51 protein-coding genes and 1 pseudogene (2 of these 52 cut by a window edge) are annotated in these 57,671 nt (G+C 41.0%); 16 read left to right on the top strand and 36 right to left on the bottom strand.

What is annotated here, in order from left to right; translation table 11 throughout:
- Positions 1-238: the end of a GH92 family glycosyl hydrolase gene (locus HMPREF1321_RS04145; RefSeq protein ID WP_009421467.1), read on the top strand. Its footprint begins 1,883 nt before the window's first position; the window shows 238 of its 2,121 coding nt (coding positions 1,884-2,121); its start codon lies off the left edge, out of view; the stop codon is at positions 236-238.
- On the opposite strand, the gene HMPREF1321_RS04140 is transcribed toward HMPREF1321_RS04145, so the two are convergent.
- Positions 228-1,445, bottom strand: a complete 1,218-nt coding sequence (locus tag HMPREF1321_RS04140; RefSeq protein WP_009421460.1) for a beta-ketoacyl-[acyl-carrier-protein] synthase family protein — start codon at positions 1,443-1,445, stop codon at positions 228-230. The genes HMPREF1321_RS04145 and HMPREF1321_RS04140 overlap by 11 nt on opposite strands.
- A gap of 495 nt (positions 1,446-1,940) precedes the next feature.
- Between HMPREF1321_RS04140 and HMPREF1321_RS11500 the strand changes: the two genes are divergently transcribed.
- On the top strand, positions 1,941-2,153 hold the full coding sequence (locus tag HMPREF1321_RS11500) for a phosphinothricin acetyltransferase (RefSeq protein WP_083832723.1): 213 nt from the start codon (positions 1,941-1,943) through the stop codon (positions 2,151-2,153).
- A 291-nt stretch (positions 2,154-2,444) separates the two neighbouring features.
- On the opposite strand, the gene HMPREF1321_RS04135 is transcribed toward HMPREF1321_RS11500, so the two are convergent.
- From HMPREF1321_RS04135 to atpD, 8 genes and pseudogenes are all read right to left on the bottom strand, one after another.
- On the bottom strand, positions 2,445-3,737 hold the full coding sequence (locus HMPREF1321_RS04135) for an MFS transporter (RefSeq protein WP_009411503.1): 1,293 nt from the start codon (positions 3,735-3,737) through the stop codon (positions 2,445-2,447).
- 415 nt (positions 3,738-4,152) lie between these two features.
- Positions 4,153-4,878 (bottom strand): YggS family pyridoxal phosphate-dependent enzyme, encoded by a 726-nt coding sequence (locus HMPREF1321_RS04130; protein ID WP_009421435.1) that lies wholly within the window; start codon positions 4,876-4,878, stop codon positions 4,153-4,155.
- A 24-nt stretch (positions 4,879-4,902) separates the two neighbouring features.
- On the bottom strand, positions 4,903-5,484 hold the full coding sequence (locus HMPREF1321_RS04125; protein WP_002674440.1) for a threonine/serine exporter family protein: 582 nt from the start codon (positions 5,482-5,484) through the stop codon (positions 4,903-4,905).
- Positions 5,471-6,241 (bottom strand): threonine/serine exporter ThrE family protein, encoded by a 771-nt coding sequence (locus HMPREF1321_RS04120; protein WP_002674442.1) that lies wholly within the window; start codon positions 6,239-6,241, stop codon positions 5,471-5,473. Before HMPREF1321_RS04120 ends, HMPREF1321_RS04125 begins: the two co-directional genes overlap by 14 nt.
- 223 nt (positions 6,242-6,464) lie before the next feature.
- Entirely contained in the window at positions 6,465-8,435 is a 1,971-nt protein-coding gene (gene dnaG, locus HMPREF1321_RS04115; RefSeq protein WP_009421430.1) for a DNA primase, read from the bottom strand.
- 141 nt (positions 8,436-8,576) lie between these two features.
- Positions 8,577-8,891, bottom strand: a pseudogene (rhuM, locus tag HMPREF1321_RS04110) (RhuM family protein); the annotation flags it as partial.
- A 220-nt stretch (positions 8,892-9,111) separates the two neighbouring features.
- Entirely contained in the window at positions 9,112-9,348 is a 237-nt protein-coding gene (gene atpC, locus HMPREF1321_RS04105) for an ATP synthase F1 subunit epsilon (protein ID WP_002675806.1), read from the bottom strand.
- Positions 9,349-9,403: 55 nt separating this feature from the next.
- Complete coding sequence (gene atpD, locus HMPREF1321_RS04100) at positions 9,404-10,918, bottom strand: F0F1 ATP synthase subunit beta (RefSeq protein WP_002674457.1); 1,515 nt, start codon at positions 10,916-10,918, stop codon at positions 9,404-9,406.
- 315 nt (positions 10,919-11,233) lie between these two features.
- Between atpD and HMPREF1321_RS04095 the strand changes: the two genes are divergently transcribed.
- From HMPREF1321_RS04095 to purD, 6 genes are all read left to right on the top strand, one after another.
- Positions 11,234-11,971 (top strand): Fic family protein, encoded by a 738-nt coding sequence (locus tag HMPREF1321_RS04095; protein WP_009421463.1) that lies wholly within the window; start codon positions 11,234-11,236, stop codon positions 11,969-11,971.
- Between the two features lie 95 nt (positions 11,972-12,066).
- The gene (locus HMPREF1321_RS04090) at positions 12,067-13,239 is read left to right on the top strand and encodes a dicarboxylate/amino acid:cation symporter (RefSeq protein ID WP_009421478.1); all 1,173 of its coding nucleotides are present in this window, start codon (positions 12,067-12,069) and stop codon (positions 13,237-13,239) included.
- A gap of 259 nt (positions 13,240-13,498) precedes the next feature.
- Positions 13,499-14,476: a bile acid:sodium symporter family protein gene (locus tag HMPREF1321_RS04085; protein ID WP_009421472.1), complete on the top strand. Its 978-nt coding sequence runs from the start codon at positions 13,499-13,501 to the stop codon at positions 14,474-14,476.
- Between the two features lie 86 nt (positions 14,477-14,562).
- The gene (gene radC / locus HMPREF1321_RS04080) at positions 14,563-15,240 is read left to right on the top strand and encodes a RadC family protein (protein WP_009421457.1); all 678 of its coding nucleotides are present in this window, start codon (positions 14,563-14,565) and stop codon (positions 15,238-15,240) included.
- A 75-nt stretch (positions 15,241-15,315) separates the two neighbouring features.
- Complete coding sequence (gene nadE, locus HMPREF1321_RS04075) at positions 15,316-16,086, top strand: NAD(+) synthase (RefSeq protein WP_009421425.1); 771 nt, start codon at positions 15,316-15,318, stop codon at positions 16,084-16,086.
- Positions 16,087-16,186: 100 nt separating this feature from the next.
- Positions 16,187-17,458 (top strand): phosphoribosylamine--glycine ligase, encoded by a 1,272-nt coding sequence (purD, locus tag HMPREF1321_RS04070; RefSeq protein WP_009421423.1) that lies wholly within the window; start codon positions 16,187-16,189, stop codon positions 17,456-17,458.
- Positions 17,459-17,518: 60 nt separating this feature from the next.
- Here the strand turns inward: purD and HMPREF1321_RS04065 are convergent, their stop codons facing one another.
- From HMPREF1321_RS04065 to HMPREF1321_RS04015, 11 genes are all read right to left on the bottom strand, one after another.
- On the bottom strand, positions 17,519-18,571 hold the full coding sequence (locus HMPREF1321_RS04065) for an NAD(P)/FAD-dependent oxidoreductase (protein WP_009421448.1): 1,053 nt from the start codon (positions 18,569-18,571) through the stop codon (positions 17,519-17,521).
- A gap of 12 nt (positions 18,572-18,583) precedes the next feature.
- A complete protein-coding gene (locus HMPREF1321_RS04060; protein WP_009421426.1) occupies positions 18,584-19,330 on the bottom strand; it encodes an MgtC/SapB family protein in 747 nt (248 codons plus the stop codon).
- 654 nt (positions 19,331-19,984) lie between these two features.
- Entirely contained in the window at positions 19,985-21,046 is a 1,062-nt protein-coding gene (galE, locus tag HMPREF1321_RS04055; protein ID WP_009421421.1) for a UDP-glucose 4-epimerase GalE, read from the bottom strand.
- Positions 21,047-21,212: 166 nt separating this feature from the next.
- Positions 21,213-21,740, bottom strand: coding sequence for a Crp/Fnr family transcriptional regulator (locus HMPREF1321_RS04050; RefSeq protein WP_009421484.1), 528 nt, complete (start codon positions 21,738-21,740; stop codon positions 21,213-21,215).
- The gene (locus tag HMPREF1321_RS04045) at positions 21,737-22,411 is read right to left on the bottom strand and encodes an L-2-amino-thiazoline-4-carboxylic acid hydrolase (protein ID WP_009421468.1); all 675 of its coding nucleotides are present in this window, start codon (positions 22,409-22,411) and stop codon (positions 21,737-21,739) included. Before HMPREF1321_RS04045 ends, HMPREF1321_RS04050 begins: the two co-directional genes overlap by 4 nt.
- A gap of 75 nt (positions 22,412-22,486) precedes the next feature.
- Positions 22,487-23,050, bottom strand: coding sequence for a Crp/Fnr family transcriptional regulator (locus tag HMPREF1321_RS04040; RefSeq protein ID WP_009421466.1), 564 nt, complete (start codon positions 23,048-23,050; stop codon positions 22,487-22,489).
- 205 nt (positions 23,051-23,255) lie between these two features.
- Positions 23,256-24,158 (bottom strand): DUF3078 domain-containing protein, encoded by a 903-nt coding sequence (locus tag HMPREF1321_RS04035; RefSeq protein WP_002674497.1) that lies wholly within the window; start codon positions 24,156-24,158, stop codon positions 23,256-23,258.
- 20 nt (positions 24,159-24,178) lie between these two features.
- Complete coding sequence (locus tag HMPREF1321_RS04030; RefSeq protein ID WP_009421441.1) at positions 24,179-24,502, bottom strand: iron-sulfur cluster assembly protein; 324 nt, start codon at positions 24,500-24,502, stop codon at positions 24,179-24,181.
- A gap of 112 nt (positions 24,503-24,614) precedes the next feature.
- Positions 24,615-25,034 carry a SufE family protein gene (locus HMPREF1321_RS04025; RefSeq protein WP_009411421.1) on the bottom strand — a complete coding sequence of 140 codons (420 nt, stop codon included), beginning with the start codon at positions 25,032-25,034 and terminating at the stop codon, positions 24,615-24,617.
- Between the two features lie 904 nt (positions 25,035-25,938).
- On the bottom strand, positions 25,939-26,622 hold the full coding sequence (locus tag HMPREF1321_RS04020) for a porin family protein (RefSeq protein ID WP_009421482.1): 684 nt from the start codon (positions 26,620-26,622) through the stop codon (positions 25,939-25,941).
- Positions 26,623-26,933: 311 nt separating this feature from the next.
- The gene (locus tag HMPREF1321_RS04015; protein ID WP_009421479.1) at positions 26,934-27,749 is read right to left on the bottom strand and encodes a leucine-rich repeat domain-containing protein; all 816 of its coding nucleotides are present in this window, start codon (positions 27,747-27,749) and stop codon (positions 26,934-26,936) included.
- A 233-nt stretch (positions 27,750-27,982) separates the two neighbouring features.
- On the opposite strand from HMPREF1321_RS04015, the gene HMPREF1321_RS04010 reads away from it, so the two are divergent.
- From HMPREF1321_RS04010 to HMPREF1321_RS04000, 3 genes are all read left to right on the top strand, one after another.
- On the top strand, positions 27,983-29,359 hold the full coding sequence (locus HMPREF1321_RS04010; RefSeq protein ID WP_009421439.1) for a hypothetical protein: 1,377 nt from the start codon (positions 27,983-27,985) through the stop codon (positions 29,357-29,359).
- Positions 29,360-29,417: 58 nt separating this feature from the next.
- Positions 29,418-31,676 (top strand): hypothetical protein, encoded by a 2,259-nt coding sequence (locus HMPREF1321_RS04005; protein WP_009421469.1) that lies wholly within the window; start codon positions 29,418-29,420, stop codon positions 31,674-31,676.
- A 95-nt stretch (positions 31,677-31,771) separates the two neighbouring features.
- A complete protein-coding gene (locus tag HMPREF1321_RS04000) occupies positions 31,772-33,358 on the top strand; it encodes a DUF5018 domain-containing protein (protein WP_009421445.1) in 1,587 nt (528 codons plus the stop codon).
- A 126-nt stretch (positions 33,359-33,484) separates the two neighbouring features.
- Here the strand turns inward: HMPREF1321_RS04000 and ilvA are convergent, their stop codons facing one another.
- The 8 genes from ilvA to HMPREF1321_RS03960 form a co-directional block, all read right to left on the bottom strand.
- A complete protein-coding gene (gene ilvA, locus HMPREF1321_RS03995) occupies positions 33,485-34,672 on the bottom strand; it encodes a threonine ammonia-lyase (protein ID WP_009421418.1) in 1,188 nt (395 codons plus the stop codon).
- Between the two features lie 109 nt (positions 34,673-34,781).
- Positions 34,782-35,435, bottom strand: coding sequence for a porin family protein (locus HMPREF1321_RS03990; protein ID WP_009421454.1), 654 nt, complete (start codon positions 35,433-35,435; stop codon positions 34,782-34,784).
- A gap of 110 nt (positions 35,436-35,545) precedes the next feature.
- Entirely contained in the window at positions 35,546-36,373 is an 828-nt protein-coding gene (locus HMPREF1321_RS03985) for a leucine-rich repeat domain-containing protein (protein ID WP_009421476.1), read from the bottom strand.
- An 8-nt stretch (positions 36,374-36,381) separates the two neighbouring features.
- Positions 36,382-37,194, bottom strand: coding sequence for a leucine-rich repeat domain-containing protein (locus HMPREF1321_RS03980; protein WP_009421438.1), 813 nt, complete (start codon positions 37,192-37,194; stop codon positions 36,382-36,384).
- A 748-nt stretch (positions 37,195-37,942) separates the two neighbouring features.
- Positions 37,943-38,779 (bottom strand): leucine-rich repeat domain-containing protein, encoded by an 837-nt coding sequence (locus tag HMPREF1321_RS03975; protein ID WP_009421491.1) that lies wholly within the window; start codon positions 38,777-38,779, stop codon positions 37,943-37,945.
- A 125-nt stretch (positions 38,780-38,904) separates the two neighbouring features.
- A complete protein-coding gene (locus tag HMPREF1321_RS03970; protein WP_009420348.1) occupies positions 38,905-39,207 on the bottom strand; it encodes a type II toxin-antitoxin system RelE/ParE family toxin in 303 nt (100 codons plus the stop codon).
- Complete coding sequence (locus HMPREF1321_RS03965; protein ID WP_009418193.1) at positions 39,198-39,368, bottom strand: hypothetical protein; 171 nt, start codon at positions 39,366-39,368, stop codon at positions 39,198-39,200. The genes HMPREF1321_RS03970 and HMPREF1321_RS03965 overlap by 10 nt, the downstream gene beginning before the upstream one ends.
- Positions 39,369-39,472: 104 nt before the next feature.
- Positions 39,473-40,294, bottom strand: coding sequence for a mechanosensitive ion channel family protein (locus HMPREF1321_RS03960; protein ID WP_009420349.1), 822 nt, complete (start codon positions 40,292-40,294; stop codon positions 39,473-39,475).
- A gap of 368 nt (positions 40,295-40,662) precedes the next feature.
- Here HMPREF1321_RS03960 and brnQ point away from each other — a divergent pair, with 368 nt between their 5' ends.
- Positions 40,663-41,949 (top strand): branched-chain amino acid transport system II carrier protein, encoded by a 1,287-nt coding sequence (gene brnQ / locus HMPREF1321_RS03955; protein ID WP_009421501.1) that lies wholly within the window; start codon positions 40,663-40,665, stop codon positions 41,947-41,949.
- 914 nt (positions 41,950-42,863) lie between these two features.
- Here brnQ and HMPREF1321_RS03950 read toward each other — a convergent pair.
- The 6 genes from HMPREF1321_RS03950 to HMPREF1321_RS03925 all read right to left on the bottom strand — a co-directional run bounded on the left by HMPREF1321_RS03950 (position 42,864) and on the right by HMPREF1321_RS03925 (position 50,617).
- Positions 42,864-43,559 carry a hypothetical protein gene (locus tag HMPREF1321_RS03950; RefSeq protein WP_034575654.1) on the bottom strand — a complete coding sequence of 232 codons (696 nt, stop codon included), beginning with the start codon at positions 43,557-43,559 and terminating at the stop codon, positions 42,864-42,866.
- A 62-nt stretch (positions 43,560-43,621) separates the two neighbouring features.
- On the bottom strand, positions 43,622-46,945 hold the full coding sequence (locus HMPREF1321_RS03945; protein ID WP_009421500.1) for a leucine--tRNA ligase: 3,324 nt from the start codon (positions 46,943-46,945) through the stop codon (positions 43,622-43,624).
- A 163-nt stretch (positions 46,946-47,108) separates the two neighbouring features.
- Positions 47,109-47,348, bottom strand: coding sequence for a type II toxin-antitoxin system YafQ family toxin (locus HMPREF1321_RS03940; protein ID WP_410492492.1), 240 nt, complete (start codon positions 47,346-47,348; stop codon positions 47,109-47,111).
- A gap of 47 nt (positions 47,349-47,395) precedes the next feature.
- Complete coding sequence (locus HMPREF1321_RS03935) at positions 47,396-47,668, bottom strand: hypothetical protein (RefSeq protein ID WP_034575653.1); 273 nt, start codon at positions 47,666-47,668, stop codon at positions 47,396-47,398.
- Between the two features lie 158 nt (positions 47,669-47,826).
- Positions 47,827-48,477 carry a hypothetical protein gene (locus HMPREF1321_RS03930; protein ID WP_009421512.1) on the bottom strand — a complete coding sequence of 217 codons (651 nt, stop codon included), beginning with the start codon at positions 48,475-48,477 and terminating at the stop codon, positions 47,827-47,829.
- Positions 48,478-49,381: 904 nt separating this feature from the next.
- Positions 49,382-50,617: a hypothetical protein gene (locus HMPREF1321_RS03925; protein ID WP_009421503.1), complete on the bottom strand. Its 1,236-nt coding sequence runs from the start codon at positions 50,615-50,617 to the stop codon at positions 49,382-49,384.
- A 124-nt stretch (positions 50,618-50,741) separates the two neighbouring features.
- Here HMPREF1321_RS03925 and HMPREF1321_RS03920 point away from each other — a divergent pair, with 124 nt between their 5' ends.
- From HMPREF1321_RS03920 to HMPREF1321_RS03905, 4 genes are read left to right on the top strand one after another with little or no spacing between them, the layout of a single operon-like run.
- On the top strand, positions 50,742-51,491 hold the full coding sequence (locus tag HMPREF1321_RS03920) for a hypothetical protein (protein ID WP_009421433.1): 750 nt from the start codon (positions 50,742-50,744) through the stop codon (positions 51,489-51,491).
- Positions 51,492-51,511: 20 nt separating this feature from the next.
- Positions 51,512-51,934: a hypothetical protein gene (locus tag HMPREF1321_RS03915; protein ID WP_009421434.1), complete on the top strand. Its 423-nt coding sequence runs from the start codon at positions 51,512-51,514 to the stop codon at positions 51,932-51,934.
- Positions 51,935-51,983: 49 nt separating this feature from the next.
- Positions 51,984-52,847, top strand: coding sequence for a DNA damage-inducible protein D (gene dinD / locus HMPREF1321_RS03910; RefSeq protein WP_009421499.1), 864 nt, complete (start codon positions 51,984-51,986; stop codon positions 52,845-52,847).
- A gap of 25 nt (positions 52,848-52,872) precedes the next feature.
- The gene (locus tag HMPREF1321_RS03905; RefSeq protein ID WP_009421440.1) at positions 52,873-55,044 is read left to right on the top strand and encodes a glutamine synthetase III; all 2,172 of its coding nucleotides are present in this window, start codon (positions 52,873-52,875) and stop codon (positions 55,042-55,044) included.
- Between the two features lie 181 nt (positions 55,045-55,225).
- Here the strand turns inward: HMPREF1321_RS03905 and HMPREF1321_RS03900 are convergent, their stop codons facing one another.
- Positions 55,226-56,047 (bottom strand): leucine-rich repeat domain-containing protein, encoded by an 822-nt coding sequence (locus tag HMPREF1321_RS03900; protein ID WP_009421470.1) that lies wholly within the window; start codon positions 56,045-56,047, stop codon positions 55,226-55,228.
- Positions 56,048-56,966: 919 nt separating this feature from the next.
- Positions 56,967-57,671: the 3' portion of a glutamate-1-semialdehyde 2,1-aminomutase gene (hemL, locus tag HMPREF1321_RS03890; RefSeq protein ID WP_009421422.1), read on the bottom strand. It continues 582 nt past the right edge of the window; only the last 705 of its 1,287 coding nucleotides appear in the window; its start codon lies off the right edge, out of view — the gene reads right to left on this strand; the stop codon is at positions 56,967-56,969.

Raw genomic sequence — 57,671 nt, 5'->3', positions numbered from 1 at the left:
TTGGTATGTGCTCAGCGCGTTAGGTTTGTATCCTCTTAACCCTGCCAACAGCAGGTATTATCTAAGTGAACCGCTATTCGATAAAGCTACGTTGCATTTAGAGAACGGCAAGACTTTTACGATTGAAAAAAGAAAAGACAGCAAAGCAAAAACACTACTCAACGACAAACCGCTGAATAGAGGATATATTACTTATGAAGAAATTATTGCAGGAGGACGTTTAGAGTTTAAGAAATAAACGCTTTTACTACCAACGCTGAGTTAGTACCTCCGAAACCAAAAGAGTTACTCAAAAAAGCTTTAATAGGGCGTTCTACAGTTTCGGGAATAATATTTAGCTTAGCAGAAGCCTCATCGGGGGTTTCAAAATTGATATTAGGAGCTATAAAACTGTTTTGCATCATCAGTACTGAATATATCACTTCGCTAGCTCCTGCCATCCAGCACTCGTGTCCGGTCATTGATTTGGTGGAACTCACAGGAATATTACTGCCAAAAATCTCATAAATTGCCTTTGCTTCGTTGGCATCGCCTATGGGGGTAGATGTGGCGTGCGCATTGATATAGTCGATTTCACTGGCTTGTATTCCTGCATTTTTAAGGGCGCGCGCCATAGCACGGGCTGGTCCTTCTACATTGGGTGTAGAGATGTGTCCGCCATTAGACGAAAAGCCGTAGCCTACCACCTCAGCAATTGGGGTTGCCCCTCGCCTCATCGCCGACTCGTAACTCTCCAACACCAAAGTAGCTGCCCCTCCACTGGGTACTAAGCCGTCTCTACCGGCATCGAAAGGACGAGAAGCCAAAGTGGGTTCGTCCTCGCGCATTGAGAAGACCCCAAGACCATCAAAACTGCCCATACTATACTTGTTGATTTCCTGAGCTCCGCCACATATTACACAGTCTTGCATACCACTTTGGATAAGTAAGTAGCCTAAGCCTACCGAATGTGACCCACTGGCACAAGCGGCACTGATACTCATATTTACCCCTCGCAATTGGAAGAGAGTTGAGAGGTTCATCGTTACGGTAGAGTTCATCGTACGGAATACCGCCCCAGAGCCTACGAGGGTAGTATCTTTCTTCTCTCTTATCTTATCGTTTGTAAGAATTACCGATTCGGCTACACTGTCGTTGCCGTAGAGGATTCCTACTTCGTTTTGTTGTAAGAAATCGCTATCGATACCGGCATTTTTAAGCGCTTCGAGGGTTGCCATATAGGCAAATTCGCTTTCTTGCCCCATAGAAATACGCTCGCGACGCCCTAAGAGTCCTTTTAGGTCGGGGTTTTCTACAAAGCCCGTCAGCGCCGACCGATAGCCGTATTCTTTGCGTTCGGGCAAGAAAACAATACCCGATTTTCCTTGGTATAACGAATCGCGCACCTCGCCCAGTGAAGTGCCTATACAGGAATAAATACCCATTCCGGTGATAACTACTCTCATAAATTCAATTAGAAAATTAGCAGATTAGCAAATTAGAAAATGTAGGGGCAAAGGTAAGAAATAATACTGATAATGCCAAATAATGCCAGAAATACTGATAATTAACTTTGCCAAAGGTGCGAGTCGCACGGGCTGTTAAATTAGCAGATTAGCAAATGTGAAAATTAGCAAATGTAGAGAGTTGAGGGGTTCGGAAGATATCGGAGAAGTTCGGAAGAGAAGAGGGAGGGTTTTTGGCGAAAAAAGGCTGTGAGGAAGGTGGGGTTAGCTTATAGAGAGCTTATAGGAAGCTTATACGAATCTTGGACGATTGGTATAGAAAGGGCATATAAAAAGTTGATTCATAATATAATACAACAATGCCAAAAATGCCAAAAATGGGGTTTCGAGGCGAAAGAAAGAGGAATAGGCACTAGGCCTTAGGCCATAGGCAATAGGAGGGAGCATGACGAAAAAGGGAGAGAATGACGAATGACGAATGACGAAAAAGGGGGAATGTGGCAAGTCATTTATTCGATAAGCCCCCGAACCCCCGAAGGGGGACAAGCTAGAAAAGGAGACAAACCTTCCCCTTCTCACATACTCCGCTCTCGCGGGGCACATACCCAGCTGTCGCTGGCTACCTTCAAGAAGGGGAATGTAGTGACGGAGAAGGAAAGAAATGACGAGGGGCGAATGACGAATCACGAAGGTAATGGGAGGTCGTAACACGAGATACAGTATAACTTTGCCAAAGGTGCGAGCCACACAGGTAATTTAAAACTTTGGCAAAGTATTGTAACAAGGAAAGACAAAACGTATTTAACGCCATAATATTAAAAATGCCAATAATACTCAATCAATGACAAATTGTGAATGACGGGCTTTGAGTGAAGATAGAACGAAGGGAAAATTTGCTGTATGAGAGAAGCTTAAAAGAAATTTTAGGAGAGAAAATAGGAAAGACTGCCCCACTAAAAGTGGAAGCAGTCTTTCTTCTAACTTAGGGAAATTTGATTATTAATCTACGTTGATATCGGTATTTACATTTTTACTACCTACGAGGGCATAATACAAGAGGAATAGCAATGCTAATACTATTACCCAGTAACTTTGGATATAACCAAAAGCATCGGCAGCCCAACCTTGGATAGCTGGCAAAATACCACCCCCGCATACCATCGCCATAAAGATACCTGAGGCAGCGGCTGTATATTTACCCAAACCTTCGGTAGCGAGGTTAAAAATACCTCCCCACATTACTGAGGTACACAAGCCACAAAGAATGAGGAACATTATGCTTATTGGCACTTCGGCTAACCCAAAAGAGATATCAGATTTGAACACAGGCATATTTACCATTTGTGTTTCGGGTATTAATATAGCTAAGATAACAAAAAGAATTCCTAAGGAAGATACAAAAGTAAGCATTCCTTTGCTTGAAAACTTCGCGCCTAATGAACCTCCGGTAAGACGACCGATGAACATCAGGAACCAATAGGTACCTACTACTGAACCTGCAATAGTGGTATCTATTGCTAAGCCGTTCATTTCTGGACTACTGGTCATAAAAAGGTTTGCGATGTTGGGAATTCCTACTTCAATCCCTACGTAAAGGAAGATAGCTATCGCTCCTAATATAAAGTGACGGAAAGATAGTGGACTGTGTTTATCGGTTACATCTTTTTGTTTTACCGCTGCGTGAGGTTCGGGTATTTGCATTAGGGCAAGTACAATAAATGCCAAAGCGAAGATACCCATTGCTAAGAAGAGGGCAGGGTTGGCATCGGCAATAGAGGTACCGGCGCTGATAGTACCGATGAGGTACCCTACTAATACGGGCACGATAGTTGCCCCGATAGAGTTGATAGCGCCTCCGAATTGCAAGAGTTGGTTACCGCGTTTGCCACCACCCCCGAGGGTGTTGAGCATTGGGTTTACTACCACGTTCAGCATACACATAGAGAAGCCTGAGATAAATGCCCCAGTGAGGTATACTCCAAAGCTACCCATATTACCTGAAAGGAAAGTAATACAAACGCCAACGAAGCCTACGGCAATAGCTGTTAAAGCAGTTTTCTTATAACCGATGCGTTGTAGCATTAGCCCTGCGGGAATCCCCATAAAGGCATAAGCGATAAAGTTGGCTAAGTTCCCCAATTGTGATTCGAGGTTGCTTGCCATAAATTGGTTTTTTACAATTACCCCGAAAGGGTTTTGTAAGCCCGTTACGAATGATATCATAAAGAATAAGGCGAACATCATCGCAATGGGTAATGCGTAACTTTTGTTTTGTTGATTTTGGTGTTCCATTATTTTTAGTTATTTATTATTTTAGAAAATAGGGAATAGGAGAAGGGAATTAGTTGTTAGAAATTACTTATTTCTCCTATTAACTACTGTATTTAGTAAATAGTGGGGCAAAAGTAAATAAAGAAAATATAAAAAACAATAAAAGCGAAAACTTTTTTAAGGTTTATTTATGAAATATTTTAGATGTTAGGTGTTAGATGTTAGAAATCAGGAAGGTAGTTTAGGTAAAAGGTGTAAGCCACACGGGCAGTGCGAGTCGCGTAGGCAGTCGTAGCACGACAAGCAGGAGATAAATTAGCAGATTAGCAATTTTGGAAATTAGTAAATGGGGTGAAGAAGAAAATTGTTATTTGACTGGTCGCACAGGGTAGACGGGGTCAGATGTTTCTGACACCTAACCCCTGATAATTAAAACCTATTTTTCATTCCAATAGTAGCTATCGGGGTAGATACGCTGACCAAAGATAGCGGTACCAACGCGCACGATGGTGGCACCTTCTTCAATAGCGGTTTCGAGATCGCCACTCATTCCCATTGAGAGTTCTCGGGGGTCTACATTAGGGAGGTTGAGGGCAATAATCTCTTGTTGGAGATGTTTAAGGAGTTTAAAGCAGGCGCGCACCTTTTCGGTTTCGGCACTAAACAGACCGATAGTCATCAGTCCTTTGATATGTAGGGTAGGCATTGTAGCCACTTGCTTTACAAGATTGAGCACCTCAGAGGGGTCGGCACCAAACTTGCTTTCTTCGTTAGAGGTGTTCACCTGAATAAAGATGTCGAGTTCCTTACCTTCACTCTCCAAACGGTTGTGGAGTTTTTGGGCTAAATCGAGGCGGTCTACCGATTCTACACAACTCACCTCGTAACGCAAAATATCTTTAATCTTATTTGTTTGTAAATGACCTATAAAATGATTGGTATGTGGGGTGTCTTTCAGCGCTTCATACTTCTCTTTGAGCTCTTGCACTTTGTTTTCGGCGATGAGCGTATATCCTGCATTTAATGCTACTTTGATGCGCTCAGGAGTTACCGTTTTAGTAGCCAAGAGGAGTTTTACTTCCTCCGGCTTGCGACCTACCCGCTCACAAGTGTTGGTAATACGTTGTTGTACTAAGGCGATGTTTTGTAATATATTTTCCATTTTTAATTGTCAATTATTAATTAACTATATCGGTTCATTCTCCACTTCTTCCTTTGGTAAATTGCCTTCAGCTTTCTTGCGCAAGAGGCGACGTTTGATGAGGTCGTTTAGGTCTTTACCTTTTACCGAATAGGTGTTAAATAACAGCATAGGAGCAATCACCCCAAAGGCTAAGCACATAGTAATAAAGCCTGTTTGTAAACCGAGTTTGAAGGTTTGGTAGAGTAAATCTAATGTTTCGTCTTGTGGGGTTTCAACGGTTACTATTTGTATGATTTTCATCATAAACTCATAGCCGTATTTACCAGGAATCATATTAATTACAGCGGGAATGGTAAACACAATAGGAGGTGTGTGTACACGGTGGGCGAAATACACCGCTAAGAGCCCTACAACACAAGCCCCCAGAAAAGAAGTAATCACGATTTGTTCGGGCATTAAGGTTGCTAATAGAATGAACTTAATACCCCACCCTATACCGCCTAATACACCTGTTATCCATAAAGCACGACGTGGAGTGTTAAACAATAAAGCAAAGCCGATAGAAATCCACATCGACCAAAAGATGCGTTCTGCTAAACCTAAAAATATATCAAGGAAGTTCATAACCGAATAATAGTAAAGCTAAATAAAAACCTAATGAAATCATAAACACTAAAATAGCAGCGTGAGTGAGTTTAGCAATTCCTGCTACAATACAGCCTGAGAGCATATCGATAAAGCCATTGATAAGAGGTACCCCAGGCACTAACCACAATACACAAGCTGCCAAGGCATTGTGATAGTCTTGTACGCCAAGCAAGCGGAAGATGCTCATCACAGCCACCGATACGAAAGCAGCCCAACCCCAACAGATATACACATTGAACTTGCGCAACTGCAAAATACGTCTGCCTGCTAACCCTAATAAAGTAGCGAGAAACGACATAGCGAACTCGGCATAACTTGCGTTTTCTTTGCCAAATACGTAGGCTAATGAGCCTCCTGCTATCGATACAAAAAACCACATTACATACATATTGTAATGCGGACGCGCCTTGATGGTAGCTACCTGCTCTTCGATTTCCTCAATAGGGAGTTTCTTTTCGATAGCCTCCCACGATAGGATACTGATATCGGAAATGGCACTGAAGTTCACTCCGTGATGCGGGATAGAACGCACGATAGTTTCTTTTTCGCCTGTGCTTTTGTCCTGTATTGTTAGCACGATAGCCGAATGCGAATAGAAGTTCTCGCAATGGTAGTTCAGCGCATTAGAAATGCGTTCTACATTGCGTTCTACCCTACGGGTATTGGCACCGCTGGAAATTAGCAGTTCGTTGATATCGGCAAAAAGGCGTGCTGCTCGTTCAATGGGCTTCATATATATTTTAGACGTTAGTTCTTAAGAGGTTAGTTATAGGGCTTGTCAGACTGTTCGGACGAATAGCTTTGGGTATTCCTTGCTGTTTTCTTCTAAGAGAATGTCTTTCTGGCAAGCAAAAGTAAATTGCAAGTAACATAAAGCAAATAATTTCTAAATATTATAGTTTTCGTTACAAAGTGCAAAAGTACAAAAATAATGAAGAATGGCAAAAGGTGAAGATTTAATAATTTACTATCACATTTAAGCGCTTGCCTAATATTGTTTTTAGTTGGTTATAGCCTATGACCTCTTCCATAATGCTTTTACGTTCTTCATCTGTTATTTCAGTACGTGTTTTCTCTGCTAAATTGTTGATGAGGTGCATTATTAATAGCAAACGAATATTTAGAATGATATCCGAGATAATTCTATTGAGGTCTCTGTCTTTCTCCTTTGCGACAATATCTCGTTTTAACCAATTGTCTAAATGTCTAAACTCGTCTTCCATTTCCAAATCGGATACCTTAGCACTGAGTTCCACAGGAAGTTCGTTTGCAAGCCTACTCACATCATAGGAAGCATCTTCTTGGAACATTGTCATTAGTTGGTCATATATCTGCTTGAAATCGGGGTTGGCGAACTCTATTTCGTCTTCTTGAAGTTCGAGAAATACTTTTTCGTAAACTTTGAGGGTTTGCTGTACTTGTTTTTCTTTGAGGTCGCCGTTTTCTTCTTCTACCAGAATAGTATCGGTGAAAACACAGTCTTCATTTCCTTTGGAAAGAAGAATCTTTATTAAATCGTGCTCTAACACCTCCAAACGGTTTATCGTGCGTTTTTGAGTCTCTTCTGGCGTTTGTACCACTTGCATAGTAGATTGCTTGCGCTCTACTTTTTGTCCTTCATAAAAGTCTTTTTTGAGAATTTGCGCCAAAGTAGAGAAGAGCACTTGTTCCGAGATATCCATAATGGTAGCGCACTCGCGCACATATACTTCCCGCTTGATAAGGTCGGGAATTTTAGAGATACTCTCTACCATATCGCGTATGGTTTCGGCTTTTTTGATAGGGTCGTTCTGCGCCTCTTCCATTAGGAGGGAGGCTTTGAAGCGAATAAAATCGGTGGCGTTGTTTTCGAGGTATAGCACGAGGTCTTCGTAGGCAGTTTTGCGAGCAAAGCTATCGGGGTCGTCTCCCTCGGGGAAGGTACAGACCTTCACATTCATACTCTGTTCCAAGATGAGGTCTACCCCACGAATGGAAGCACGTAAACCAGCGGCATCACCGTCGTACAGCACCGTGATGTTGGGTGTGAGACGGTGAATAAGACGGATTTGGTCTTGTGTAAGTGCTGTTCCGCTTGATGCTACCACATTTTCGATACCCTTTTGGTGCATTTGAATCACATCGGTATAGCCTTCAACCAAATAGCAGTTATCGGCTTTGGCAATGGCTTGTTTGGCAAAGAAGATGCCATACAGCACTTTGCTTTTATGGTAAATCTCACTTTCGGGAGAGTTGAGGTATTTGGCTTGTTTCTTATCGTTGGTGAGGATGCGCCCTCCGAAGCCCAATACGCGTCCGCTCATAGAGTGAATGGGGAACATTACGCGCCCTTTGAAGCGGTCGAACTTACGGTCGCCATTGACGATGGTGAGCCCCGTTTTTTCTAAGAACTCCAACTGATAGCCTTTGGCAAGGGCGTTATCGGTGAAGGCTGTCCACTCATCGGGGGAGAAGCCTAAGCGGAATTTTTGGATTGTTTCCTCAGTAAAACCGCGCTCTTTGAAATAGGTCATACCGATAGCCTTACCGGCTTCGGTATTGAAGAGGGTATCCTGAAAATATTGTTGGGCGTATTCTGAGACGATATAGAGGCTCTCGCGCTCATCGGCTTGTGCTTTTTCTTCAGAAGATTGCTGCGTTTCTTCAATCTCTATATGATATTTTTTAGCTAAATAGCGAATGGCTTCGGGGTAGGTGAAGTGCTCGTGCTCCATTAAGAAGGCAATAGCATTCCCGCCTTTACCACTACTGAAATCTTTCCATATTTGCTTAACGGGCGAGACCATAAAGCTAGGTGTCCGCTCGTTGGAGAACGGACTCAATCCTTTGTAATTAGAGCCTGCACGTTTCAGTTGGACGAAGTCGCCGATGACTTCCTCCACCCGCATTTGGTCGTATACTTTATCTATGGTATTTTTTGAAATCACTGTTTTTTAGATTAAGGAAGAAAGGATTAATTTGTTAATTGTTTCAGGTCGTCCTCTAATTCTTTAAGGCTGTTTTCACGTTCTATTTGGCGTTGCTTATTTTGGTATTTTTCATACTCTTGAGCAGATTTCTCTATGGGCTTGTTGTGATTTTACTCGATAACCTACTGAGATGATCACATCGAGATTGTAATATTTTACCCAATATTCTTTTCCATCAGTAGCAGTTGTCCGGAAATTCCGGATAACTGAATTTTCATCTAACTCTCCTTCTTTAAAGATGTTGGAAATATGTTCACTTATAGTACGTTTGTCTTTACTAAAAAGAACAGACATTTCGGCTTGTGAAAGCCATATCGTTTCATCTTGAAAGCGTACGTCTATCTTGATATTCCCTTCTTGATTTTGGTATATAAGAAACTGTGATTCCATAGGGTTTATTTGTTTATCAATCATTTTACCCCTTGTGGGCTCATAAAAATACTTAGTTAAGAGACAAGAAAGTTATGTTATATTTATTATTTTAATAAACGTATTTGATTATAGATTTGACAATGCAAAGATATAACATTCTTTTCAGAAAAGCAAAAAACAAATAACCGACTGCTTTATTTACAAGAGTCGGTTATTTACATTTAATTTTTTAATTACGATGAAATAAAAAAAAACCTTTCTTTTAGTCTGCTAAAATCACTACTTTGTTTTGGTTGCATTCCAAAGTGCCTCCTGTAATAGTAAAATGTTGCAGTTCTTTTTTGCCCTCAAAGAGCTTTACCTCGCCTTCCGTAAGCAATGAGATGATAGGGGCGTGGTGATTTAATATTACAAATGGTCCTTTAGCCCCAGGCACCTTCACCGAGGTTACTTCACCTTTAAACAAAAGGGCTTCAGGAGTAAAGATTTCTACTAACATAAGAGCGAGCCATACGGGCTTTTTTGTTGTTATTTAACATTAGCTAATTTTCTTATTAACTAGCTTGTGCTTCGGCAAGCATTTTTTCACCTGCTTCGATTACTTCTTCGATGGTGCCTTTAAGGTTGAAGGCAGCTTCTGGAAGGTGGTCGAGTTCGCCGTCGAGAATCATATTAAAGCCTTTGATAGTATCTTTGATATCTACATAAGCTCCTGGTAATCCGGTAAACTGCTCGGCTACGTGGAAAGGCTGTGACAAGAAGCGTTGTACGCGACGTGCACGAGCAACGGCTACTTTATCGTCTTCTGAAAGTTCTTCCATACCGAGGATAGCGATAATGTCTTGCAATTGTTTGTAACGTTGTAAGAGCTCTTTCACGCGTTGTGCGCACTCGTAGTGCTCTTTACCCAAAATTTCGGGGGTAAGGATACGCGAAGTAGAATCGAGAGGGTCTACCGCAGGGTAGATACCGAGCTCGGCGATTTTACGCGACAATACAGTTGTAGCATCGAGGTGGGCAAAGGTAGTTGCCGGAGCGGGGTCAGTAAGGTCGTCGGCAGGTACATATACCGCTTGTACTGAGGTGATAGAACCGTGCTTAGTAGAGGTGATGCGCTCTTGCATCGCACCCATTTCGGTAGCCAACGTAGGTTGGTAACCCACCGCTGATGGCATACGTCCTAAAAGAGCGGATACCTCAGAACCTGCTTGAGTGAAACGGAAGATATTATCGACGAAGAAAAGCACGTCTTTACCGTGCCCTTCGCCAGCGCCATCGCGGAAGTACTCGGCAATGGTGAGCCCTGAGAGGGCTACACGCGCACGTGCTCCAGGAGGTTCGTTCATTTGCCCGAAAACGAAGGTTGCTTTTGATTCTTTAAGTGCCTTGCGGTCTACTTTACTCAAATCCCAACCGCCTTTTTCCATCGATTCCATAAAGCCTTCGCCATATTTGATAATGCCCGATTCGAGCATCTCGCGTAGCAGGTCGTTTCCTTCACGGGTGCGTTCGCCTACACCGGCGAATACTGATAGACCGCCGTGCCCTTTGGCGATGTTATTAATCAATTCTTGAATGAGCACCGTTTTACCTACACCCGCACCGCCAAAGAGACCGATTTTACCTCCTTTGGCATAAGGTTCGATAAGGTCGATTACTTTGATACCGGTGAAGAGTACTTCGGTAGTGGTGGAGAGTTCTTCGAACTTGGGAGCTTCGCGGTGAATAGGCAAGCCGTTGTCGCCGTCTTTGGGCAGGTTGCCGAGTCCGTCGACGCCGTCACCAATTACGTTGAAGAGGCGACCGTAGATGTCGTGCCCTACAGGCATTTTGATAGGACTGCCTGTGGCAATCACTTCGGTGTCGCGGCTAAGTCCTTCGGTGGAGTCCATAGAAATGGCGCGCACCACGTCTTCGCCTATATGCGATTGTACTTCTAATATGAGTTTGGTACCGTCGGGTCTTGTGATTTCTAAGGAATCATAAATGCGTGGGAGTTCATTATCAGAAGCGAACTCTACATCGACTACTGGTCCAATTACTTGTGCTACTTTTCCTTTTTGTAACATTCTATTTTATTTTTAGTTGTTTAGACCACAGGCATTAAGCCATAGGTTGTAGGTGTTATGGTTTTAGAAGCTGAGGTCTGAAATATGAGACCTATGGGCAGAAACCTAAATATTGTGCAAATGTAGGGACTTTTTTAAAAAGGGACAAATCTTTGTAATTCTTTTTTAGAAAAATATTTTATTGTAGGATTTTATAATATTGATTATCAACAGATATAGGGTTTGGATTTTCTTTTTCTTATTGAATTTCAGAACTTGTTTTAGCAAAGGAAGGTGAAAATATTGTATATTTGCCACGTAAAACCTAAAAGTTTAATGAAACACATCTTTACAACAGAACAGCAAGCGTTGGCAGCTCGTATTTTGGAGCATAATCATTTTTCACCCCTAAGTGAGTTGTATTCTTCGGAAATACAAGACTTGGCGGTAATATGGTCGTTTTACTCTGGGAAGATAGAAGGTAATACTTATACTTTTGTGGAGACGGAAACGCTCTTGAAAGATGGTATTACTTCACCCAGACGCTATGAAGAGGCTAAAATGCTCAAAAACCTTTACAACACTTTTATTTCGGAAGTAGAGTATATCAAAAAAGGGAATACCGAAGAGATTAACAAACGATTGCTTTTTGAGCTACACTCTCGCTTGATTGCTGATTTGATAGATAACCGCGAGAGGGGTATTATCCGCAAACGCGCTGTGCGAATTACTGGAACGGATTATACACCTCCTACTGGGGAGCACCTTATTGAAAAAGCCTTAGACCAGATAATGGAGGAACAGGCTGAAATAGAAAATCCTTTAGAGAAAGCGGTGTTTTTGCATTGCAATATTGCGCGCTTGCAACCTTTTATTGACGGCAATAAGCGCACTTCGCGCTTGGTTGAGAGTATTGTGCTGATGAATGACGATATCGTACCGATTCACACGACTCGCTTAGAGGATATCAATACGTACCGTAAGGCTTTGCTTTCTTTTTATGAAACGAGTGATTATAGTGAATATGCCGATTATTTTCTACAAAAGAAATGGGAGTATCTGCAGAAGTCGTAGCACGACAAGCAGTGTGAGCCGCACGGGCAGAGTGAGTCGTACGAGGCTGATAGTTGTAGTAGATTTATTTTAAGCATAATTTCAATATTTAGAAAATGAAAAATATTTTTAATAATCTTTTGTTTAAGGTGGTTTGTGGTATCCTGTTTGGGATAGCGTTGGGCTATTATGCGCCTGAATGGTTGTACCGCATTCTTATTACTTTTCAGGTGTTGTTTAGCAACTTTTTAAAGTTTGCAATACCGCTGATTTTGATGGGGCTCATTATGCCTTCGATTAGTGATTTGGGTAAAAATGCAGGTAAGTTACTGCTTATTACCATAGGAATTGCGTATGCTTTTACGCTTTTCTCGGGTTTTTCTACTTACTTGGTGGGCGAATCTCTTTTTCCTTTGCTATTGCAGGGGGAACAATTGGGCGCCATTGTAGATAAAGGAAAGAGTTTGCCTCCTTATTTTACCATTGAGATGCCTCCTTTGGCTGATGTGATGAGTGCTTTGCTGTTTTCTTTTATTATCGGGATTGGGTTGTCGTTTAGAGAAGAATCGAAACTTACAGAGGTGATTAAAGAGTTTGGCGATATTGTGAAATGGCTTATCGTTAGGGCTATTATACCGATATTGCCTATTTATATTATGTGTATTTTTGCTGAAATTACTTTTAACGGACAGGTAATGGCAATAATGAAGGTGTTCTTCAAACTGATTTTGGTTCTTTTTGTGATGCACATTGCTTTGCTCATTATCCAATACCTGATTGCGGGAAGTATTGCAGGGAAGAATCCGTTTAAGGCACTGGCTACGATGCTACCGGCTTATGCGACGGCTTTGGGTACACAATCGTCGGCTGCTACCATTCCTGTAACGTTGAGGCAGGCACTGAAATTAGGCATTTCGCAACGGATAGCGGGATTTGTGATTCCGCTTTGTGCTACGATTCACCTTTCGGGCAGTACGATGAAGATTACGGCTTGTGCGCTTGCCCTGATGATGCTTCAAGGAATGCCTTATGACTTTTCGCTGTTTGCTGGTTTTATAATGATGCTGGGGGTGGTGATGATTGCTGCTCCTGGGGTACCAGGAGGGGCTATTATGGCTGCTTTGGGGGTGCTGAACAGTATTCTTGGTTTTAATGAGGCGCAACAGGGACTGATGATTGCACTTTATATAGCGATGGATAGCTTTGGCACGGCTTGTAATGTAACGGGTGACGGTGCAGTAGCTTTAATAGTTGATAAATGCGGAGAAAATGAGAAAATTAGCAAATGAGAAAATTAGGAAATGAGAAAATGAGAGAATTAGAAAATTAGGAAATGAGAAAATGAGAAAATTAACAGATTGGTAGATAGATACGAAAAGAAACGAAAAGGTTCAGAAGACTTGGAAGGGTATAGAAAAGGTGGTCTTAGCTTATAGAAAGCTTATAGAAAGCTTATACGAATCTTGGAAGATAAGTATAGAAAAGGTATATAAATGTTTAAATATCAGTTTTTTACGGGAACTAAAACAATAGTTAAAACGAAAGCAAATGACAAACCTACACAAATTTTTTGTTAAAAACGCGTTTTTGTGGCTCTTGGTACTAATGGTACTTATGGGCTACCTTATTCCTTATCGAGAAGGCTATAACGCTTACTTTAATTTAGGAACCTTTATCGATTGGGGAATTGTGATTATCTTCCTGCTCTACGGACTGAAACTGAACTTGCGAGAAGTGCTGAACGACGTTAAGAACTGGAAGCTACACTTGCTAGTACAAATAGCTACCTTTGTGCTGTTTCCGCTCTTGGTAATGCCTTTTTACAAGATAGCACAGGGCACAGAGTTCTACGTGTTGTGGCTTTCGATATACTTTTTGGCTTGCTTGCCGTCTACCGTATCGTCATCGGTAGTGATGGTGTCTATCGCAAAAGGGAACGTGCCCTCAGCGATTTTCAACGCTTCTATCTCGGGGCTCATAGGAATCTTTGCTACCCCTATGCTAATGCACCCTTTTATGGAAAGCAGTAGTGGTGGGGCGGTAGACCAAGTAGCAATTATACAGCAATTATTATTAAAAGTGCTGTTGCCGATAGTATTAGGGCTCTTGCTCAATCCGCTGTGCAAGAAGTTTATAGAACGTTACGGCAAACTGATAGGCAAGTTTGATAGGCTTATTATCCTGCTGATTGTCTACGAGAGCTTTTCGACGGCTTTTGTAAACCGTATATTTGGCAGTGTTCCACCGATTACTTTTGCGATTATCGCAGTGGCAGTGGTGGGTATGTTTTTCATTGTATACTATCTCTTGCAATGGGCATCGCACCGTTTGCACTTTAACCGCGAAGATACGATTACTACTACTTTTTGTGGCTCGAAGAAATCGTTAGTACACGGGAGTTTATTTATGATGGTATTGGGTATTCCCGACGATAACAAAGTGATGTTCCTCTTGCCGATAATGCTTTATCACAGCTTTCAGCTGTTTTATGTGAGCTGGCTGGCGAATAGGATAAGTAATAGATAATTAAGGTAAAGCCAGCGAGGGCTCACAGCTGGGTATGTGAGTAAAAGGAAACAGGTTGCAAACTATAACGGCTAATAACTAAAATTATGACCATTAAAAACTGGGCGGATACCGATAAACCGCGTGAGAAGATGATTTCGCAGGGTAAAACAGCCCTTAGTAATGCCGAGCTTTTGGCGATACTATTAGGCTCGGGGTCGGCGGATGAGAGTGCTGTGGAGCTGAGTAGGCGCATTTTGGCTTCGGTGAATAATAGCTTGACGACTTTGGGCAAACAGAGCTTGCAACAACTACAAGCCTTCAAAGGTATTGGGCAGGCAAAAGCGATTACCATTCTCGCCGCTACCGAAATGGGTAGGCGACGCACTGCCGAAACTCCCGAACTACAGCCTAAAATAGAGGTAGCTCATAACGTTTTTACCCTAATGCAACCTCTCATAGGCGAGTTGCCCCACGAAGAATTTTGGGTACTCTACCTCAATAGCACCAATCGTGTGATACACAAAGCACGACTTTTTTCAGGAGGGATTACCCATACTACCGTAGACGTTCGACTGCTCTTCAAAACAGCGTTGGAGCAAGGAGCTATTGCGTTGATATTAGTGCACAACCACCCTTCGGGTAGCATCACCCCCAGCAAGGAAGATATCGAACTCACCCAGAGAGTAAAAACAGCAGGTGATATGTTAGACATCAAACTCTTAGACCACGTAATCGTTACCGAGAAAGAGTATTTGAGTCTTTTAGACGAAAGGCTTTTCTAATGGTGAATGATAAATTTGCTGATTTGGTAATTATGTAGTATTTTTGTCGCCATAAGAGTTAAACACTTCAATATAATGGAAAATATAGCTTCTCAAATAATTAATTGGATAAAGACCTACGCCGAGAACGCTCGTGTAAAAGGGTTAGTGATAGGCGTATCGGGCGGGGTAGACTCGGCAGTCGTCTCTACCCTTTGTGCGCGTACGGGCTTGCCTACTCTCTGCCTCGAAATGCCTATTCACCAAGCTGAAAGCCACGTGAGCCGCGCTGAGGAGCATATAGAGTTTCTCAAAGCACATTATCCTAATGTGAGCGACCTGCGGGTAGATCTCACTCCTGTATTCGACCAATTTGTGGCACAAATACCCCCTACCGATAAATCTACTTACGAAATGGCACTTGCCAACGCTCGTGCACGTCTGCGAATGACGACCCTTTACTATTTTGCAGGACTCGAAGGCTATATAGTAGTAGGCACGGGCAATAAGATTGAAGATTTTGGAGTAGGGTTCTTTACCAAATACGGCGATGGTGGGGTAGACATCAGCCCCATAGCCGACCTGATGAAAAGCGAAGTGTACAAACTCGGTGAGTATCTGCATATCCCAAAAAGCATTCTCAAAGCAAAACCTTCCGACGGGCTTTTTGGCGACGACCGTAGCGATGAAGACCAACTGAAAGCTACTTACGATGAGCTGGAATGGGCAATGCTCCAAACTGAGCAAGGCAAAAAAGCTGAGGAATTTAGAGGTAGAGAGCGCGAAGTATTCGAGATATATACCCGCCTCAACCGTGCTAACCAACACAAAATGCAACCCATACCGTATTGTAAGATTAGCAAATGAGGAAATTAGCAAATGAGTAGCGGTGCTATTTAATTGACAAATCGACACATTGACAAATTGATAGATTATATGCCTGTGCGGCTCGCACCAAATTAACAAAATGAATATACTTATCTTAGGCTCTGGCGGTCGTGAACACGCTTTTGCCGTAAAATTACACCAAAGTCCGCTATGCGACACCTTGTATATCGCCCCTGGTAATGGGGGTACCCATACCGTAGCTACCAATGTGGCTATGAGCCCTACCGACTTCCCAGCGCTGAAAGCCTTTGTACTCGAAAAACAGATTGCAATGGTAGTGGTAGGTCCCGAAGACCCCTTAGTGCAAGGAGTGTACGATTTCTTTACTGCCGACCCTGCCCTTGCCCACGTGCAAGTGATAGGTCCCTCACAGCAAGGCGCTACTCTTGAAGGTAGTAAGGAGTTCGCCAAAGAGTTTATGGTACGTCACCATATTCCCACAGCTAAATATGCGAGCTTTACTAAGGATACAGTGAAAGAAGGTTGTGCTTTCCTCAGCACGATGAAAACCCCTTATGTACTGAAAGCCGATGGTTTGGCTGCCGGTAAAGGAGTTGTTATCTTAGATAACTTAACAGAAGCCCAAGCCGAATTGCGCCGTATGCTCATCAACGAAAAATTTGGGAAAGCAAGTACTAAGGTGGTGATTGAAGAATTCCTCGAAGGCATTGAGCTCAGTTGCTTTGTCCTCACCGATGGAGTAGACTATAAGATATTGCCTACCGCCAAAGACTATAAGCGCATAGGCGAAGGTGATACAGGGCTCAACACTGGCGGTATGGGGGCTGTTTCGCCAGTGCCTTTCGCCGATGAAGCCTTTATGCAGAAGATTGAAGAGCGCATCGTAAAACCTACTATTGCAGGATTGCACAAGGAAGGCATCGTATATAAAGGTTTTGTGTTTATCGGACTCATAAAAGTAGACGGCGAGCCTTACGTGATAGAATACAATGTGCGTATGGGAGACCCCGAAACCGAAGCTGTTCTCCCCCGTATAGAAAGCGACCTCATTCCGCTTTTCCAATCTCTTTACAACGGCACTTTGGCTTCACAAGAGCTGAAAGTAACCCCGCAGAGCGCTACTACGGTGGTAATGGTATCGGGTGGATATCCTGAGAATTATGAGAAAGGAAAAGAGATTACAGGTACTGAAAAAGCTGTTGGTAGCACTGTATATCACGCAGGCACTGCTTTGAAGGACGGCAAACTCCTCACCGCTGGCGGTCGTGTACTCGCCATTACTTCGCTTGGTGATGATTTCAAAGAAGCCTTACAACGCTCTTACGACAATATCAGTAAGATACATTTTGAAGGTGCTTACTGGCGAAAAGACATTGGGAAAGACCTTTAAATAGGTTAAGTATTAAGAAAAAATAGGGAAGAGTTGTGTTCTGCAACTCTTCCCTATTTTTTATCTTCTAAGTCGTTTAGCGAAACGCGCTATGTTCATCTCTTTAGGAATCTCTTTCTCTTCGTACACCGCTTCATAAAGTGTCTTAGCACAGAAGGGTGCATTGAGCACTCCCCTTGTCCCTAAGCCGTTCAGTACCCAAAGATGAGGATACAACGGGTGGCTTCCTATTAAAGGTCGCCTATCAGCTACCGTGGGGCGTAAAGCCGCTTGGTGGGAGATAATTTCAAAAGAACAACGCACCATCTTGCGCAGTTTCTCTAATAGTTCTGTGCGAGCTCCCTCTGTAATGGTATCTGTAAGGTCTTCGGGGTCATAAGTTGCTCCCATAATATAAGTATCTCCCCCTAACGGAATGATACTACCATCACTTTTTAGGATAGTGTGCAACTGTAAATCGGGAGCGTAAAAGGTAAGGGTCTCACCTTTACAAGGGCGCATTGGCAAAGAACTGAAATAAGGATTTTTATTAATGCCACAGCCCTCACAAAACACTATATTGCGGGCTTCCACTCCCCGATATACCACGTGTGTATTGCAAATATCAAGTGCTTCATAATCGAAAGTCTTAGTGTGATAAACTCCTTCTTCCTGCCAACGTTTAAGGCATTCCGATAAGTACTTCTTCACTTCCACTCTCCCTGTACGCATTACTTCTCCAAAAAGAAAAGGAGCTGGTACTGCGGGATTGGTTTCGGGCACTAATGCAGTGCTGAGGTAACCCGAAAGCAAAGGTTGGTCAGCAGCAGTGAACCAGTTGTTTTGTTCTTCTACCGAAGCAAACTTTCGGAGCACAGGCATTGATATATGAAAAGAAACACCCGTTTTAGCCTCTATTTCAGTATAAAACGGCTCAATCATATTCATTACTTCTTCGGCTCGCCATATGGGAGTAAATCGCTTTAAAACTACCGGATTATACACTCCTCCCGCAATCAAACTAGCTACTTGTGAGCGGTCGGCTATCAAACAAAAGCTCTTGCCGTGTTTTTCCAAAAAGTTAGCAAAAGTAACACCTGCTAAGCCTCCGCCTATAATAATAAAATCGTACATACCGATGTGCTCTTACTGTATTTGCGAAACTGCCGCAATCCCTTCTTTAGCCGAAAGCAAACTCACCACGCTGCCTATACTCAAAACATCAGCGGTAGCAATCGTAAAGGTAAGTGTGTGATTTTCGGTGTCTTTTTCTACTTTTGTTATACTCATTGACTTGCGTCGGAAGATAGCCGAGCAGATTTCTATAGTTTCAGCCACATTTAGTTCTTCTTCCTCATAAGTAACTTGAAAAACTCCTACAAAATTTCTCTTAATGAGCTGTGATTCCACTCTTTTGAGGAATATCATAATGATAAGCATAAAAACGATAGCCACCACAGCGATATTGTAAAAACCCCAGCCAATACCCAAGCCTACGCAACCCGTAGCCCAGATACCCGCTGCGGTAGTCATTCCCGCAATACTTTCTCCGCGTTCTTTAATAATGCTACCAGCTCCCAAAAAGCCTATCCCGCTAATCACCTGCGCACCCAAACGCCCTAAATCGCTTTTGAAAAGAGCTGCCAGTTCAGGAAAATGTGCGTTAAAGTCAATAAGACTAATGCGTAATTGGTCTTGAATCATCGAAACTACCGCAGAGCCAAAGCACACGAGTATATACGTGCGAAAGCCAGCGGGTTTGTGCTTGCGTTCTCGTTCGAAGCCTACCAATCCGCCAAAGACTATTGCTAAAAGCAAGCGGAAGCACACTACCCCAAGGGAGAGTTCTCCTATGAAGTGTGTATTAGAAAAATCGTTTAAAAGCTCGTTCATAATCTAATCATATAATGAGCGGTAAAGGGACTATCTGAGTTTCCTCAGTCAGTCCCTTCCCTTTCTTAATCCAAAAATTGTTATTAACTTTTTTATTATCTACCCTTCACCACATTCCCCCTTTAAAAGGTTGTTCACGATAGCGAAGTAAGTGAATAAGGAGATGTTATCCCCTAGTGTCTATGCGTCATAACACTTTGCCAAAGTTTTATACTTTGGCAAAGTTAGTGGCTCGCACTACCTTTCCGTCCCTACATTCCCCCTCTCCTTGGGAGAAGTCTCCGAATAGGAGAGTATGTGATCGGGGTGAGGATTCTCTTTCTTTCGCCTCGAAACCCTGTTTTTGGCATTTTTAGCGTTGTTATAATATAGTATGAATCAACTACTTATATACCCTTTCTATACCAATCGTCCAAGATTCGTATAAGCTTCCTATAAGCTCTCTATAAGCTAACCCCACCCATCTTACAGCTCATTTTTTACTTTTTCCCTGAATCACCTCTTCCGAATATCTCCGATATCTTTCTATCTCCTTAACTCTTCCCAATAAAGACTTCTATCTCGTCTTACTTCCGTCCGACAAGCCCGAATCGTCCGCGAACTCCATTACTGCCTGTCGTGCTACGATTGCCCGTGTGGCTCACACCTAATTCCCTAATTTGCTAATTTTTCTCCTGCCTGTGCGGCTCGCACCGACCTACCTCGTACTTTCTGTTCCCATTGCCAAGCCGAGCGCATTGCATCGTCCAAAGAGCTTTGGGCTTTCCAACCGAGTACGTTATTAGCCTTATCAGTGTTAGCATAAGCAGCGGTGATATCACCAGCACGTCTACCTACAATTTGGTAGTTCAATTTCTTGCCCGATACCCGTTCAAAGCTTTGGATTACTTCCAAAACAGTACTACCTTTACCTGTTCCTATATTGAAGACTTCATAGTTTTCAGTATTCTTGCTTTCTAACAAACGTTGAAGTGCAATCACGTGAGCTTTCGCCAAATCCACTACGTGAATATAATCGCGAATGCAAGTGCCATCGGGGGTAGGGTAGTCGCCACCGAAAACCGAGAGTTTCTCGCGCAAACCTATAGCCGTTTGGGAGATATAAGGCACTAAGTTCTGAGGTACGCCTAAGGGCAGTTCGCCTATTTCAGCCGAAGGGTGTGCCCCAATAGGGTTAAAGTAGCGCAAGGCAATCGCATTGAGCGAAGGAGTAACCTTGCAAGTATCGCTGATAATCTCCTCACTGATTTGTTTGGTGTTACCATAAGGTGATTCGGCTTTTTTCACAGGAGCATTCTCAGTGATAGGCAACTCATCTGCCTGACCGTACACGGTGCAAGACGAACTGAAAATGAAGTGTGCTTTGGGTAACTTGCTCAGTTCTTGCAAGAGGTATACAAGGCTGGTAAGGTTATTTTCGTAATACAAAAGTGGTTTCTCCACGCTCTCACCTACCGCTTTAGAGGCAGCAAAGTGAATCACCCCTTGCACATCGCGATGACGCTTGAAGAAATCTTGTACATCAGCTTTATCACGCAGGTCGAATTTCTCGAATACCGGCATTTTACCTGTAATTTTAGCAATGTGGTCTTTTACATTTTCTTGGGCATTGGAAAGGTTATCAATGATAACCACATCAAAGCCTGCGTTTTGTAATTCTACAACGGTATGAGAGCCAATAAAGCCCAACCCGCCAGTTACTACTATTTTTTTCATTCTTTATACTAATTGTATTAGGTTGTTTTTATTTTATCGCCACAAAGGTACAAAAAAAGAAATGATATACAAGACCGTATATCATTTTTATTTATTTGTAGGTTCCTTCAATTTACCTTGAACACGCTTTTTAAGGAATTAGTTTTTCAAAACTAATCACGAACCATTAAAATATTCTTTTTCTAATCCTGCTCAGCGCTTGGGGGGTGATGCCAATATAAGAAGCAATATATTTCAGCGGAATATTTTGGATAAGTTTAGGGTCTTTCTCCAATAGATTGCAGTAAATCTCTTCGGGTGATTGCAATAAGAACTGCGCCTCGCGTTGCATCTTCTCAATCAGCAGATGTTCCAAGATATTGGCTTTTATTTGTAGGTACTCTTGCTGTTCTATGAGGTGTTCAAGGTGTTCACGCCCTATTTTATAGGCAGTAACCTCTTTCAGCGCTTGAATAGAGAAGAGGGAAGGTTCACGCTTTACAAACGAGGCATACGACATAAAAAACTGCTCAGCAAAGAGGATATCCACCGTCGTTTCCTTGTCGGTTGTGGGGTTGTAGTAGAAAAAGCGCACGATGCCCTCGCTGAGGTAATAGAGCGAGTGCTCCACGTCGCCTGCACGAGTGATGAGGGCATCTTTATCGAAATGTACTTCAGTAAAATACTGACTGAGGAAATCGAGGTTTAGGGTCATTGTATATCTTCTGTTTTTTCTTCTTTTATAAACCACATTTGGCAGGTATTGCCCGTAGCAAAAGTAGTGGGTCGCGCAAAATGTAAGTTGTGTAGCTCTGTTTTAATGCCTTTTATCCAACCGCAGTCTACTTGACATATAATTCTCTGCAAAAAAGTATGTTCAAGGGCTTTTAGTACTTCGTGAAACAAGCACTTTTTAATTTGCAAAACATAACCGTAATCATCGTCTATAAGGCGTTCAAAGCCAAAACTCTTGCCAAAATAAAACGCTTCTCGTGCTTTCGATATCTCCACTATCGCCTTAAAAGGGTGCTCCGAAGCTGTTAAGAAAGCCTCAGTGTTTTGCTCCATAAATGGGGCTATCGGCTCATTGATAGCAAGGCACACACATTTGAAAGCCTCTTTTGCGTCCTTGCCTATTTTCACAAAAGCTTCATACAAAGCTACTACCAAAACAGCAAATTGCACATTCCCTTCGTCCAACTCATTCTTGATAAGATGAGATACTTTTTGTAATGAGTGCTTAAAATAATCTTCAAAAGCGTTTAAAAAGTCTTCAAACAGCGCTTCTTCTATCCATTGTTGGGCTTTTATATAAGCAAAAGCCTCTTTCTTTATCCACTGATAGCTGTCCAGCGGACTGAAACTGTATTGTTCTTCTTGGTTCATTTTACATTTGTTTTATAAATGCAAAATTACGCATAGCAATACATAAAAAAGTTGCTATTTGGCAACTTCCTCTCTTTACTTGTAAGATTTTAGTCTGCTGATAGAATATTTAGTCATCCCGAGCATTGTGGCAAGGTCTTTTTGTTTCACTTTTTGTATAAAGGCAGGAAAGCTGAACAAGGCTTCATATCGCTCTTTAGCCGATTGTCTTTGGAAGAGCTCAATAGTTTCCATCAGCCGTAATATTGTTTGTTGCTCATTTTGTATGAAGAACTGTTGCCACTCATAGCTATTTTGTAGAAGTGAATGCATTTGTTGTTTATGTATTTTCAGCACTTCAGTCTCTTCAATTGCTATTATTGCATAACGAGAAGGCAAAGAATTTGTATAACTAAATTGCTCTGTAAAGAAGTAATTTTCAAAAGCTATCCAACTGGTGTATTCCTCGCCATTATCATCGTAAAAGAATATCCTAAGAGCCCCTTTGTTTACAAAGTAATAATGCTCACACACTTGTCCGAAGTCTAACAGCAAGGCATCTTTACCAACGCTCTCTTTTTGGAAAGCCTCTCTAAGCGTCTGTTCCTGTATTTTTAGCTCAGGAACGGTTTTTTGTATGTATGCAATTAGTTTTTCCAATTCTTCTCCAATTCAGCAATAATGTGTGAGGCAAAGGTACTACTATTTTTCTAAATACCAATCTTAGCTCTTACAAATGCTTCCTCTGAATAATCCACAACCTCCCAACAATAAAACAAAAAAGGACTACCATTAAGGTAGTCCCTTCTCTATTTTTTATTAATTGCTAACGTGCTACAATTGTGTGTGCGAGTCGCACCTCACACTAAAACTTGTAGTTTACTCCTAAGCCCAATACTTCACGAATTTGGAAGGCTTTAGCAGCGTCGTCGTCGTAGATAGCTTGGAAAGTAAAGTTAGCTGATAAGTACTTGTTGATAGTCATCACAATGTTTGCAGTATAATCCAAGTCTACGTTTTGTGGTTTGTCGAGATAGTTGCTGTACAAGCTGAGGATATTCTCGAAAGACACATTGTCCATCACAGTAAACTTAGCATAACCGTTCAAGTAGAAACCGAGTTCATAACGAATGTTCTTTCCTTGTTCAACACCGTAGAAAGGACCTGTTTCTGTCCAACGGCTTTTAGCAGTCGTGATTTTAGAAGTTGCAGGAGCCAAGTTCACTTTTAGGTTATCGCTCTTCTTCCACAACATACCAGGACCAAATTGTAAGTATCCAGGTGAAAGCATTTGGTTTATGAGCGTACGACCTGTGCTCTCATATTTGTAACCATCGGTCATTTGTGTTTTGAAGTTCAAGAAGAATGAATAGTACCACTGTGGGTTGTTCAATTGGTAACCGAGTACTGAGTTCACCTCAAAACGGTCTGTGGTTTTTCTTGAATAATCATCACCTTCAAGTTTAGTAATCCCGTAATCAACAAATACGTTGTTATCCCACGCCCATTTGTCTTTCTTGTAGTTAAAAGCATAGCTCACCGCAAGGCTTGCTGCTACATTGTTAGTTCCCCCTCCTGTCCAATCGTGGTTGAAGGCAGCTTGCGAGAACATCAGTGAAGCGTTACCTCCCTTTGTCCATCGAGGAGCAGGAGCTTCCTCTGTTGGAGCCGCCGTAGGGTCTTGTGCTACACCGTCATTCGTTTGGTCTTCCTGAGCAAATACAGCTACTGAAGACAATAGTAAAGTTGAAAATAAAAGTCTTTTCATAAGTGATTTATTTATAATTTTTACAAAAATCCTAATTCAAGTTTCGCCACCTCACTCATCATATCCTGATTCCACGGCGGGTCAAAAGTCAGTTCTACAATCGTTTCGTGCACTTCGTCAATACTTTGTACCTTTTCCTTCACCTCCATTGGGAGAGACTCTGCCACGGGGCAGTTAGGCGAAGTGAGAGTCATTAATATTTTTACATCGAAGTCTTCGTTCACAAACACATCATAAACAAGCCCCAATTCGTAAATATCTACGGGTATTTCAGGGTCGTATATCGTTTTGAGCACCTCAACGATTTTCTCGCCCAATTGCTCTATATTTATTTCTTCAGTCATTTAATTTTTCTTTTTAAAGAGATAAGTCTAACGCCTCAGGAATCTAATCAAAATATATCTGTTTGATTTGAATAGACTTGTTAAATTTCTACACCGCCAGGTGTATTCCTTCTTATCTATTCCCTAACACCTTAGCAGCATATCCCCTCATTTGCCCTATCATACTCACCAACCCATTCGCACGAGTAGGTGATAGATGGTCTTTCAGTCCTATTTTATCAATAAAACTCATATCCGCTTTTAGGATATCCTCAGCCGTTTGGTGAGAGAACACTTTCACTAATAAAGCAACAATCCCTTTGGTGATAATCGCATCGCTATCGGCGGTAAAGATAAGCTTACCATCTTCCTCTTCGGCGTGTAACCACACCTGACTCTGACAGCCTTTTATGAGGTACTCCTCCGTCTTATACTTTTCGTCAATAAGAGGTAACGACTTGCCTAATTCTATCAGATATTCGTAACGTTGCGTCCAATCATCAAACAGTGAAAAGTCTTCAATAAGCTCATTCTGAATCTGTTGAATAGTCATTTATGTTACTTTTAGGGCGCAAAGATATAAAACAAATAATAATTGACAACTAATAGCAAATATTTTAACGCTCTTTTAACGCTCCAAACAGCCTCTTGTCACGTCGCTACATTCCCCCTTTAAAGGGATATGTTTTCGTCCCTAATTCCCCCTTTGAAGGTAGCCAGCGACAGCTGGGTATGTTAGAAAAGAGATATTTTTACCACATTACCTTCTTCTTTCCGTCGCTATATCCCCCTCTCCTTGGGAGAGGGACGGGGTGAGGATTCCTCTTTCTTTCGTCTCGAAACCCTCTTTTTACCATTTTTAGCCTTGTTGTATTATATTATTAATCAATCATTTATATACCCTTTCTATACCAATCGTCCAAGATTCGTATAAGCTTCCTATAAGCTCTCTATAAGCTAACCCCACCCTCCTTACACTCTTTTTTTGTCAAAACTTCTCTCAATCCTCTTCCGCTCTTTTTTGTTTCCTTCCGAACTCCTCAACTCTTCCCCATTTGCTAATTTTTCCCCGCCTGCCGTGCTACGGCTGCCCGTCGTGCTACGACTGCCTGTGCGACTCGCACCTTTGGCAAAGTTGATTGTTTGGTATTATTGGCATTTACCCCATTTCTTAATTTTCTATTTTTCCCGCTTGTCGCTTTTCTGTCACTACACTCCCCCTTTGAAGGGAAGTCCGCAAAAGCGGAATATGTGAGAAGAGAATGTTTCTTTTCAACCAAGTAATTCTATTTGTGGCTTGTCCCCCTTCGGGGGTTCGGGGGGTTCATAAGTGAGTCGGAAATCTATAACTGAGTAAAGAATTATATTTACAATCAATTTGTTCAACTCTTGATAGGTGTTTAACAAGAAAAGACTGCTTTTTACAGCAGTCTTTTCTTTTAAGTAATAATATTCTTTTAAAACTTATACCCTACGCCTATTTGGATTACGCGGTTTTTAAATTCTGCAGAAGGACGGAAGGAAGAAACTCTTCCTTGATTGTCTAATTCTGTTTTACTTTCGTTAGATAAGTTAGTAAATCCTAAATTGAAAGTAGCGTCGAAGAATAAGCCAAAAGGCAAGTTGTATTCAGCACCCAAACCTAAACCAAAGTCAAACCTTTTCTTAGGAGAAAGTGATTGAGTCTCTTCTTTTTGGTTATCTCCTTCTCCTTTTATCTCTATTTTAGTTAAGTAACCTAAGTTTACCCCTACTTTAGGGCGAAAACCAGCAATATCATACTTCACCCAAAGAGGAATATTAAGCTGTTGCGTATTCCATTTCCCTTTTTGAATATCTTTCTTTTGAATGTCAATCTTACCATTGTTATCTATGGTAGTAGCTTCAACTGATTTTAATTTAGCTCCTTGAAAAGAATAGTCTATACCTCCTTCTACAAATAAATGGTCGTTAAAGCCGTATTCTACAAAACCTCCAAAATGAAAGCCTGTCTTAAAGCCTGTTTTATATTCAATGGCTGCTATCCCTTCAGAATCGGTAAAAGTAGTTTTAATATTAGAAACTGTAGGAAAAAGTAATCCTGCTTTAGCTCCTACTTTAAATTCTTGGGCGTTAACCGCTGTAATAGTAGCAAACGCCACTGCAATAGTGGTTAATTCTGTACATTTTTTTTCTTTTATAAATTAATTTAGAGCAAAAGTACGAATTTACCCCCCCCTATATGTTAAAATAATGTTAAAGTTTTTGTTAAATATAATACAACCCCTGATTTTCAAGCTCTTTGCCACAACCGTTACCAAAGCTTCTGCCTAAAATTAAACCCTTATGCACTTTGCCAAAGTTTTTGCTTGTGCGACTCGAACCTTTGGCAAAGTTGATTGTTTGGCATTATTGGCATTTCTGGTATTATTGGCATTTACCCCATTTTCTCATTCTCTCATTCCCTAATTTGCTAATTAATTGCCTGAATCTTCTCCGCAAAATCTTTCCAGCCTGTCGCTTTTTTGTATTGTTCTACCGAACCCTTAGGCACATAAATAGTAGGTATCACACTTTTATCTTTCGTACCAAAGATACTGTTAATATGTAAAGTAGGCGGATTTACCGCTTTAATAGTAATCTTTTTCAGCACTATGCAATCCCAAAAAACATTCGACTGTATTCTGGCAAGCGTCTCTGGTAAAGTAACCTCTTTTAGTTTCCACATTACCTCAAAAACGCCATATCCTATTTCAGTAAGCCCTGTTCCCTCCAAGTTAAGCGTAGTAATATTGATGTCACACAAGAAAGCATAATCACCTAATTTCTCTACTTTGCTAAAAGTAACCTCTTCCAAATCACTACAAGCTGAAAAAGCGTTGTTACTTAACACGCTCATATTGGGTAGCGCTATTTTTTTCAGATGTGTGTGATAAAAAACCCTTTTGCCAAAATCAACAGTAGCCTTCGTGTTAAAGATAACCTCACCGCTGAGGTTTGCCTCCTCAAAAGCACTCTCTTCTATCTCTTTCAAATTATTCGGGAATGTAATCGACTGTAAGTTCTGATGTTCTTTAAAAGCCCCTTTCCCGATAGTATTCACATTTCTGAGTTTCTCGTCAGCTTGCATATCAAGCACCGTAGTATTCGCATTTTTCCATTTTATGAGTGTACGCCCATCAGGGCTGAGCTCATAATCAGCGGTAGAGTTACCGTTGCTGTCATCATCACTCTTCCGACAGCCCACCAAAGCAACCACCGCCAAAGCCAATAATAAAACTTTCTTCATTGCATAAATGTTTTAGAATTCAATAACGTCACAAAAGTACAAAAATGTTTTTATACTTAAACAACGAAAAGACAATTTTAACGATTATTCGATATAACACTATTTTTCATTCGTCTTTTTGCCACTACATTCCCCCCTAATAATCTTTTTTATCCACATTTCCGGCATCATTGCACTAATTTGGCATTATTTTCGTATACTTTCTCTTAGAAACACAAAAACTATATTCCAAAATGAAAAACATATCTTATTTTTTATTGTTATGCCTCGCCCTACTCACAGGAGCTTGTGGCAACCGAAACGCTTATAAACCCGTTGATCGTGGAAGCAGTACCACCGAATACCCATATGAAAGCTCTGCCACCGATTACCGAGAAGAAAGTAGTGGCGAATTAGCCGAGATAGCCGTAGTTGGCTACGGCGAAAAGAGCACTAAGAGAAAATCCTCTAAAATAACAGGCGATGTTAGTAGAAGTGACGAAAGTACGACGTCAGCTAAAATGTCAGTAGCAAAAGATGTAGCAACCAGCAAACCAGCAAAACGCACTGAACCTAAGCACCGTAAACATCGTCCTGAAAGCGACCCCCAACCTCAGTCCGGCTTGGTAACTGCCGGCGAGTGGAACGACCTCAATAGTTGGGATTTCTACCAAAAAACGCTCAATAAAAATGAATTTGCTTCTTTCCCCGAACATTGGCAAATGTACACCAATCACCGTATAGCGGTACTTGTAACTGCTAATGGTAAGCCTGCTGTGAATGTTACCGTTGCGCTCTATCGCAACAATACCCTGCTATGGACAGCTAAAACCGATAACACGGGTAAAGCTGAACTATGGGTGAGTGCCTTCCAAAAAGAAAAAGAGCTTAACACCGAGCATTTGCGCCTAAAAGTAAACGACCAATGGGTGAGCACAGAAAAAGCAATTAGCGAAAACACACTCAACCGTATTGCGCTTAAAAATGAAGTAAAAAAAGCATCAAACGAAGTGCAAATTGCCTTTATGGTAGACGCTACGGGCTCAATGAGTGATGAGTTAGAGTTTCTAAAAATGGACTTGAAGAACGTAATCAGTAAGGTAGAAGAAGGAAATAAAAACCTCAAAATAAGTACCGCTACGGTTTTTTATCGCGACGAAGGCGATGAGTATGTAGTCAAACATTCCGATTTTACTAAGGATATCAATAAAACCATTCAGTTTATTAATAGCCAAAAAGCTGATGGTGGTGGCGACTTCCCCGAAGCAGTACACACAGCCCTCAACCAGCTCAACAAACTCCAATGGGACGGCGAGGCACGCACACGTATTGCCTTTTTAGTACTCGATGCTCCTCCACATCACGAAGATAAGATACTCAAAAGCGTACAAGCATCAGTTAAAACCGCTGCCGAGAAAGGTATCAAACTCATTCCTATCGTAGCCAGTGGTATCGATAAGCCCACCGAGTTCTTAATGCGTTTTATGGCAATATATACCAATGGCACCTACGTCTTTATCACCGACGACAGCGGTATAGGTAACGCCCATCTAGAACCCAGTGTAGGGGAGTATCAAGTCGAAAAACTCAGCGACTTAATGATTCGCCTTATCAAAAAGTATACAGAATGATCTGGCTCACTTTTTGCTACATAAGTCTCAGCTTTTTAACTCTTAATTTTTTACTCAAATGAAAGCACTTCCCCTATTAGCACTATTTCCGCTATCACTTATAGCCCAAAACCCTATTCCTGCTGGCTCTTACAAAGCCAGCTCTCTTGGCAATGCTTTAGAGCTTAGGATAGGCAATAACAACACTTACGAATTGGTAGGCGCTTCGGGCAACTATACCTTAAAGGACAAAAAAATAGAGTTCTCTTCCGATGCGTCGTCTTTTTTGGTTGAGAAGAAACAGAGCAATAGCTCTCAGTTGCAAATTACCTTTAAAATAGGAACAGGGCTCTTTGGCGACCCACATTTCTTATATGTGGGCTACGAAAACAACAAAGGTGAAGTGGAATATGTGTGTGTACATAACAAAATCACTTCATTGGAAAATGTAGAAAAAACAAAAGACAGCAATGGAGTTGGTTACTATGTATTAGAAAGTTTTGAAGTGCCACGTACTGAAAACCTTTACTTAGTGAATGCCCATTCAGTAGCATTTAACAATAAATCCAAAGAAGTAATTATTGAGAAATATCCTATCGGAAAGACAACCAATGGCGTGGAAGTAGAATTTTTAGGAACCAATAATATGCTTAATTTAAAAGGGACTTACAACCCCGATAAAGGAACGATTTCTCTTACCGAAGGCGATTCCGATAACGCAATTCTGTTCAGTAACAAGGCAAGCACTCCTAATCCAGCAAAAGTAGCCCGTAGCAATAAGGAAAATGTAAAGAATTGGAAATATCTTATCGCTTTCGAGGAAGAACAGGATATCCCCGAATATAATCCTGAACAAAGAGCTAAGCACAAAAATCAAGCAGATATTTCAGTACCCAAGAACTTGAAAGCAGCCCTCGCTTCAGCCGATAAATATAGCCGTTTGGTAATAGTCTTCCAACAACCCGATAACAAAGAGGCTCAACAACAATTCGCTACTCTTTTTGCCAAATATAAAGAAGAAAGTGGTAGCAATGGCTATCCCTATGAACTCTATTTGGCTACTACCAAAGATATGAAAACCCTCAAAGCCAAAGGCGTACCTACGGGTAACCAAATGGCTGTGCTTGACGTAGCCGGTAATCTGCTTTACAATCAGCCCTCTACTATCGAAGAGGTTGCCAATGACGAAATAGTAACAAGTGATGCTTACGGACAGCAGTTTGGTACGATAGCAATGGCGCGTGCGCTCGACAAAGCTTTGGGTAACCCTAAACTCTCTGTAAAAGACCTACAAACTATTTTTACCACTTTCCTCAAAAAAGATAGTCAGCGTGTGTATTTGTTAGCTAAAAATCGTCCCGTGCAAAAAACAGGCGATGCTAATGAGGAAGAAGCCTTCGACTATATAGCGCAAGAGCAAGAAGATTACTTCTCCGATTTCAAAAACCCCAAAGGCATCTACCAAATGCAACTTACTCCTGAGCAAGTAACTACCCAATGGCAACGCATCGTAAACGCTCATAAAAACGATAGCAAACTCGATTCCGCATATGCTTTCTTGCTCGCTCTTAATAGCAACGATAGCGATTATTATTACCGAATTTTCAATGCCGAAAAGCCTGCTTCCCCTGCTGATGTAGATGCTATTGCTTATTTGGTGAAGTTCAGCGAGGAAATAAAAGCTCATAACGAAAAACTCATTCCTAAAAACGATGACTATACAGACTATCAACAACGCTTAGAGAAAGGCGTAATAGAAGCAAACTATGGGCATTTCAGTACTCTTCTCGACCGCCTTGTATTCAACGATAAAACTCTTTTTGAACCTGTAAAAGCCGTTTATATCGAAGGTATCAAAAAGAACGTACTTACCGCTGATGATTACATCGATTTTCTCTATGAAAATAATGTAGAAGAAGCTAGTGCTTATTTCGGCGAATACTATAAAAATTTATTGAAGAGAGATAGTAACCTCATTGCAGCACTCGATAAGGCTTTCTCCGAAAGCGATGAAGAAAACAGTTGGAAGTATTACAAAATGCGCTTTGCTAACCGCGCCAATAACATCGCTTGGAAAGTGTACGAAGAACATAAAAACGACCCCGCTAAATTAGCAGAACCCTATCAGTGGGCAAGCTCGGCAGTACAGTTAGAACCTGAGAATCCTTATTATTTAGATACCCTTGCACACCTCTTGTACACACGCGGTGAAAAACAAGAAGCTATTAAGCTCGAAGAAAAAGCCGTAAAACTCCTTTCAAAAACTAATGATGAATTTGAGTCCCAACGCCAGGAGGTAAAAGCTAATCTCGAAAAGATGAAACGAGGAGAGATGTAGTACCTCATTTTCTCATTCTCTTATTTGCTCATTTGCTAATTACGTTGTATCTTTGCACTTTCTAATAGCAAGCAATTCAAAAAAATTTATCTACAATGAAAAAATTGTACGTTTTATGCATCTTGCTCATCGCTTTTGCGTGCAAGAAAGACAATGATGAAACGCTCCCACTGAGCGCTGAAAAAGACATTCTTTCGTTTGTCTTTACCGTAGAGGGTAACACTTATAGTGGTACTATCAGCAATACCACTATCACCGCCCAATTACCTGAAGACACCGATGTCGCCACCCTTACTCCTACCATCACGGTTTCTAAGGGCGCTACCGTAAGCCCCAATACAGGGGTAGCTCAAAACTTCTCTAAGGAAGTAACCTACACTGTAACCGCTGAAAACAAAAGTACTAAAACCTACAAAGTGCTGGTTACCACCGAAAAGACTGAACAACCGAAAGTCCCAATAGAAATTGGGTACGTTCCTAATGAATATACGGTAAACAAAGCAGGAGGCGAGGTGATTTTCTTCGAGGTAAATACATTACCCGTCAAAAAAGAGCAAATAAAAGTAAAGCTCCTTAAATACAGAAGCGCTCTCTCTTACGACCTCAAAGTACAAAAGATTGACAAAAAAGAAAGACGTGTATATGTGGTCTTGCCTGCGACTTATAAAAACGGTCAATACCGCTTTAAAGCAACCTTCGACAAAGAAGAAGTGGAAAGTGGTGTTTTTACCTTAGATAGTAGTGAGATTGTTTTAGATGTTTTAGATATTAATCTTTTTGAAGGTCCTGTACAAACATTAGCAACTACCAACTTGCAAATCTTTAAAGTGCTAGTATACGCTAATGCTGAAGCCTTAAAGAAATACTCCTATTACCTACGTAAAAACGGACAAGATTACCCGCTTACTGTAAAAGACATCTCAGGTTACAACCTCGAATTTAAGATGTTCAATACACCTGCTGGAGCTTTCAGCGGAGGTAATGACTTTAAGTTTGTAGTAAAAGGGGGTGCTAAAGAGCAAGTACTTCCTTTTGTAAACAGCGACGGACAAGCGATAAACATAGTGCCTACCTATGCTCCAGTAATCAAATCTCTCTCTGCAACTACCCTAAAAACAGGTGATGAATTAACCATAACAGGAGAAAACTTTACCTATATAAGCGTAGGTTTTAATACTAATTACAGATATTGCGAGTTACTTTTAATTAAAAACGGAGAAACAAAAGCAACTTTAAGTACTTATAATCACCGAGGTACCACCGCAACTTTTAAAATAGATAATAATGTAGAGTCAGGTACTTATAAGGTAGTATTATCTTCTCAAATACACCTGAAATCAGAGGTTTTTGGTCAAGAAATTACCGTTCAAAAAGTTGTTCCTGAAACTCCTCCACGCTTGAAAGTTAAAGGCACTGCTGAGCTTATAGACAAAGACGCCTCTTTTTTCGCTAAACAAATTAATATTTTCTTTAATGAAGAAATAGGTAATGCTTCTATAAAAGCTATTGTATTTCCTAATCTGAAAATAGAAAATATGACTAGATATCCAGCAGCAGTAAGTACACGTAGACTATCTGATAGTGAATACGACTATTTATTAAAAGACCTGCCCAAAGGCTATGTACTCATAGAAGAAAACGGCAAAGAATATAAAGCAGAATTCTCTTTGAGAAAAGTCTGAAGTCAATAAGTCCGTATATAGCTTAACAGAAAATAAAAAGACTTTGCCAAGGGGTTAATAGCCTGTCGTGCTGACCCTTTGGCAAAGTCTTTTTTAGTAATCTAAAAGCGTTTGTTCTACTAACAACTACTTAGCGGTAATTTCGTACCCTTTATCTTTAAAAGCACTTACCAACTGCTGGATATGGTCGGTACCGTTGGTCTCTACCGTAATAAGCACTTCTTTATCGCGGAAGCGTGAGAGGTTCTTAAACTGGTTGTGGGCGAGTTTAATTACATTAGCTCCCACTTCTGCAATAATTTGAGTAATCTTAGCGAGTTCACCAGGGCGGTCAGGAATGCTTACCGAGAAGTTGAAGATGCGGTCTCTGCTCACCAATCCCTTGCCTATCATCGAAGATATCATTAGCACATCTATATTGCCCCCACTTACTACAGGCACAACGTTCTTACCGCGGTCGGTGAGTTTTTTGAGTGCTGCCAAAGGTAATACGCCTGAGTTCTCAGCGATAAGCTTGTGCTTTTCTGCCAATAGCAAGAAAACTTCCGTAAGTTCATAGTCATCTACGGTTACCACCTCGTCTACATACTTCTTGATATACTCAAAATTTAGCTCTCCTATCCGTTTTACAGCAGTGCCATCAGCAATGGTATTGGCTTCGGGTAGGCTAACAAGCTTATTCTTTTTCAGTGCTTCAGTTGCCGAAGCAGCTCCTGAGGGTTCTACACCTACAATCTTAATATCGGGTTTGAGCTGTTTAGCAGCGCAAGCAATCCCCGAGATAAGTCCACCACCGCCTATAGGTACAACTATCACATCGGTGTTAGGCAGTTCTTCCAATATCTCTAAGGCGATAGTACCTTGTCCTTCCAACACATCAGGGTCGTTGAAAGGGTGTACAAACACGTAGCCTTCTTTCTCTTCCAGCTCTTTCGCTTTTTGGTAAGCATCGTCGTACACATCGCCGTAGAGCACTACTTCTGCACCGTACTTTTTGGTAGATTGCACTTTGATAAGAGGCGTAGTTTTAGGCATTACAATCACGGCTTTGATGCCCAATTCACGTGCTGCGTAGGCAACGCCTTGTGCGTGGTTACCTGCTGAAGAAGCAATAACTCCTCGTTTTTTCTCTTCCTCGGTGAGTTTAAGGATTTTGTTATAAGCACCACGAATCTTAAAAGCTCCTGTCTTTTGAAGGTTTTCAGGCTTGATGTAGATTTTGTTGCCAGATTCTTCTGAGAAGAGCGGACTATAAATAAGGTGTGTAGGGAGGAGCACACTCTTGAGGTGCTCACGTGCTATAGTAAAGTTCATAATTAATTTATCAATTAGTCAATTGTATTATTAGGGAACAAATATATGAAATTATTTTCAATTCACAATTACAAATGAAAAAATAACCAGTAGGAAGTGATGTACAAATTTAAAACTTATACGCTATACCTGAGGAAGTACTAAAAAAGTAAAACTTCGCTTTACTGAGGTCTAAAAACTCCTTATTGTTATGCTCCGACACGTTAAACACGCTCATAGAAAACCGATGATCAAGAGTGAAAATCCAATGCTTACGCTCAAAGAGAATGCCTGCCCCTATATGCCACATCAGCAAGCTCTTCTTAAAACGACGGGTATCAGCAAACGAAATATCATAAGAGCTATCCAAACTAACCTCGCGCATCAAATAAAATTTAGGTGAAAAACCTGTTTGTACAAAACCTCTAATAGGTCGCTTGCCTTCATATTGTAACAAAAAAGGCATATCAAAATGCACAAAACGGTAGCCCGAATGAAAAGAACTACCTTGATATTTACCGTCAAAATCTACTTCGGCAATACTGAACATTCCTTCAATTTGGAATGTTAATCTTTCTTGTAGAGGAATCCTAATAAAACCTCCCGCATTTAAGTAATTTCTAAATTTACCAAAGCTTACAGATGAAGATGGTACATTTGGGGTAACAGGACGCATACTTTGTACCATAGTAAAAGGATAGGAAAAGCGTACTCCTATAGCCACTTGCGAAAAAACTATCGAAGTGATACTTAAAAAAGCAATAACAGTCAAAAAGCGTTTCATATAGTTTTGGATAAAAATTACAGAATTTAAAAATACCTAATAAATATCTAAGTCAAATACATCAATATAATCTTAATCTTTGGATATGACATACCGCCCTCAATTATTATTTATTGTGCTTTCGGATATATCTTATCAGAAAAAGCACTCCAGAAAGTAGCTCTTTTGTATTGCTCTACCGAGCCTTTAGGTACGTATATCTTTTCTATACGAGTAGCCCTAAACGGGTTATTCACTAAGGCAGGAGGGTTTACAGCATTAATCGTTACTGTTTTAAGCTGTTGGCAATACCAAAAAGCATCATACCCTATAGTCTTCAGTGTTGCAGGCAAGACAACACTCTTCATCTCCGTACACCCCGAAATTCCTACAGTTTCTATATCAGTGAGTCCTGTATTTTCTAAGTTAATTTCTTTTAGATAATTCCACCCAATAGCGCCAAATCCTAATATTTCTACTTTATTGAAGTGTAATTCTTCGAGATTATAAGACATTGACAATACGCTATAGGGCAGTCTTTTTACATTAGGAAGGGAGAGTTTTCTAATTTTTGTCTTGAAGAAGGCTTTTTCACCAAAAACTACCGTAGCAGAGGTGTTGAAGGTAACGGTACCACTAAGGCTAGCTTCTTCAAAAGCACCCTCTTCTATCTCTTTCAGGTTATTCGGGAATGTAATCGACTGTAAGTTCTGATGTTCTTTAAAAGCCTCTTTCCCGATAGTGTTCACGTTTCTGAGCTTCTCGTCAGCTTGCATATCAAGCACCGTAGTATTCGCATTTTTCCATTTTATAAGCGTACGCCCATCAGCGCTGAGCTCATAATCAGCGGTAGAGTTACCGTTGTTGTCATCATCACTCTTCCGACAGCTCACCAAAGCAATCCCTATAAGAGCTAATAATAAAACCTTTCTCATTTTCAAATTTCCTAATTTTCTCATTCTCTAATTTAATTAATTGCCTGTATTTTCTCCGCAAAATCTTTCCAGCCTGTCGCTTTTTTGTATTGTTCTACCGAACCCTTAGGCACATAAATAGTAGGTATCACACTTTTATCGTTAGTGCCAAAAATACTATTAATATGCAAGGCAGGTGGATTTACCGCTTTAATAGTAAGCTTTTTCAGCACTATGCATTGCCAAAAAGCATCTGATTCTATTCTGGCAAGCGTCTCGGGTAAAGTAACCTCTTTTAGCTTCCACATCCCCACAAAAGTGCCGTGCCCTATTTCAGTAAGCCCCGTCCCCTCGAAGGTAAGCGAGGCAGCATTGCAATCTCTCAGTGCAAAATCACCTAATTTCTTTACTTTATTAAAAGTAACCTCTTTTAAATCCCTACAAACTGAAAAAGCATTGATACCTAACACACTCATATTGGGGAATGTTATCTTTTTCAGATGAGTGTGGTAGAAGCACTTTTCGCCAAAATCAACGGTAGCTTTCGTGTTAAAGACAACCTCACCGCTGAGGTTTGCATCTTCAAAAGCACTCTCTTCTATCTCCTTCAAGTTATTCGGGAATGTAATCGACTGTAAGTTCTGATGTTCTTTAAAAGCCTCTTTCCCGATAGTGTTCACATTTCTGAGCTTCTCGTCAGCTTGCATATCAAGCACCGTAGTATTCGCGTTTTTCCATTTGATAAGCGTACGCCCATCAGCACTGAGCTCATAATCAGCAGTGGAGTTACCATTGCTGTCATCATCACTCTTCCGACAGCTCACCAAAGCAACCATCGCCAAAGCTAATAATAAAACTTTTCTCATTGTATAATTATTTTTTATCGTATTTATCAATTTTTGTAAGCTACTAATTTTCTCATTTTCAAATTCACTAATCCCCTAATTTCCCATCTGCTCGTCGCGCTATAACCTCACATTACCTTCACTTTTTCCGTCTCCGTCTTCCCTCTTTTTTAGCGCGAGCTTTTAGCTCGTGCTCTCCCTTGCTAATTTTCTAATTTGTTAATTCTCTAATTACCCCTTCTCCTTTCCGTCATACTCCCCCTAGTGCCTATGGTCTAAGGCTTATTACCTTTTCTCTTTCTTTCGCTTCGAAATCCTGTTTTTACCGTTTTTTGCATTGTTGTATTATATTATGAATCAACTCTTTATATACCCTTTCTATACCAATCGTCCAAGATTCGTATAAGCTTGCTATAAGCTCTCTATAAGCTAACCACACCCTTCTTACACCCTTTTTTCATCAAAACTTCTCTCAGCTCTCTTCCGTTCTTCTCCGACATCTTTCGAAAGCTCCTAACAGTCCCAGCATATCACTTTTTCATCTCAAACTTTGGCAAAGTTTTAAACTTTGCCAAAGTTGATTATCGGTAAGTATTATTAGCATTTCTGGTATTATTGACATTTACTCCATTTACTAATCTGTTAATTTCCTCATTTCCTCACTCTCTAATTCTATAATTTTCTAATTTTCTCATTCTCTCATTTCTCCCCCGCCTGTGTGGCTTACACCGCCCGTCGTGCTACGACTGCCTGTGCGGCTCGCACCTAATTATTTTGGTATCAACTGAATCTTATCAACTAAATTTTTCCAATTGTTATCCCCTTTGTATATATCCAATAAATCCTTAGGTTTTCTGGGGATATAAAAAGTAGGAAACTTAGTTTTAGCTATCCCAGAAAAAGGATCTCCCTCTAAATACGGCGGGTAAAGCGCAAGAATAGTAACATTCTCTAACGAAGTACAGTTCGCAAACGATTTATCTCCTATCGTCTTTAAGTTCATAGTTACCGAAAGGATTGCCCTTTTTAAAAGTTTACAGTTAGCAAAAGCCTCTTTCCCTATATGAGTAACTCCCGCATCTGTTAAATCTACTAATTCAAGAGTTCCACAAGACGAAAAAGCCCCATCGCCTATAATACCCGTCCTTTTAAAAGTAACTTCTTTTAAGTTTCTACATTCAGCAAAAATCCGGTTAGATAACGCTTTAGTATTGGGGAGTACCACTTTTCTAATATTCGAACGATAAAAAACCCTCTCGCCAAAAACAACGTCTGAATAAGAGTTGAAGTTTACGCCATCACTGAGGTTCGTTCCTGAAAAGGCATCAGAACCTATTTCTTTTAAATTGTCCGAAAAAGTAATCGCTCTTAAACTTTTAAGGTCTTTAAAAGCATTTTCGGCAATAGTGTTTACTTTCCGCAAATTGCTATCCCCTTGCATATCAATAGAAATAGTACTACCATTAGTCCATTTTATTAAGGTAAGACCATCGGCACTGAGAGTGTAGTCATTAGGCGATACGTTTACCTCGTTACCGTTGTCATCTTTCTTACGACAACTCACCAAAGCAATAGCCACGAAGGCAAAAAAGAAGATTTTTCTCATTGTAAAATCATTTTTATGATGTTAAAGACGCCACAAAGGTACTAAATAAAGAACAATTAACAACGAAATATTCACAAAAAAAATACCGACTATCTTTGTAGCCGGTATCTGTATGTTTTTTCTTTTTAAAAATCAAATAAATCTAAGCTATTAGGATTTCTTCGATTGTCCCAAAAAGAAAGAATACGAATAATATTGTTTTCTACTCTGTAAAAAATAGAGTAATTATAAAATACTAAAACAGAACGGACATCTTCATATCCTTCTTCTATAGGCCAGATGTATGGATTATCAATAAGAGATTTAACTACTTTTTGTGCCTCTATATTCAGTTTTACTGAATAAGTATTACTTTTGTTCCGTTTTTTCCAATAAACAAGAATTTCTTTCAGCTCCTCCTTTGCTTTAGGAGTCCAAACTACGACCATAATATCGCATTCATTTCTTGTTCTACATCTTCTTGAGGAATATGTAACCCTGCCTTATCTTCCTCCAAACCTTTTTGTATACTATACTTTTTCGCTTCTTTTTGTTGTTTAAGAAGGAGGTCGTCTTCAGTTAAGATATTATCTATAAGCTCTGCGTCCATAGTTTTTTATGTTTTTACGTTGCAAAAATATAAAATAAATATCAATTAGCAATGAATAAAGGACAATTTTAATCACTAATCATTAACCATTAATCACAGCCTCTCTACTGATGCACTTGCACTTGTGGGAATGGTATCTCTATACCCGCTTCGTCGAAGCGGTTTTTGATAGTCTCTAAAGTACGGAATATACACCCTGCGTGCTCGGAAGTCAAGCACCAATAGCGCAGTGAAAGGTTCACCGAACTATCAGCCAATTCCTCTACATATACCACAGGCTCAGGGTCAGGCAAGGCTTTGGGCTCTTCTTTGGCAATTTGTAAGAGCACTTCGCGAGCTTTTTGAATATCCGAACTGTAACCTATGCCTACTAATACGTACACCCTGCGCTTCTCTTCCCTACTGTAATTGATAATGCTATTGCTAAAAAGTTGGGTGTTGGGGATAATCGCCTGCTCGTTGTTGGCTTTGTTAAGAGTTGTAGCAAAGAGTCCAATGGTTTTTACCGTCCCTTTTTCGCCATTACCTTCAATGGTATCGCCTACGCGGAAAGGTTTAAAGATAAGAATCATTATCCCGCTTGCAAAGTTAGATAGCGACCCCTGTAAGGCTAACCCCACTGCTACAAAACCACTGGTAATAATCGCGATAAACTGAGTCGCAGGCAAACCTATCACTTGCACGATAGTAAGGAACAGAGCAATATAGAGTATCCACCGTACTACTTGCAAGAGGAATCCTTGCAAAGCGAGGTCTACTCCACGGCGTACCATCAAGCCTTTAAGGAGTTTTGCAATAAACCGAATAATGTATCGCCCTATAAAATAAAGCGCAATTGCCCACAATAGTGTAGGCGCAAATTTAATAAGTCCTGTAATCCACTCTTTAATGAGTCCTTCAAAATCCGCAGTCGAAAAATCATTCATTTTTGTTTGTTTTATTTTTTAGTTTCTAAATCTCACCAGCCCCTCTCGTCTCTCTGTCCTATCTCGATTGATGCGCAAAATTACAAACTAATTCCCAATCTCCCAAAATTTATTTCTCGTCCCCCTTCATTTGCCATTGTAGAGGCGTAGCTAAAAACACCTTTCTTCCAATTTCTGATTGAGCTCTCGAAGTCAATAGCTGAAAGTCCTGTCATTTTAATTTAAATATTAAGATTCTGACGACAAAAGTAAGAATAATTTACGAAGCTACTAATAAAAACTTTAAAAAGAAATTAAAGAAAAGATTTGTTTTATAAAAAGAAAATTATACCTTTGTAGCATTCTAACCTATATAAACCTAATTTATTATGGACAAAAAGAAATTCATTACAATTCTAACAGCAGGTTTTGCTCTATTTGCGATGTTTTTTGGAGCGGGCAATTTGGTTATTCCCCCTTATATAGGCTTAAAAATAGGAGCTTTAAGTGGTGTGGCTTTTGCAGGTTTTTTTGTGTCGGACATACTACTGTCGTTCTTAGCGGTGGTAATGGTAGCCTCTGTAGGACTTACTTTCACCGATTTAGGCAAGCGCTTCCCTCCGTTATTCGTAAATACGCTTGTGTTTTTAATCATTGTTACCTTAGGTCCCCTTATCTGCGTACCGCGTACGGGGTCTACAACCTACGAGGTGGCAGTACAACCTTTCTTCCCTCAAATAGGCAAAATTACTTTTGGGGTGCTGTACTTTGGCATCACGCTTTTGCTCTCTATCTCGAAAGCCAAAATAGTAGACATCATCGGTAAAATACTCACACCTTTTCTTATCCTTTCACTTACTATCCTGATAGTCGTGGGCACCATCAATGCGCCTAAGGAATTGGTAGACAACGGCTATAGCTTTGGAGAGGCGTTTGCGTTTGGCTTTTCAAAAGGCTACTTAACCTTAGATGTGCTTGCAGGCGTTATTTTTTCGGGGCTCATTATCTCGTCAATCGTGCAAGAGGGCTACCGCAGTGAGGCTGAGAAAAAGCAAGTAACCATACTCTCTGGGGTCATAGCCGCTGGCTGTTTGGTGTTTATCTATGGAGGATTGCTATATCTGGGAGCTACCTCTAATCTTTCTTCTTCCGAAGGGATTAGCTATATAGATATTCTCAAGCATATAGCTTATAGCGTATTAGGCGACAATGGTGGTATTGTAATATCGGTAGCGGTAGCTTTTGCTTGCCTTACTTCGGCTATTGCTATTGTATCGGCTATGGGTGAGATTTTCGAGAACATCAGCAAAGGGCGTATCCCTTATAAATGGGGAGTGTGGATTTGTTCCTTAGTGTCGTTTGCGCTTTCTATCAGAAGTGTAGATGAAATCATTCATTACGCTGGCTATCTGTTAGATTTCTCATATCCTATTACCATCGCACTTACCTTATTTGTGCTTTTCTTTGGCAAACGGGTGCAGAGCAACGCTCCTTATATAGTGGGGGTAACGCTCACGGCTATATTATCAGGACTTTTCATCATAGGTGATTTGCTACATATAGCGTGGATTAATAACTTCAAAACGTTATTACCCTTGGCTGACTACCGAATAGAGTGGTTTATTCCTGCTTTTCTATCATTTATCATAACGGCAATAGTAGTGAAGAGAGTATAATATTTTTTATAAATAATGTCAGTTCAATGTATAATACTGATTTACAGTTGTACGTATATTGTAATCAGTGAAATCAATCTTCCACATACCCAGCAGAGACCACTTGCTAGCTTTGTGTGAGATTTTAAAGTAATGAAGCAATTTATTTGTTTTACATATATAACTTTAATAACATTTTCCTCATATCCGATTCATATTAAATTAATTACCCATCGCGCTACACCTGTGCGCGTGGCTCATACCTGCTTGTTGTGCTAAGATTTTGCATCGGCTTCCCCTCACCACATTCTCCCTTCGAAGGCAACCAGCAACAGCTGGGTATGTGAATAGGGAGAGGTTTTTCTCGCTTTCCCGTCACTACATTCCCCCTTTGGAGGGGGCTAGGGGGAGGTTTCTTTTGATTTTCCGTCACACTCCCTCCTATTGCCTATGACCTAAGACCTCACACTTCCCCATTTACTAATTTTCTAATTTGCTAATTCCCTAATTATCCCTTCTCCTTTCCGTCATACTCCCCCCTAGTGCCTATGGCCTAAGGTCTATCACCTCTTCCTCTTTCTTTCGCCTCGAAACCCTGTTTTTAACATTTTTAATGCTGTTGTATTATAGTATGAATCAACAACTTATACACCCTTTCTATACCAATCGTCCAAGATTCGTATAAGCTTCCTATAAGCTCTCTATAAGCTAACCCCACCCACCTAACAGCCTTTTCTCGCCAAAAATCCTTACAACTTGCTTTTGATGTTTTTCGTTTCTCTCCGATAATTCAGGAACTCTTCAAGCTTCTCCGAAAACTCCGACTCAACTCTCTCCCCATTTCACAAGGCGTAGCCTTAATTTTGTTTGATTTTTGTTTAATTTCTGAGGCACAGCCTCATTCCTCTAATTCAAGCTCGTACCTCATTTGCTAATTAGAAAGTTCGTATTTTTGAGTTATATTTTTTAATGATTTGCAAGAGATAAGACAATGTCTCGCGCGACATCGTAATCCTAGTAACTTTAGGTGATTTGATTTTTACATATAAACCATTTTTGCTATAACCCCAATCTATCTCCGTGATTTTAGTAGGGTCAATTTCACGAATCGCATAGAAAATAAAGAAGTACAGTTGCTTGTTGCACAACACAAACGGCGGATTGTAGCGAGTGAGAACAAATAGACTATCTTTTACTTTTAACAGCAAGTCGAAATCACTATCACTCATTTGTTCTACCAGCATACGCAGAGCTTTTTCGTTGCGCTTGAATACATAAGAAAGGAGGTAATACACCAAAAAGGGAATAAGTAAAGAAAGGAGAGTTTCCCCTATTATTTCATCAGGAAACAACAAGTGTAGCACCTCTACACCTTCTTGTATCATCAGCACAAGATAGACAAACAAAGGCGCTGTAAACATCACAATAATAAAACCGGTAACCCACAAGCGGAACTTACGCACTTTTTTCAAATAAGCCTCCCGCTTTTGCGACAGTTGGTGCTGAGGGCGATAAAGTGCCAAGCGCTCTTCGAATTCGTTTTTGCGCACTATTATAAAGTACATACTAACACCGAGAATGAGGAGAACCAAGAGAAAAATAAAAAACGGGAAGAGAAAAAGTGTATCCATAATTTTGGCTGAAAACTCAAAATAAAAAAGTCGTTAATCACTAATTGACTAACGACTTTTTTCTACATTACAATATTGATAATCCTATTAGGTACGACAATTACCTTTTTAGGAGTATTGCCTTGGAGTTGCTCAACGGTTTGAGGATCGGCGAGGATGGCTTGCTCTATCTCTGCCACACTCATACTGGTAGCATAAGCGCGTTTGAAGCGTACTTTGCCATTGAACGATACAGGATATTCCTTGCTGTCCTCTTGCAAATACTTGTCCTCGTGTACGGGATAAGGTGCATAAGTTACACTTTCGGTATTTCCGAGCCTTTTCCAGAGCTCTTCGGCAATATGTGGAGCAAAGGGTGCTACCAGTACCGAAAGAGGTGCTAAAACGTCTCTATGGTGGCATTTTAGCGATGATAACTCATTCACACATATCATAAACTGACTCACCGAGGTATTGAATGAGAAATTCTCGATATCTTCATTTACCTTTTTAATTGTCTTATGCAGTGCTTTGAGCATCTCGGGCGTAGGAGCTTCGTCGGTTACTTGCCAGCCGTTATCATTGAAATACAAACGCCATAGCTTGCGCAAGAAGTTATATACCCCCGAAATACCTGCCGTGTTCCAAGGTTTGGCTTGTTCCAAAGGTCCTAAAAACATTTCGTAGAGGCGCAAAGTATCCGCACCATATTGCTCGCAAATATCATCGGGGTTTACCACATTGTATTTGGATTTAGACATCTTTTCTACTTCACGACCTGTGATATACTTACCATCTTCTTCTAAAATAAACTCTGCATTAGCAAATTCTTTACGCCACACCTTGAATTTATCAATGTCTAATTCATCGGAAGTGTCTTTTAAGAGAGAAACATCAACGTGAATAGGTTGTACTGATTGTCCTTTTACTTGATTTTTAGATACAAAAGTATTGGTACCCTCTAAGCGATATGCAAAGGCACTCATACCCAATATCATTCCTTGATTGATGAGTTTCTTAAATGGTTCTTCAGTAGGGGCAAAACCGCGGTCTTTGAGGAATTTGTTCCAGAAACGAGAGTACAAGAGGTGCCCTGTGGCGTGTTCGCTACCCCCTACGTATAGGTCTACGTTTTGCCAGTAGTCTACTACGGCTTTGGTAGGGAAGGTTCCACGTGCGTCTTTTTCCATCATATACTCCAACCAATACCACGAAGAGCCCGCCCAACCTGGCATCGTATTCAATTCTAATGGGAATACAGTTTGGTTATCAATAAGCTCATTGCTCACTACCTTATGGTTTATGGTATCCCACGCCCAAGTAGTCGCATTGCCCAACGGTGGGTTGCCCTCTTCGGTAGGGAGGTATTTCTCTACTTCGGGTAGAAGAATAGGGAGGTACTCCTCGCCTATCATCTGTGGCAAGCCGTTTTCATAGTATACAGGGAAAGGTTCGCCCCAATAACGCTGACGTGAGAATACGGCATCACGGAGACGGTAATTCACTTTGGCTTTGCCTGCTCCTTTGGCTTCTAAGGCAGCTAACACTTTGTCAACCGCTTCGCTAAAGTTAGTGCAACCATTGAGAAAATCCGAATTTTGGTAAGTCATTCGCTCTTTATCGGTAAAGGCTGCTTCCGAAATATCTTTATCGAAGATGTTAATCACTTCGGGCATTCCCTTAGCCCCTTTGAAGTGTTTAGCAAAGGCATAATCGCGGTCGTCGCCAGCAGGCACCGCCATTACAGCACCCGTACCATAGCTAGCAAGCACATAATCGCCTATCCAAATAGGAATTTGCTTGCCGGTAAGTGGGTGCACGGCATACGCCCCTGTGAAAGCTCCTGATACGGTTTTGGTATCGGCCATACGGTCGCGCTCTGAGCGTTTGGCAGTAGCAGCGATGTAGGCTTCTACCTCAGCGCGTTGTTCCTCAGTAGTAATTTGCAATACTAAGGGGTGCTCGGGAGCAAGGGTAAGGTAAGTAACACCGAAGAGAGTATCGGGGCGAGTGGTGAATATCCTCACCCCCTGCCCCTCTCCCAAGGAGAGGGGAGAATCCGCAAAAGCGACTTCATTATTCTCAAAAGTATTATTTTGTTTTGAGAAATTAGGGGTATTAACAAGTATATCTTTTATTTTTGTTAAAACAGCTTCTATATTACCAAGAACTTCTTCATTAGTAAAGCGGATTACTTTAAATCCTTTTTCATTGAGATACAATGTACGCTGTTCATCATATTCTTTTTGAGTAGGGTCATTATGATAACCTCCATCTACTTCAATCACTAAATTCTTAGAAAGGCAAACAAAATCAACAATAAAATCATCAATTAAATGTTGTCTTCTAAACTTATCTCCTAATTTTTTATCACGCAAAAGTTCCCACAATGCTGCTTCTGCATCAGTAGGTTCTTTCCGCATACGTTTAGCTTCTTCTATAAGTCTGTATGCATTATTTCCTCCTGTCATAAAGAAAGGAGTGGTAGCGTCACTTTTAGTCGCTACAGTTCCCCCTCCTTGGGAGGGGGCTAGGGGGAGGATAATCTCCGCTCCTACTGATTTTCCTATCCAGTTGCGTTGGCTTTCTTTGATGCTCTCACTCCAATCGATGGTGTCTAAACCTTGTAAGAGGCGTTCGGCATAAGCGGTGATGCGCATACTCCATTGGGTCATCTTCTTGCGAATCACAGGGTGACCCCCACGTTCGGATACGCCATTGACGATTTCGTCATTAGCCAAAACAGTTCCTAAGGCAGGACACCAGTTTACTTCGGTTTCTGCCAAGTAGGTAAGTCGGTATTTTAGTAAATGACGTTGTTTGCTTTCAGCTGTCATTGCGTGCCATTGGGCAGCAGTGAAGGTTGGGGTATCATCGTCGCAGGCAGCATTTACCTTGCTATTGCCTTCTGTTTCAAAGAGAGCGATAAGCGTTTCGATAGGCTCTGCTTTGTTGGTTGCGTTGTTATACCACGAATTAAACAACTGTATGAATATCCACTGGGTATGACAATAGTAGTCGGGGTCGGAGGTCTTTACTTCGCGACTCCAATCAAAAGAAAAGCCCATTTTATCTAATTGTTCGCGGTAACGGGCGATATTCTGTGCCGTAGTGAGGGCAGGGTGTTGCCCTGTTTGGATAGCGTATTGCTCGGCTGGCAGACCGAAGCTATCATACCCCTGAGGGTGCAATACATTAAAGCCTTTGTGACGCTTGTAGCGCGCTACGATGTCGCTGGCAATATACCCCAGCGGATGTCCTACGTGTAAGCCCGCTCCTGAAGGATAAGGGAACATATCGAGCACGTAGTACTTAGGTTTGGTACTGTTATTCTGGGCTTTGAAAGTTTGGTGTTTAGCCCAATATTCTTGCCAAAAGGCTTCTATTTCTTTGTGATTATAAACCATTCGTTGTTAATTTGTGGATTTGTCAATTAGCAACTTTGCCAATTATGGTGCAAAGGTATGAAGTAATTAGCAAATGAGCAAATTTAGTGTGAGCCACAAGCTCTATTTATAGTAGGCATAGTAGGCACGAGCTACAAGCTCGCGCCAGCGGGGCTTTTTTGTTTTAATTAAACAATTCGGAATGTGTTCCTACTCTGTTTAGAGTGATTAGTTTTTCTTCTTCATATTGTTTCCAAATCAAGAGTAGGTCAGGTTCTATATGGCATTTCATACAACCTTTATAATTTCCTGTCAGCAAATGAGGATATCTAAAAGGAATTCCTTCACTTCCTTTTTCCATTAAGATTTGTACTATCTTCTCTATTTTGTCAAACTTTTTAGGTTGTTTTTTGTATTTCTTCAATTCTTTTTTATAAAATGGTGTACAAAAACTCTTGGCTTTCATCATCTTCATTCATCATCTTCGGATAATATGTCGTTAAACATTTCTTTAGCGTTCGTATAGCCTTTCACAAGTCCTTTTTTGTATTTTTCTACTAACATATCGCCTTCTTCAATAGCTTCAATAGTTTTTTTATTAGGTACATACTCTTCAGTAGGTTCGGATATGTGCACGGGTTTTACTATTACATTGTATTTCTTGAAGAGAGATTCAAAAATAGACATATCAACTTCAGGAATGCTTACATTGTAATTCATCATTTTGTAATTTGTAGTTCTCATATTTCTTCTATTTTTGTGCAAAGGTATGAAGTAATTAGCAAATGAGCAAATTTAGGGATTGACAAATGCTGAGAAGTAGGAAAATAGAAATCTTTGCCAAGATTATAAAACCTTGACAAAGATGAAGAAAGTTTATGTTTTTCGATTAACTTATGTTTCTAAAAACATGGGAGTTTTTCAGGGATAATGTGCGCTGTGTCGTACCCTGCAAAGTGTTTTAGGTAGTTTTGCAACGTAGTGCCATTGCCATCGGCAAAGGCATAGCGTCCTTTTTTCTTCAAATATTTTTTTACTGATTGCGCTCCGACTAAGTGAGCTGCGGCTAATATGCCTGACTCGGTAATTTCTATACCGTTAATTTTAGTGCCTACGTATTGCTTGATTTCATTGCGCAAATACCATTTGTTGCGCTGAAGACTAAGGGTAAAAAGTCTTTCTTGTTGTTCGGGGGAATTGAGGAATTGCTGAGCGTCTTTTACTCCGTAGAACTGCAAAGCTGATTTTCCGAATTGATATTTCCCCATATAGCCAAACCTATTCACTATAAAATAATTACCTCGTGACTCGCGGTATGCTAAGGCTTCTTTAAAGCCTATAAAACTTTTTCCTACTTGTGGTGGATTTAAGGAAAACAGATTGGGTTCGCTTGTTATTTCTTTTGGCATAGCGGTAACCAAACGAGGTATATCTACTACAAAGCTGGGCGGTACTACGGTAGTTCTCTCTTCATCACTTTTTACAGTAAAACCCAACATAAAAAATACGGCCATCATCACGGCACAATAATACCTCTTTTTTATATTTTTCATAAAAATTGTTTTCTTTAAGACTTACATCTGTTCTTCATAAGAAGTACACCTGCTTAAAATTATTTCGGGGGCAAAATTACAAAAAAAATGCCAAATGCAACTATTTTGGGTTATAATTTTATCGATAGTGCTATAAGGGTTCTTGATAGCTGCCTTCTAAACATTAGTAATTACAGGGGTCGTAGCACGACGGGCGGGGGGAGAGATTAGAGAATGAGGAAATGAGAGAATGAGGTGCGAGCCACACGAGCGAGAGAAATGAGAAAATGAGGAAATGAGGAAATGAGAGAATGAGGTAAATGCCAAAGATACCAGAAATGCCAATAATACCAAACAATCAACTTTGTCCAAGTTTCAAACTTGGGCAAAGTGTGTGCTACAAAAAGTGACATATCGGAGAATTCGGAAGGAAGCGAAGAAGTTCGGAGGAGGGGAGGGAGGATTTTTGATGAAAAAAGGGTGTAAGAAGGGTGGGGTTAGCTTATAGAGAGCTTATAGGAAGCTTATACGAATCTTGGACGATTGGTATAGAAAGGGTATGTAAAAAATTGATTGATAGTATAATACAGCGACACAAAAAATGTTAAAAACGGGGTTTCGAGGCGAAAGAAAAGGGAATAGGTGATAGGCCATAGGCCATAGGCACTAGGGGGGGAGTGTAATACAAACATCCCCCTAGCCCCCTTCAAAGGGGGAATGTGGTGACGGAAAGAAGAAGGGATAATTAGGAAATTAGCAAATTAGAAAATTAGTAAATGGGGAAGTGTGAGGTCTTAGGCCATAGGCAATAAGGAGAAAGTGTAATAGAAACATCTCCCTACTCACATACTTCGCTCTTGCGGACTTCCGTTCAAAGGGGAAAGGTGGAGGTAAGATGGGGGAAGTTTATAAGATAGAAAGTCTTTTATTTTGTCCACGAGAAAAGGCGCATATCTCCTGCTTCTAAGGTGTATGTTTTAGAGGTTGTCCAATTGACGGGGAGCAAGCGGGCTTCTTTGCTTACTTCTTGTACTTCGGCAGTGGCTTTTATCTCTAAGGGCAACGTTTTGAGAGGACTGTGGTTTACAATCATCAAATAGTAGCGTGACCCGTTCTGCAAAAGCGAAACAGTTGCTCCTATATCGCCTGTTTTGAGGACTTCAAAGTTTTTGGGCAATACCAATCTTTTTGTACCTGCAGGAATGCTTTTGCCGGTATGCCATACGTTGAGCATCTTTGCTCCTACGAACACGCCGGAAAGTTTCTGTACTTCGGCATTGGCTTGCGCTAATCGGTAATAGGTAGCATTTTTAGAGCCGTCGGGCGCAATAGGCGCTTTGTAAGTTAGGTTGTCAGGAGGGGTGGTATAGGTGAAGAACTGCATCAGTTGCGAACCATAGGCTAAGTTGGTGTACAGTTGCAAGCGGAGGTCGGCAAGAGTAGGTTCTGGGTATCCACCTTCACCAAGAGAGTGGGACGATGATAGCACGAGCGTCCATAGAGGAATGCGTAATTCTTTGGCTTTTGCCGAGAAAACTTCTAAGTTTTTATACCACAATCCGTTTACGGTTCTCTCTTTTGCTCCTTTGTTCAGTACGATAGGGTAGAAGGTAGAAGAGAGCATTTGCAGAGGGAGGGTGCGGGTAGCTTTTTCAAGATAAACATTAAAGGAGGCGCCTAATTGCTTTTCGGAAGTGTCTATTGAGAGGAAATTCACATAGCAGATGCCTTTTTTATCGATTTGCTGAAAGCGTTTCATCTTCGCAGCTATCTTATCTAAATCTTTCATTGAGGGTTCGTCTGCCATAAACCAGCCCGCCACAGCAGGGTGGTCTTTTAGGGCTTTGATGGTTGCTTCGGTATCGGTAGAGAGTTCTGAGCAACTTACAATACTCTTCATTTGTAGGTTTTGCATCTTATTCAAAGCCTCTTTCACTTGGGCAAGAGGGGAATAATAAGTGTACATATTGTAATTTAAGCCCGCTTGTTTCATCTCTTGATAGGCTTCAGTAGAGGATTGAGGGGAGAGTCCTATCCACGCCATCATTGGAAAGGGGGTGTTGCTGGAGATAAGAGAGCCATTATCTTCGCTGTTATTGTCTTTTTGGCAACTTGTGAAAAGGCATAAAGCACTTAAAGTGATGTAAAAAAATCTTTTCATTTGGGTAATATTTATGGTCTTGACAGCGCAAAAATACAAAATAAATTGTAAAAAAGGTGACGATATGAAAGAAAATGATTACTTTTGTCGCAATAGAAAAGGAAGAGTGGTTAATTTGTAATTTATGAAAGAGCTTATTTTTACATTCATTAGTTTAGGAGCACTGTGTAGTTATGCTCAGAACTTTCCTTTGCGTACTGATGTGCAGGAAGCTGAATTGAACGGCAAGGTGAAGCGAGTAACTGAAATTACTACCTATGAAGGGAACGTATTTAGAGGGGTTGATACTACTTTTTGTTCTTTTAATGGAAAGGGATTCGTTACTGAAAGCGAAACACGTTCGCTGCGGTTCTTTCACCAAGATACTATTAGGAAAATTATAAAAAATGTAGCTGACTATAAAAAGCGAAGGGTGGTAATGACTACCTATGATACCAAAGGGAAAGAAATAGAGAAAAAGATTAAAAAAACGAATGAAAAAGGTTTCCCTATTGAAGTGGAAATGATACACAATAAAACTAAAAGAATTAAGATGTTTTATCACTATGACCCTAAGAGTTGTGTGGTAACAATTACCACTGATAATAAAGAAACAAGGTTTAAAGGATTGCTTAGCTATGATGCTGAAGGGCGCTTACTTACTGAAGAAACGTATATAGATGAACAAGTAAGACTCATAAACAAACTTAGTTATACTTATAACCGCAAAGGTTTTGAAGAAAAGAGAGTTGTAGAGACTTTTTTCCCTAATGAAGACAAAAGAAAGCTAACGTATTGTTACCGATACGATACTGAAGGCAGTGCAGCCCAAATAAAACAATATGAAGAGGGAACACTGATTTATACTAGTGAACGCAAGATAGAATATTATTAATGGTTTAAAAATAAATATAAATGAAAAGAACGATTTTAATGCTCCTTATTGCCTTTGGAGCACTCTCTTGTAGTAAAGAGGATATTAAGAGATTAGAAGGTAAGGTAGATGTTACCGTCTACGTAAAAGACAACAACGGTACGCCCTTAAAGAATTGGGTGGTATATGCTTACGATGAATGGGCGTGGGAACACAAAAGTGACTCGCACCCTACTTTTCACGCGAAGCAGTCGGCGACTGATGATGAGGGGATAGCCTCGTTTGTACTGAGTGTAGATGTGATTGATGAGCAAGAAGTGTATCAGTTTGTGGTGTATTACACTGAGGACAATGCAGGGAAGAAGAATCTTTCGGGCACTGAAATTACTAAGAACAGTTTGAAGACAGTGAAAACGGTTACCCTTAAAGCGAAAGAAAAATCAACGATTACAATTACGTTGTAGTAGTTATCGGACAGATTTCCTCCTTGAAACTTAAAAACGCTAAAACATTATGGATAAGAACAGTGTTTTACAGTACAAAAATCTGTTTGACGGCATTACTCATTATATAGAAAGTGAAGATGCCAAAGAGAAAATAGAAGTGTGGTTTGCCCGTGAGTTACAAACCATATTGGGCTATGCCCGATGGGAGAACTTTTCGGTAGCGATACACCGAGCAGTTGCTTCGTGTAAGTCACAACAAATCAATGTAGATGATCATTTTCGTGAGGTCACGAAAATGATCGAGATTGGTAAAGGAGGTAAGCGTGAAGTGGTAGATTTTATGCTTACTCGTTACGCCTGCTATCTCATTGCACAGAATGGCGACCCTAAAAAAGAGGAAGTAGCTTTTGCTCAGAGTTATTTTGCCGTACAAACCCGTAAGGCGGAACTCATAGAAGAACGGCTTAACTTGCTTTCTCGTTTAGAAACGCGTGATAAACTCCGAAGTGCCGAAAAGCAACTCTCACAGAATATTTATGAGCGAGGCGTTGATGATAAAGGCTTTGCGCGTATCCGTTCTAAAGGCGATACCACTCTTTTTGGCGGACATACTACTGAGGATATGAAGCTGCGGTTGGGAGTAAAAGCTAACAGACCTTTGGCAGATTTTTTACCAACGCTTACCATTGCCGCTAAGAACCTCGCTACAGAAATGACCAATTACAATGTCGAGAATAACGATTTGCACGGCGAACCTGCTATCACACAAGAGCACGTACAAAATAACCAAACCGTCCGACAAATGTTAGGACAGCGTGGTATCAAACCAGAAGAATTACCTCCTGCCGAAGATATTAAGAAATTAGAGCGCAAAGTAGCGCGTGATGAGAAAATGATAGCTGAACGCTCTCAAAAATTGCCTAAAAACTAAAATAATAATAACTTACCTGTTACCTATGCTAAGATTCACCGCTCTTACTACCGCACAAAACCGCAAACCGGTGGCGGTACCCGAAAATGGCAAACGCTCCGAACTGTTTGCCCAAAATGTATTCAACGAAGAGGCTATGCGCCAACTGATGACCCGCGATGCCTTTGCCGCTGTAATGAACGCCATACACAATGGCACTAAAATAGACCGCCGTGTAGCCGACCAAGTGGCGACCGCTATGCGCGATTGGGCAATCTCCAAAGGCGCTACCCATTACACCCACTGGTTCCAACCTCTTACAGGGGGTACTGCCGAAAAACACGACGCTTTCTTTGAGCCCGTTACCCGCGACCGCGCTATCGAACGCTTTGGGGGCGGACAGCTCGTACAACAAGAGTCCGATGCTTCCAGTTTCCCCAATGGTGGTATCCGCAATACTTTTGAGGCACGTGGCTACACTGCTTGGGATCCTTCTTCACCGCCTTTTGTCTACGGCACCGTGCTTTGTATCCCTACAATATTCATTGCCTATACAGGCGAGGCATTAGACAACAAAACGCCATTGCTCAAAGCCCTTAGTGCTCTCGACCAAGCAGCTACCGAAGTAGCCCGCTATTTCGACAAAAATGTGAGCAAAGTAACCACTACCTTAGGCTGTGAACAAGAGTACTTCCTCATTGATAAAGCCCTTGCTAATACTCGCCCCGATTTGATGATTACCGGTCGCACCCTCTTAGGGCATCAAGCGGCGAAAGGACAACAGCTAGACGACCACTATTTAGGGGCAATTCCAAGCCGTGTGTTGGCTTTTATGCGCGATTTGGAGCAAGAGTGCCTATTGCTTGGTATCCCCGTGAAAACGCGCCATAATGAGGTCGCACCTAACCAGTTTGAGTTGGCGCCTATCTTTGAAGAAGCCAATTTGGCGGTCGATCAAAACTCATTGCTGATGGACGTGATGCGCAAAGTAGCCGAGCGCCACGACTTTGTCATCCTATTCCACGAAAAACCTTTTGCAGGGGTGAATGGTTCGGGTAAGCACAACAACTGGTCGCTTGTAACCGATACGGGCGTAAACCTCTTAGCACCTAGCAAAACACCTATCAAGAACCTGCAATTCCTCACTTTCTTCATCTGTACTATCAAGGCAGTATGTGAATACGAGCCTTTGTTAAGAGCCTCAGTGGCATCAGCGACTAATGATTACCGATTAGGTGCCAACGAAGCCCCTCCTGCCATAGTATCAGTATTTATAGGCGAACAGCTTACCCAAGTGTTAGATGCCTTAGAAGTATCGTCCGATAACCTATCTCCTGAGGAAAAAACCGAACTCAAACTAAATGTAGTAGGCAAAATACCCGACCTCTTCCTCGACACTACCGACCGCAATCGTACCTCGCCTTTCGCCTTTACGGGCAACAAGTTCGAGTTCCGCGCGGTGGGCTCTAAAGCCAACTGTGGCAAGCCTACAATGGTACTGAGCACCATAGTAGCCCAACAACTCACCGAGTTTAAGAAAGCAGTTGATGCGCTTATAGAGGGGGGCAAGAAGAAAGAAGATGCGATCTTTAAAGTGTTGCGCCGTTACATCAAGGAAAGTAAGAAAATACGCTTTGAAGGCGACGGTTATAGCAAAGAATGGGAGGAAGAGGCTGCCCGTCGTGGACTGTCAAACCATAAAACGACACCAGAAGCACTGAAAGAAAACATTAGTGAGAAGGCAGTGGCTTTGTTTGAAAGTACAGGTGTACTGAGCAAAGTAGAGCTTTTGGCGCGTTATGAAATTGCCTTAGAAGAATACGTGAAAACCGTGCAGATAGAATCGCGTGTGCTGGGCGATATAGCGCTGAACCACGTGGTGCCTACTGCCGTGCGTTATCAAAATACCCTTATTGAGAACGTAAAAGGCTTAAAAGAAATATTTGGCGATAGCTATCAAGAAGTAGCTGCCGAGCAAATGGAGCTCATACGCCATATTTCCGAACATATCAAGGTTATCCACAGTCAGGTGGAAGCAATGGTAGAGGCTCGCAAGCACGCCAATCACTTACCCGATTTTGAAGCCAAAGCCGATGCTTATTGCACGCAAGTAAAACCTTTCTTTGAGATAATACGCTACCATTGCGATAAACTTGAACTTATGGTAGACGACGAACTTTGGACACTGACGAAATACCGCGAACTGTTTTTTAATTAGGAGCGAGCCGCACGGGCAATAAATCAATCAGCTTTATCAGCCGAGTCGGGCTCGTCAGGCAAAACCGATTTTTTTGTAATTCGTAATTGAAATCTTAGACTTTGATAAAGTAAATCAATACAAAATGAGCCAATGTGCATACCTGCACATTGGCTCATTTTCTAAATACTAATTTGCTAATTTATTCGATAATAGCAGTAATTTCATCTTTCCAAGTACTCCAATTAGGAGCATTCTTGTAATCGTTTACTCTTCTTGAAGGTACATAAATATTTCTTCTTATTGATGATCCACTAAAAAAAGCACTATCTCTTTTCAAAGTAGGAACTTCTAAAAAAGCTTTAACTGTAATATTACTTAACACAAAACAACCTGAAAAAGCTCTTGAACCTATTATACGTATGGTTTCAGGTAAGATAGCTTTTTCAGCTTTTTCACATGAAGCAAAAGCTGCTTCCCCTATTTCAATAAGCCCAGTGTTATCTAAATTAATTTGGGTAAGAGCTGTGCAGGTGTTAAATGCATTGTCACCTATTTTTTCTACCTTACCAAACTGTACTTCTTTTAGTTTGTAACAACCCTTAAATAGAGAGTTTGCTATTTCTTTAGTGTTGGGTAGTTTTATCGAAGTTATATCGGTATTTTCAAAGGCAGCTTCCCCAAAAGTAATATTGGATGTGCTATTAAAAGTAACTGTACTAATAGAAGAGTTTATAAAAGCATAATCACCTATTTCTTTCAAGTTAACAGGCAGGTTTATGCTTTGTAGTTTGGTGTTTCTAAAAGCATTTGCTTTAATAGTATTTACTTTTTGTAGTTTGCTATCGGCTTGCATATCTAGTGAAGTAGTACTAGTGTTAGTCCACTTCACAAGGGTTAAACCGTCAGCACTAAGTTCATAGTAGCTAGCAGGAATGTCGTTGTTTACAGGGTCCTCTGTTTTATCTTTGCTACAGCTTGCAAAAACAGTAGCAGCTAAGGTTAAAAATAAAAATTTTTTCATGGTGTTTTTTTTTGATGTTTAGAGTGCAAAGCTACAAAATAATTATCAATAAACAATTAATTATAAAGATATTTTTTAGTATAACCAATCCAATATATCAAACTGGCAGGAGCTACAAGAAAAGCGCCAGAGGAGGTCGTAGCACGACGGGCGGGTGCGAGCCGCACGGGCGGGGAAAATGAGAAAATGAGAGAATGAGGAAATGTGGAGGGTTGGAGGATTCGGAAGGAAACGGAAAAGAACGGAAGAGAGGAGAGAAGATTTTTGGTGAAAAAAGGGTGTAAGATGGGTGTGGTTAGCTTATAGAGAGCTTATAGGAAGCTTATACGAATCTTGGACGATTGGTATAGAAAGGGTGTGTAAAAAATTGATTAATAGCTTAATACAACAATGCCAAAAATACCAAAAATGGGCTTTCGAGACGAAAGAAAGAGGAATCCTCACCCCGTTCACATACTCTCCTATTCGGAGACTTCTCCCAAGGAGAGGGGGAGTAGTGACCAGTAGAGAGCGACGAAAAAGGGAGAATGTGGTGACGAAAATCAAAAAAAACCTCCCCCTAGCCCCCTCAGAGAGGGGGAATGTAGCGACAGAAAAAGGGGAATGTGGTGACGGAAAGGAGAAGGGATAATTAGAGAATTAGCAAATTTGAAAATTAGCAAATGGGGTGGTGTGAGGTCTTAGGTCATAGGTAATAGGGGGGAGTATGACGAAAAAGGGGAATGTGGAGACGGAAAAGGTGAAGGTAATGTAGGGTCGTGGTATGACGAACAAGTAGAAACTTTGGTAAAGTGTAGGACGAAAATTCGCAAAGCAATTTTGATAAGCGATAATAAAAAAACACTTTGTCAAAAAGTATCGTAGCAGTACGTGCGGTTAGAGACTTTGACAAAGTGTAGTATGACGCTAACTATGAGTGTTACAACTCCATAATTACTCTGTTGAGAGCTCCGATGGTCTTATCTAAATCTTCGTAAGTAAGGGCGTCGTTGAGGAAATAACTTTCAAAAGCGCTTGGAGGTAAGTAAATACCTTCGCGTAGCATTCCGTGAAAATACTTGCGGAAGCGCGCTGTATTGCTCTTAGCTGAGCTGGCGAAATCGGTTACGGGTTCTTCGGCAAAAAAGAGGGTAAACATCGAACCAAAGCTATTGATTTGGTAAGGGAACCCTGCGCGTTTCAGTACGTTGTCGAAGCCTTCGTGCAAGTAAGCTGTTTTTTTCGCCAAACTGTCGAATACCTCAGGTTGTTCATTCAGCGCTGTGAGCATTGCCAATCCAGCACTCATCGCCAAAGGATTTCCGCTAAGAGTCCCCGCTTGATACACGGGACCTTCGGGAGCTAAATAGCTCATCACTTCTTTGCTACCGGCAAAAGCCCCTACTGGGAGTCCGCCACCAATCACTTTTCCGAAGGTAACGATATCTGCTTTGATACCAAAGACCTCTTGCGCTCCGCCTTTTGCCAAACGGAAGCCGGTCATCACTTCATCGAATATCAAAAGTGCTCCGTTTTCGGTACAGAGTTGTCTCAATCCTTCCAAAAATTCTTCGGCAGGAGGTACACAGCCCATATTTCCAGCTACGGGTTCGATAATTACGCAAGCGATTTGCTGAGGATTGGC

The sequence above is a fragment of the Capnocytophaga sp. oral taxon 412 str. F0487 genome, assembly GCF_000271925.1.
GTDB classification, from domain to species: Bacteria; Bacteroidota; Bacteroidia; order Flavobacteriales; family Flavobacteriaceae; genus Capnocytophaga; species Capnocytophaga ochracea.
The sequence above is the reverse complement of the archived record's forward strand: the minus strand, read 5'-3'. Positions and strand labels throughout refer to the sequence as shown.

Bases quoted from the DNA above. Each gene is read 5' to 3' on its own strand.
- HMPREF1321_RS04140 (WP_009421460.1), bottom strand. From the start codon at position 1,445: ATGAGAGTAGTTATCACCGGAATGGGTATTTATTCCTGTATAGGCACT.
- HMPREF1321_RS11500 (WP_083832723.1), top strand. From the start codon at position 1,941: ATGTGGCAAGTCATTTATTCGATAAGCCCCCGAACCCCCGAAGGGGGA.
- HMPREF1321_RS04135 (WP_009411503.1), bottom strand. From the start codon at position 3,737: ATGGAACACCAAAATCAACAAAACAAAAGTTACGCATTACCCATTGCG.
- HMPREF1321_RS04130 (WP_009421435.1), bottom strand. From the start codon at position 4,878: ATGGAAAATATATTACAAAACATCGCCTTAGTACAACAACGTATTACC.
- HMPREF1321_RS04125 (WP_002674440.1), bottom strand. From the start codon at position 5,484: ATGAACTTCCTTGATATATTTTTAGGTTTAGCAGAACGCATCTTTTGG.
- HMPREF1321_RS04120 (WP_002674442.1), bottom strand. From the start codon at position 6,241: ATGAAGCCCATTGAACGAGCAGCACGCCTTTTTGCCGATATCAACGAA.
- atpC (WP_002675806.1), bottom strand. From the start codon at position 9,348: ATGTTAGTAGAAATCTTTACTCCTGAAGCCCTTTTGTTTAAAGGTGAA.
- atpD (WP_002674457.1), bottom strand. From the start codon at position 10,918: ATGTTACAAAAAGGAAAAGTAGCACAAGTAATTGGACCAGTAGTCGAT.
- HMPREF1321_RS04095 (WP_009421463.1), top strand. From the start codon at position 11,234: ATGAAACACATCTTTACAACAGAACAGCAAGCGTTGGCAGCTCGTATT.
- HMPREF1321_RS04090 (WP_009421478.1), top strand. From the start codon at position 12,067: ATGAAAAATATTTTTAATAATCTTTTGTTTAAGGTGGTTTGTGGTATC.
- HMPREF1321_RS04085 (WP_009421472.1), top strand. From the start codon at position 13,499: ATGACAAACCTACACAAATTTTTTGTTAAAAACGCGTTTTTGTGGCTC.
- radC (WP_009421457.1), top strand. From the start codon at position 14,563: ATGACCATTAAAAACTGGGCGGATACCGATAAACCGCGTGAGAAGATG.
- nadE (WP_009421425.1), top strand. From the start codon at position 15,316: ATGGAAAATATAGCTTCTCAAATAATTAATTGGATAAAGACCTACGCC.
- purD (WP_009421423.1), top strand. From the start codon at position 16,187: ATGAATATACTTATCTTAGGCTCTGGCGGTCGTGAACACGCTTTTGCC.
- HMPREF1321_RS04065 (WP_009421448.1), bottom strand. From the start codon at position 18,571: ATGTACGATTTTATTATTATAGGCGGAGGCTTAGCAGGTGTTACTTTT.
- HMPREF1321_RS04060 (WP_009421426.1), bottom strand. From the start codon at position 19,330: ATGAACGAGCTTTTAAACGATTTTTCTAATACACACTTCATAGGAGAA.
- galE (WP_009421421.1), bottom strand. From the start codon at position 21,046: ATGAAAAAAATAGTAGTAACTGGCGGGTTGGGCTTTATTGGCTCTCAT.
- HMPREF1321_RS04050 (WP_009421484.1), bottom strand. From the start codon at position 21,740: ATGACCCTAAACCTCGATTTCCTCAGTCAGTATTTTACTGAAGTACAT.
- HMPREF1321_RS04045 (WP_009421468.1), bottom strand. From the start codon at position 22,411: ATGAACCAAGAAGAACAATACAGTTTCAGTCCGCTGGACAGCTATCAG.
- HMPREF1321_RS04035 (WP_002674497.1), bottom strand. From the start codon at position 24,158: ATGAAAAGACTTTTATTTTCAACTTTACTATTGTCTTCAGTAGCTGTA.
- HMPREF1321_RS04030 (WP_009421441.1), bottom strand. From the start codon at position 24,502: ATGACTGAAGAAATAAATATAGAGCAATTGGGCGAGAAAATCGTTGAG.
- HMPREF1321_RS04025 (WP_009411421.1), bottom strand. From the start codon at position 25,034: ATGACTATTCAACAGATTCAGAATGAGCTTATTGAAGACTTTTCACTG.
- HMPREF1321_RS04015 (WP_009421479.1), bottom strand. From the start codon at position 27,749: ATGAAGAAAGTTTTATTATTGGCTTTGGCGGTGGTTGCTTTGGTGGGC.
- HMPREF1321_RS04010 (WP_009421439.1), top strand. From the start codon at position 27,983: ATGAAAAACATATCTTATTTTTTATTGTTATGCCTCGCCCTACTCACA.
- HMPREF1321_RS04005 (WP_009421469.1), top strand. From the start codon at position 29,418: ATGAAAGCACTTCCCCTATTAGCACTATTTCCGCTATCACTTATAGCC.
- HMPREF1321_RS04000 (WP_009421445.1), top strand. From the start codon at position 31,772: ATGAAAAAATTGTACGTTTTATGCATCTTGCTCATCGCTTTTGCGTGC.
- ilvA (WP_009421418.1), bottom strand. From the start codon at position 34,672: ATGAACTTTACTATAGCACGTGAGCACCTCAAGAGTGTGCTCCTCCCT.
- HMPREF1321_RS03990 (WP_009421454.1), bottom strand. From the start codon at position 35,435: ATGAAACGCTTTTTGACTGTTATTGCTTTTTTAAGTATCACTTCGATA.
- HMPREF1321_RS03985 (WP_009421476.1), bottom strand. From the start codon at position 36,373: ATGAGAAAATTAGGAAATTTGAAAATGAGAAAGGTTTTATTATTAGCT.
- HMPREF1321_RS03980 (WP_009421438.1), bottom strand. From the start codon at position 37,194: ATGAGAAAAGTTTTATTATTAGCTTTGGCGATGGTTGCTTTGGTGAGC.
- HMPREF1321_RS03975 (WP_009421491.1), bottom strand. From the start codon at position 38,779: ATGAGAAAAATCTTCTTTTTTGCCTTCGTGGCTATTGCTTTGGTGAGT.
- HMPREF1321_RS03970 (WP_009420348.1), bottom strand. From the start codon at position 39,207: ATGGTCGTAGTTTGGACTCCTAAAGCAAAGGAGGAGCTGAAAGAAATT.
- HMPREF1321_RS03965 (WP_009418193.1), bottom strand. From the start codon at position 39,368: ATGGACGCAGAGCTTATAGATAATATCTTAACTGAAGACGACCTCCTT.
- HMPREF1321_RS03960 (WP_009420349.1), bottom strand. From the start codon at position 40,294: ATGAATGATTTTTCGACTGCGGATTTTGAAGGACTCATTAAAGAGTGG.
- brnQ (WP_009421501.1), top strand. From the start codon at position 40,663: ATGGACAAAAAGAAATTCATTACAATTCTAACAGCAGGTTTTGCTCTA.
- HMPREF1321_RS03950 (WP_034575654.1), bottom strand. From the start codon at position 43,559: ATGGATACACTTTTTCTCTTCCCGTTTTTTATTTTTCTCTTGGTTCTC.
- HMPREF1321_RS03945 (WP_009421500.1), bottom strand. From the start codon at position 46,945: ATGGTTTATAATCACAAAGAAATAGAAGCCTTTTGGCAAGAATATTGG.
- HMPREF1321_RS03935 (WP_034575653.1), bottom strand. From the start codon at position 47,668: ATGAGAACTACAAATTACAAAATGATGAATTACAATGTAAGCATTCCT.
- HMPREF1321_RS03930 (WP_009421512.1), bottom strand. From the start codon at position 48,477: ATGAAAAATATAAAAAAGAGGTATTATTGTGCCGTGATGATGGCCGTA.
- HMPREF1321_RS03925 (WP_009421503.1), bottom strand. From the start codon at position 50,617: ATGAAAAGATTTTTTTACATCACTTTAAGTGCTTTATGCCTTTTCACA.
- HMPREF1321_RS03920 (WP_009421433.1), top strand. From the start codon at position 50,742: ATGAAAGAGCTTATTTTTACATTCATTAGTTTAGGAGCACTGTGTAGT.
- HMPREF1321_RS03915 (WP_009421434.1), top strand. From the start codon at position 51,512: ATGAAAAGAACGATTTTAATGCTCCTTATTGCCTTTGGAGCACTCTCT.
- dinD (WP_009421499.1), top strand. From the start codon at position 51,984: ATGGATAAGAACAGTGTTTTACAGTACAAAAATCTGTTTGACGGCATT.
- HMPREF1321_RS03905 (WP_009421440.1), top strand. From the start codon at position 52,873: ATGCTAAGATTCACCGCTCTTACTACCGCACAAAACCGCAAACCGGTG.
- HMPREF1321_RS03900 (WP_009421470.1), bottom strand. From the start codon at position 56,047: ATGAAAAAATTTTTATTTTTAACCTTAGCTGCTACTGTTTTTGCAAGC.